At 58.4% G+C, this 55,360-nt stretch carries 61 protein-coding genes, 2 tRNA genes and 2 pseudogenes (2 of these 65 cut by a window edge); 30 read left to right on the forward strand and 35 right to left on the reverse strand.

Annotated features, from left to right (window positions below; genetic code table 11):
* The 9 genes from BMY38_RS11660 to BMY38_RS11700 all read left to right on the forward strand — a co-directional run.
* A protein-coding gene (locus BMY38_RS11660; protein WP_092762977.1) for an aminotransferase-like domain-containing protein crosses the window boundary here: on the forward strand, positions 1 to 274 show its 3' portion. 1,172 nt of this gene lie to the left of the window's left edge; the window shows 274 of its 1,446 coding nt (coding positions 1,173-1,446); the start codon falls outside the window, past its left edge; its stop codon occupies positions 272 to 274.
* A 151-nt stretch (positions 275 to 425) separates the two neighbouring features.
* Positions 426 to 887, forward strand: a complete 462-nt coding sequence (rplM, locus tag BMY38_RS11665; RefSeq protein WP_092762978.1) for a 50S ribosomal protein L13 — start codon at positions 426 to 428, stop codon at positions 885 to 887.
* A gap of 2 nt (positions 888 to 889) precedes the next feature.
* Positions 890 to 1,408 carry a 30S ribosomal protein S9 gene (gene rpsI / locus BMY38_RS11670; RefSeq protein ID WP_092762979.1) on the forward strand — a complete coding sequence of 173 codons (519 nt, stop codon included), beginning with the start codon at positions 890 to 892 and terminating at the stop codon, positions 1,406 to 1,408.
* Between the two features lie 169 nt (positions 1,409 to 1,577).
* A complete protein-coding gene (locus BMY38_RS11675) occupies positions 1,578 to 1,898 on the forward strand; it encodes a hypothetical protein (protein ID WP_092762980.1) in 321 nt (106 codons plus the stop codon).
* A gap of 42 nt (positions 1,899 to 1,940) precedes the next feature.
* Positions 1,941 to 2,861: an ABC transporter permease gene (locus tag BMY38_RS11680; protein ID WP_092762981.1), complete on the forward strand. Its 921-nt coding sequence runs from the start codon at positions 1,941 to 1,943 to the stop codon at positions 2,859 to 2,861.
* Positions 2,861 to 3,658, forward strand: coding sequence for an ABC transporter permease (locus BMY38_RS11685; protein ID WP_092762982.1), 798 nt, complete (start codon positions 2,861 to 2,863; stop codon positions 3,656 to 3,658). Before BMY38_RS11680 ends, BMY38_RS11685 begins: the two co-directional genes overlap by 1 nt.
* Positions 3,655 to 4,752, forward strand: a complete 1,098-nt coding sequence (locus BMY38_RS11690) for an ABC transporter ATP-binding protein (protein ID WP_245737584.1) — start codon at positions 3,655 to 3,657, stop codon at positions 4,750 to 4,752. Before BMY38_RS11685 ends, BMY38_RS11690 begins: the two co-directional genes overlap by 4 nt.
* Positions 4,753 to 4,773: 21 nt before the next feature.
* Complete coding sequence (locus BMY38_RS11695) at positions 4,774 to 5,622, forward strand: DMT family transporter (RefSeq protein WP_092762984.1); 849 nt, start codon at positions 4,774 to 4,776, stop codon at positions 5,620 to 5,622.
* Between the two features lie 98 nt (positions 5,623 to 5,720).
* Positions 5,721 to 6,182, forward strand: a complete 462-nt coding sequence (locus BMY38_RS11700) for an SH3 domain-containing protein (RefSeq protein ID WP_092762985.1) — start codon at positions 5,721 to 5,723, stop codon at positions 6,180 to 6,182.
* On the opposite strand, the gene rnd is transcribed toward BMY38_RS11700, so the two are convergent.
* From rnd to purM, 3 genes are read right to left on the reverse strand one after another with little or no spacing between them, the layout of a single operon-like run.
* Entirely contained in the window at positions 6,179 to 7,336 is a 1,158-nt protein-coding gene (gene rnd / locus BMY38_RS11705) for a ribonuclease D (RefSeq protein ID WP_092762986.1), read from the reverse strand. The genes BMY38_RS11700 and rnd overlap by 4 nt on opposite strands.
* 51 nt (positions 7,337 to 7,387) lie before the next feature.
* Positions 7,388 to 8,005, reverse strand: a complete 618-nt coding sequence (gene purN, locus BMY38_RS11710) for a phosphoribosylglycinamide formyltransferase (RefSeq protein ID WP_092762987.1) — start codon at positions 8,003 to 8,005, stop codon at positions 7,388 to 7,390.
* On the reverse strand, positions 8,002 to 9,051 hold the full coding sequence (gene purM / locus BMY38_RS11715) for a phosphoribosylformylglycinamidine cyclo-ligase (protein WP_092762988.1): 1,050 nt from the start codon (positions 9,049 to 9,051) through the stop codon (positions 8,002 to 8,004). Before purM ends, purN begins: the two co-directional genes overlap by 4 nt.
* A 189-nt stretch (positions 9,052 to 9,240) precedes the next feature.
* Between purM and BMY38_RS18420 the strand changes: the two are divergent.
* Positions 9,241 to 10,050: pseudogene (locus BMY38_RS18420) on the forward strand (sterol desaturase family protein).
* Between the two features lie 2 nt (positions 10,051 to 10,052).
* Here BMY38_RS18420 and BMY38_RS11730 read toward each other — a convergent pair.
* Entirely contained in the window at positions 10,053 to 10,265 is a 213-nt protein-coding gene (locus tag BMY38_RS11730; RefSeq protein WP_092762993.1) for a hypothetical protein, read from the reverse strand.
* A 132-nt stretch (positions 10,266 to 10,397) separates the two neighbouring features.
* Positions 10,398 to 10,820, reverse strand: a complete 423-nt coding sequence (locus tag BMY38_RS11735) for an ABZJ_00895 family protein (RefSeq protein WP_092762995.1) — start codon at positions 10,818 to 10,820, stop codon at positions 10,398 to 10,400.
* 54 nt (positions 10,821 to 10,874) lie between these two features.
* On the opposite strand from BMY38_RS11735, the gene BMY38_RS11740 reads away from it, so the two are divergent.
* Positions 10,875 to 10,951: transfer RNA gene (locus BMY38_RS11740), tRNA-Ile, on the forward strand.
* Positions 10,952 to 10,979: 28 nt separating this feature from the next.
* On the opposite strand, the gene BMY38_RS11745 is transcribed toward BMY38_RS11740, so the two are convergent.
* Positions 10,980 to 12,287 (reverse strand): ATP-binding protein, encoded by a 1,308-nt coding sequence (locus BMY38_RS11745; protein WP_092762997.1) that lies wholly within the window; start codon positions 12,285 to 12,287, stop codon positions 10,980 to 10,982.
* On the opposite strand from BMY38_RS11745, the gene BMY38_RS11750 reads away from it, so the two are divergent.
* Both BMY38_RS11750 and BMY38_RS11755 read left to right on the forward strand, forming a co-directional pair.
* Entirely contained in the window at positions 12,286 to 13,170 is an 885-nt protein-coding gene (locus tag BMY38_RS11750) for an MBL fold metallo-hydrolase (RefSeq protein WP_092762999.1), read from the forward strand. The two genes, BMY38_RS11745 and BMY38_RS11750, sit on opposite strands and share 2 nt — an antisense overlap.
* 71 nt (positions 13,171 to 13,241) lie before the next feature.
* Positions 13,242 to 13,316 (forward strand) — tRNA-Asn (locus BMY38_RS11755).
* A gap of 91 nt (positions 13,317 to 13,407) precedes the next feature.
* Here the strand turns inward: BMY38_RS11755 and BMY38_RS11760 are convergent.
* Entirely contained in the window at positions 13,408 to 13,974 is a 567-nt protein-coding gene (locus tag BMY38_RS11760) for a T4SS efffector SepA family protein (RefSeq protein ID WP_092763001.1), read from the reverse strand.
* A 79-nt stretch (positions 13,975 to 14,053) separates the two neighbouring features.
* Here BMY38_RS11760 and BMY38_RS18620 point away from each other — a divergent pair, with 79 nt between their 5' ends.
* Positions 14,054 to 15,334 carry a phospholipase D family protein gene (locus BMY38_RS18620; protein ID WP_342707768.1) on the forward strand — a complete coding sequence of 427 codons (1,281 nt, stop codon included), beginning with the start codon at positions 14,054 to 14,056 and terminating at the stop codon, positions 15,332 to 15,334.
* Between the two features lie 2 nt (positions 15,335 to 15,336).
* Here the strand turns inward: BMY38_RS18620 and BMY38_RS11770 are convergent, their stop codons facing one another.
* A complete protein-coding gene (locus tag BMY38_RS11770) occupies positions 15,337 to 16,719 on the reverse strand; it encodes a DNA adenine methylase (protein WP_092763004.1) in 1,383 nt (460 codons plus the stop codon).
* 94 nt (positions 16,720 to 16,813) lie between these two features.
* Between BMY38_RS11770 and BMY38_RS11775 the strand changes: the two genes are divergently transcribed.
* Complete coding sequence (locus BMY38_RS11775; RefSeq protein ID WP_092763006.1) at positions 16,814 to 17,950, forward strand: site-specific DNA-methyltransferase; 1,137 nt, start codon at positions 16,814 to 16,816, stop codon at positions 17,948 to 17,950.
* Between the two features lie 548 nt (positions 17,951 to 18,498).
* On the opposite strand, the gene BMY38_RS11785 is transcribed toward BMY38_RS11775, so the two are convergent.
* The 7 genes from BMY38_RS11785 to BMY38_RS11810 all read right to left on the reverse strand — a co-directional run bounded on the left by BMY38_RS11785 (position 18,499) and on the right by BMY38_RS11810 (position 22,285).
* Positions 18,499 to 19,215 (reverse strand): hypothetical protein, encoded by a 717-nt coding sequence (locus tag BMY38_RS11785; protein WP_092763010.1) that lies wholly within the window; start codon positions 19,213 to 19,215, stop codon positions 18,499 to 18,501.
* The gene (locus BMY38_RS11790) at positions 19,200 to 19,985 is read right to left on the reverse strand and encodes a terminase large subunit domain-containing protein (RefSeq protein WP_092763012.1); all 786 of its coding nucleotides are present in this window, start codon (positions 19,983 to 19,985) and stop codon (positions 19,200 to 19,202) included. Before BMY38_RS11790 ends, BMY38_RS11785 begins: the two co-directional genes overlap by 16 nt.
* Complete coding sequence (locus BMY38_RS17940) at positions 19,975 to 20,217, reverse strand: hypothetical protein (RefSeq protein WP_139204706.1); 243 nt, start codon at positions 20,215 to 20,217, stop codon at positions 19,975 to 19,977. Before BMY38_RS17940 ends, BMY38_RS11790 begins: the two co-directional genes overlap by 11 nt.
* A complete protein-coding gene (locus BMY38_RS11795) occupies positions 20,214 to 20,789 on the reverse strand; it encodes a hypothetical protein (RefSeq protein ID WP_092763014.1) in 576 nt (191 codons plus the stop codon). The genes BMY38_RS17940 and BMY38_RS11795 overlap by 4 nt, the downstream gene beginning before the upstream one ends.
* Before the next feature lie 2 nt (positions 20,790 to 20,791).
* A complete protein-coding gene (locus BMY38_RS11800; protein ID WP_092763016.1) occupies positions 20,792 to 21,448 on the reverse strand; it encodes a hypothetical protein in 657 nt (218 codons plus the stop codon).
* 185 nt (positions 21,449 to 21,633) lie between these two features.
* Positions 21,634 to 21,975, reverse strand: coding sequence for a hypothetical protein (locus tag BMY38_RS11805; RefSeq protein WP_139204707.1), 342 nt, complete (start codon positions 21,973 to 21,975; stop codon positions 21,634 to 21,636).
* A gap of 40 nt (positions 21,976 to 22,015) precedes the next feature.
* Entirely contained in the window at positions 22,016 to 22,285 is a 270-nt protein-coding gene (locus BMY38_RS11810; RefSeq protein WP_092763020.1) for a hypothetical protein, read from the reverse strand.
* Positions 22,286 to 23,075: 790 nt separating this feature from the next.
* Here BMY38_RS11810 and BMY38_RS11815 point away from each other — a divergent pair.
* Together BMY38_RS11815 and BMY38_RS18130 are read left to right on the forward strand one after the other, a co-directional pair.
* A complete protein-coding gene (locus BMY38_RS11815; RefSeq protein ID WP_092763022.1) occupies positions 23,076 to 23,261 on the forward strand; it encodes a hypothetical protein in 186 nt (61 codons plus the stop codon).
* Positions 23,254 to 23,397 carry a hypothetical protein gene (locus tag BMY38_RS18130; protein WP_175495854.1) on the forward strand — a complete coding sequence of 48 codons (144 nt, stop codon included), beginning with the start codon at positions 23,254 to 23,256 and terminating at the stop codon, positions 23,395 to 23,397. Before BMY38_RS11815 ends, BMY38_RS18130 begins: the two co-directional genes overlap by 8 nt.
* A 163-nt stretch (positions 23,398 to 23,560) precedes the next feature.
* On the opposite strand, the gene BMY38_RS11820 is transcribed toward BMY38_RS18130, so the two are convergent.
* From BMY38_RS11820 to BMY38_RS11870, 11 genes are all read right to left on the reverse strand, one after another.
* Positions 23,561 to 24,769, reverse strand: a complete 1,209-nt coding sequence (locus BMY38_RS11820) for a hypothetical protein (protein ID WP_092763024.1) — start codon at positions 24,767 to 24,769, stop codon at positions 23,561 to 23,563.
* A gap of 158 nt (positions 24,770 to 24,927) precedes the next feature.
* On the reverse strand, positions 24,928 to 25,170 hold the full coding sequence (locus BMY38_RS11825; protein ID WP_092763026.1) for a helix-turn-helix transcriptional regulator: 243 nt from the start codon (positions 25,168 to 25,170) through the stop codon (positions 24,928 to 24,930).
* Between the two features lie 170 nt (positions 25,171 to 25,340).
* Entirely contained in the window at positions 25,341 to 26,489 is a 1,149-nt protein-coding gene (locus BMY38_RS11830; RefSeq protein WP_175495855.1) for a tyrosine-type recombinase/integrase, read from the reverse strand.
* Positions 26,490 to 26,825: 336 nt separating this feature from the next.
* Positions 26,826 to 27,443, reverse strand: a complete 618-nt coding sequence (locus tag BMY38_RS11835) for a hypothetical protein (protein WP_139204709.1) — start codon at positions 27,441 to 27,443, stop codon at positions 26,826 to 26,828.
* A 221-nt stretch (positions 27,444 to 27,664) separates the two neighbouring features.
* The gene (locus BMY38_RS11840) at positions 27,665 to 28,195 is read right to left on the reverse strand and encodes a hypothetical protein (protein ID WP_092763032.1); all 531 of its coding nucleotides are present in this window, start codon (positions 28,193 to 28,195) and stop codon (positions 27,665 to 27,667) included.
* A gap of 143 nt (positions 28,196 to 28,338) precedes the next feature.
* Positions 28,339 to 28,887, reverse strand: coding sequence for a hypothetical protein (locus tag BMY38_RS17945; protein WP_139204710.1), 549 nt, complete (start codon positions 28,885 to 28,887; stop codon positions 28,339 to 28,341).
* Between the two features lie 102 nt (positions 28,888 to 28,989).
* Entirely contained in the window at positions 28,990 to 29,220 is a 231-nt protein-coding gene (locus BMY38_RS11850; protein WP_092763036.1) for a helix-turn-helix domain-containing protein, read from the reverse strand.
* A gap of 291 nt (positions 29,221 to 29,511) precedes the next feature.
* Positions 29,512 to 29,751, reverse strand: coding sequence for a helix-turn-helix transcriptional regulator (locus BMY38_RS11855; RefSeq protein ID WP_092763038.1), 240 nt, complete (start codon positions 29,749 to 29,751; stop codon positions 29,512 to 29,514).
* A 182-nt stretch (positions 29,752 to 29,933) separates the two neighbouring features.
* Positions 29,934 to 30,275: a hypothetical protein gene (locus tag BMY38_RS11860; RefSeq protein ID WP_092763040.1), complete on the reverse strand. Its 342-nt coding sequence runs from the start codon at positions 30,273 to 30,275 to the stop codon at positions 29,934 to 29,936.
* A gap of 71 nt (positions 30,276 to 30,346) precedes the next feature.
* The gene (locus tag BMY38_RS18705; RefSeq protein ID WP_217638804.1) at positions 30,347 to 30,535 is read right to left on the reverse strand and encodes a helix-turn-helix domain-containing protein; all 189 of its coding nucleotides are present in this window, start codon (positions 30,533 to 30,535) and stop codon (positions 30,347 to 30,349) included.
* 106 nt (positions 30,536 to 30,641) lie between these two features.
* Positions 30,642 to 31,766, reverse strand: a complete 1,125-nt coding sequence (locus BMY38_RS11870) for a site-specific integrase (RefSeq protein ID WP_092763044.1) — start codon at positions 31,764 to 31,766, stop codon at positions 30,642 to 30,644.
* Between the two features lie 357 nt (positions 31,767 to 32,123).
* Between BMY38_RS11870 and BMY38_RS11875 the strand changes: the two genes are divergently transcribed.
* Positions 32,124 to 33,407 carry a hypothetical protein gene (locus BMY38_RS11875; protein ID WP_217638805.1) on the forward strand — a complete coding sequence of 428 codons (1,284 nt, stop codon included), beginning with the start codon at positions 32,124 to 32,126 and terminating at the stop codon, positions 33,405 to 33,407.
* A gap of 459 nt (positions 33,408 to 33,866) precedes the next feature.
* A pseudogene (locus tag BMY38_RS11885) lies at positions 33,867 to 34,131 on the forward strand (transposase); the annotation flags it as partial.
* A 78-nt stretch (positions 34,132 to 34,209) separates the two neighbouring features.
* Here the strand turns inward: BMY38_RS11885 and BMY38_RS11890 are convergent.
* Complete coding sequence (locus BMY38_RS11890; protein WP_092763048.1) at positions 34,210 to 35,571, reverse strand: sensor histidine kinase; 1,362 nt, start codon at positions 35,569 to 35,571, stop codon at positions 34,210 to 34,212.
* On the reverse strand, positions 35,564 to 36,235 hold the full coding sequence (locus tag BMY38_RS11895) for a response regulator transcription factor (protein WP_092763050.1): 672 nt from the start codon (positions 36,233 to 36,235) through the stop codon (positions 35,564 to 35,566). Before BMY38_RS11895 ends, BMY38_RS11890 begins: the two co-directional genes overlap by 8 nt.
* Before the next feature lie 146 nt (positions 36,236 to 36,381).
* On the opposite strand from BMY38_RS11895, the gene BMY38_RS11900 reads away from it, so the two are divergent.
* Genes BMY38_RS11900 through BMY38_RS11910 form a run of 3 tightly spaced genes read left to right on the forward strand, consistent with a single transcriptional unit; the run spans position 36,382 to position 39,310 of the window.
* Positions 36,382 to 37,908 (forward strand): ArnT family glycosyltransferase, encoded by a 1,527-nt coding sequence (locus BMY38_RS11900; protein ID WP_092763052.1) that lies wholly within the window; start codon positions 36,382 to 36,384, stop codon positions 37,906 to 37,908.
* Positions 37,905 to 38,900, forward strand: a complete 996-nt coding sequence (locus BMY38_RS11905) for a glycosyltransferase family 2 protein (protein ID WP_217638806.1) — start codon at positions 37,905 to 37,907, stop codon at positions 38,898 to 38,900. Before BMY38_RS11900 ends, BMY38_RS11905 begins: the two co-directional genes overlap by 4 nt.
* Entirely contained in the window at positions 38,900 to 39,310 is a 411-nt protein-coding gene (locus tag BMY38_RS11910) for a GtrA family protein (protein WP_217638807.1), read from the forward strand. Before BMY38_RS11905 ends, BMY38_RS11910 begins: the two co-directional genes overlap by 1 nt.
* A gap of 215 nt (positions 39,311 to 39,525) precedes the next feature.
* On the opposite strand, the gene BMY38_RS11915 is transcribed toward BMY38_RS11910, so the two are convergent.
* The 5 genes from BMY38_RS11915 to BMY38_RS11935 all read right to left on the reverse strand — a co-directional run bounded on the left by BMY38_RS11915 (position 39,526) and on the right by BMY38_RS11935 (position 43,781).
* On the reverse strand, positions 39,526 to 40,905 hold the full coding sequence (locus tag BMY38_RS11915; RefSeq protein WP_092763056.1) for a HAMP domain-containing sensor histidine kinase: 1,380 nt from the start codon (positions 40,903 to 40,905) through the stop codon (positions 39,526 to 39,528).
* Positions 40,902 to 41,573, reverse strand: a complete 672-nt coding sequence (locus BMY38_RS11920; protein WP_092763058.1) for a winged helix-turn-helix domain-containing protein — start codon at positions 41,571 to 41,573, stop codon at positions 40,902 to 40,904. Before BMY38_RS11920 ends, BMY38_RS11915 begins: the two co-directional genes overlap by 4 nt.
* 77 nt (positions 41,574 to 41,650) lie before the next feature.
* Positions 41,651 to 42,082, reverse strand: coding sequence for a hypothetical protein (locus BMY38_RS11925; protein ID WP_245737585.1), 432 nt, complete (start codon positions 42,080 to 42,082; stop codon positions 41,651 to 41,653).
* Between the two features lie 482 nt (positions 42,083 to 42,564).
* Complete coding sequence (locus BMY38_RS11930; protein ID WP_092763062.1) at positions 42,565 to 42,783, reverse strand: hypothetical protein; 219 nt, start codon at positions 42,781 to 42,783, stop codon at positions 42,565 to 42,567.
* A 140-nt stretch (positions 42,784 to 42,923) separates the two neighbouring features.
* Positions 42,924 to 43,781, reverse strand: coding sequence for a DUF502 domain-containing protein (locus BMY38_RS11935; RefSeq protein ID WP_092763065.1), 858 nt, complete (start codon positions 43,779 to 43,781; stop codon positions 42,924 to 42,926).
* Here BMY38_RS11935 and BMY38_RS11940 point away from each other — a divergent pair.
* Positions 43,758 to 44,087, forward strand: a complete 330-nt coding sequence (locus tag BMY38_RS11940; protein WP_092763067.1) for a YidH family protein — start codon at positions 43,758 to 43,760, stop codon at positions 44,085 to 44,087. The two genes, BMY38_RS11935 and BMY38_RS11940, sit on opposite strands and share 24 nt — an antisense overlap.
* Here the strand turns inward: BMY38_RS11940 and BMY38_RS18625 are convergent.
* Positions 44,040 to 44,297 (reverse strand): hypothetical protein, encoded by a 258-nt coding sequence (locus BMY38_RS18625; RefSeq protein ID WP_092763069.1) that lies wholly within the window; start codon positions 44,295 to 44,297, stop codon positions 44,040 to 44,042. The two genes, BMY38_RS11940 and BMY38_RS18625, sit on opposite strands and share 48 nt — an antisense overlap.
* Positions 44,298 to 44,612: 315 nt before the next feature.
* Here BMY38_RS18625 and BMY38_RS11950 point away from each other — a divergent pair, with 315 nt between their 5' ends.
* From BMY38_RS11950 to mprF, 3 genes are all read left to right on the forward strand, one after another.
* Entirely contained in the window at positions 44,613 to 45,230 is a 618-nt protein-coding gene (locus BMY38_RS11950) for a DedA family protein (protein WP_092763070.1), read from the forward strand.
* A gap of 124 nt (positions 45,231 to 45,354) precedes the next feature.
* On the forward strand, positions 45,355 to 46,479 hold the full coding sequence (locus BMY38_RS11955; protein ID WP_092763072.1) for a S1C family serine protease: 1,125 nt from the start codon (positions 45,355 to 45,357) through the stop codon (positions 46,477 to 46,479).
* Between the two features lie 131 nt (positions 46,480 to 46,610).
* Positions 46,611 to 49,211 carry a bifunctional lysylphosphatidylglycerol flippase/synthetase MprF gene (gene mprF, locus BMY38_RS11960; RefSeq protein WP_092763074.1) on the forward strand — a complete coding sequence of 867 codons (2,601 nt, stop codon included), beginning with the start codon at positions 46,611 to 46,613 and terminating at the stop codon, positions 49,209 to 49,211.
* Positions 49,212 to 49,347: 136 nt separating this feature from the next.
* On the opposite strand, the gene nirK is transcribed toward mprF, so the two are convergent.
* Complete coding sequence (gene nirK / locus BMY38_RS11965) at positions 49,348 to 50,514, reverse strand: copper-containing nitrite reductase (RefSeq protein WP_092763076.1); 1,167 nt, start codon at positions 50,512 to 50,514, stop codon at positions 49,348 to 49,350.
* Between the two features lie 530 nt (positions 50,515 to 51,044).
* On the opposite strand from nirK, the gene BMY38_RS11970 reads away from it, so the two are divergent.
* The 4 genes in view from BMY38_RS11970 to ccoO are tightly spaced (at most 4 nt apart) and all read left to right on the forward strand, a layout consistent with a single transcriptional unit that may run on beyond the window.
* Positions 51,045 to 53,183, forward strand: coding sequence for a heavy metal translocating P-type ATPase (locus BMY38_RS11970; RefSeq protein ID WP_175495856.1), 2,139 nt, complete (start codon positions 51,045 to 51,047; stop codon positions 53,181 to 53,183).
* Positions 53,180 to 53,356, forward strand: a complete 177-nt coding sequence (gene ccoS, locus BMY38_RS11975; protein ID WP_092763080.1) for a cbb3-type cytochrome oxidase assembly protein CcoS — start codon at positions 53,180 to 53,182, stop codon at positions 53,354 to 53,356. The genes BMY38_RS11970 and ccoS overlap by 4 nt, the downstream gene beginning before the upstream one ends.
* Positions 53,353 to 55,005, forward strand: a complete 1,653-nt coding sequence (gene ccoN / locus BMY38_RS11980) for a cytochrome-c oxidase, cbb3-type subunit I (protein ID WP_092763082.1) — start codon at positions 53,353 to 53,355, stop codon at positions 55,003 to 55,005. Before ccoS ends, ccoN begins: the two co-directional genes overlap by 4 nt.
* A 4-nt stretch (positions 55,006 to 55,009) precedes the next feature.
* Positions 55,010 to 55,360, forward strand: the 5' portion of a protein-coding gene (ccoO, locus tag BMY38_RS11985) for a cytochrome-c oxidase, cbb3-type subunit II (protein ID WP_092763084.1). 429 nt of this gene lie beyond the right edge of the window; the window shows 351 of its 780 coding nt (coding positions 1-351); the start codon lies at positions 55,010 to 55,012; the stop codon falls past the right edge of the window.

The raw sequence follows: 55,360 nt of genomic DNA on the forward strand, positions 1-55,360 counted from the left end.
CCATCTTGGCGGCTATGACCTGAACTGGCGTATGGATGTGCCGTTCCTCTGGCTGACCCTGCCCGGAGGGTGGCGCGCCGGCGCCTTCTGCCAGGCCGCAGCCGGCCGTGGCGTCCGCATCCGCGCCGCCGAGGAGTTTGCGGCCCGCGACGACCATACGCCCCATGCCGTGCGGCTGGCGATCAATGCGGGCGTCAGCCTGACCAGCTTCGAAGCGGCGATCCGGCGTCTGCGCGACCTGCTGGACAACCCATCGGAGCGGATTGGGGTCTGAACGGATGGGGTAAAATAAAACCCCATTCGTAAACAACTGATTATACTGTTTTATTACAATATTTTGCGCGTTGACGCCGTCAATGCCGCCTCTATAAGGCCTCCATGCGGGGCTTGGCCCCATCGTCATTCACCCAGAGAAGGGCAAGGCCATGAAGACCTTTACCATGACCCCCGACCTGATCGACAAGAAATGGATCCTGATCGACGCCGAAGGCGTGGTTCTGGGGCGTCTTGCGTCAGTCATCGCCACGCGCCTGCGCGGCAAGCACAAGGCGACATTCACGCCGTCCATGGACATGGGCGACAATGTGATCGTGATCAACGCCGACAAGGTGCAGATCACCGGCAACAAGCGTGAAAAGCCGCATTACCGGCACACAGGATACCCCGGTGGTATCAAGTCGCGCACGACGCAGGAAATTCTGGATGGCAAGTTCCCCGAGCGGGTCGTCATGCAGGCGGTCAAGCGGATGCTGCCCGGCAACAAGCTGTCGCGTCACATCATGACGAACTTGCGCGTCTATGCCTCCGCCGACCACCCGCACGAGGCGCAGTCGCCCGAAGTGCTGGACGTCAAATCGATGAACCCCAAGAACCACAGGAGCGCTTGAGCATGGCCGAGCAACTGAACTCCCTCGAAGACCTCAAGGGCGCCGTCGACACTTCCGGTTCGACCGCCTCCACTGACGGTGGCGAGACTGTCCTGCTGGACACCTCCGCCCCGCGCGAGCCTGTCCGCGACGAGCTGGGCCGCAGCTATGCCACCGGCAAGCGCAAGGATGCCGTCGCCCGCGTCTGGATCAAGCCCGGTTCCGGCAAGGTTGTCGTCAACGGCAAGGACGTGAACACGTATTTCGCGCGTCCCGTGCTCCAGATGATCCTGAAGCAGCCGTTCGAGATCACCGACCGCGAAGGTCAGTTCGATGTCATGGCGACCGTCAAGGGCGGTGGTCTGACCGGACAGGCCGGTGCCGTGAAGCACGGTGTCTCCAAGGCCCTGCAACTGTATGAACCCGGTCTGCGCGGCGCGTTGAAAGCGGCAGGTTTCCTGACCCGCGACAGCCGTGTCGTCGAGCGGAAGAAATACGGTAAGGCCAAGGCCCGCAAGAGCTTCCAGTTCTCCAAGCGCTAAGTCTCGGCCTCGCATTGCGATTGTCGAAGGGTCCGCCATGTGCGGGCCCTTTTCGCATACCCCTGGGCCGTTGGCTGCCATCGTTTAGCCTGCGCCGAACCCCGCGCAGACGACATGGATTTGCGCTGAGCATTGCAGGACGACCGTTCATGCGGCTCTATCGCTGCAAATGGCCCGTTTCATCTTCACCCGTATCCTTCTGTTCATCATCGCCGTCTGCGGCTGGGCGCTGGTCGGGTTCGGAACCATGATCGCCGGACGCGGCGTGTTCCTTTATGCGATGGACCCGGTGCTGATGGGCACCGGCGGCGGACTGGCAATCGGCGGCTTGCTGGTGGTGGCTCAGACACTGGCGGCGCGGGTTCAGGTCGTCACGGCGGAAACCACGGCGGCGATCCTTGCGCGACTGGACGCGCAGGCCAAGGCGACGGTACCGGCCCTGCACCGCAATACGGGTCTACGGGCCACGCCCCGTCAAACCGGCGACTGATACGGGTGACCACTTGCGAAGGCGACAAACGTCGCGCATGACATGCGTTATCGCTTGGGGGTGCCGTTGGATCAGGACAGCAAACGCGGATTGACGCTGATCGCGCCGCCGTTCCTTTATGCGGTCGCGTTGATGGCGGGTCCGATGCTGGCCATCGTGCTGTTCAGCTTCTGGACGCAGGATTACCTGACCATCGACCGCACCCTGACCCTGGCCAATTACCGCGAGGCGCTGACCGACCCGATCTATCGCGCCATCATGGGACGCAGCCTTTGGATTTCGGGGCTGGTGACGCTGATCACCGTTCTGCTGGCCTTTCCGGTCGCCTATTACGTCAGCTTTCGCGTGCGTCCTGACCGAAAAAGCCTGTGGCTGTTCCTGATCACCATTCCGTTCTGGACAAGTTACCTGCTGCGGATATTCCTGTGGAAGGTGATCCTGGGCTACAATGGCGTGTTGAATTCGATTCTGGATTACATCAACGTCCCGCTGGAAGCCTTTGGAAATGCAACTGGAATCCTCTGGATGCAGGAGGGGCTCAGCGCGCCGCTCTATTCGGCCAGCGCCGTCGTCCTGACCCTGTCCCACGCCTTTGCGCCCTTCGCCATCCTGCCGATTTTCGTAGCCCTGGAGAAGATCGACCGCAGCCTGCTGGAGGCGGCACGCGACCTGGGCGAAACCGCGCTTACCGCATTCTTTCGTGTGACCCTGCCACTGGCCGCGCCGGGCATCGTGGCCGCGCTGCTGATCGTGTTCATCCCGACAGTCGGGGATTATGTCACCCCGGCGCAGGTCGGCGGGCCCGGCGGGCTGATGATCGCCAACATGATCCAGACGCAGTTTCTGGGTCTCAACAACGCGCCGATGGGCGCAACACTGGCGGTAATCGCCATGATACTGGTCACGATCATCGCGCTCGCCACGGTCTGGCTGGCGCGCAGACTGGCCGGGGGACCGCGCTGATGCTGCGTTTCTATGTATTCGCCTTCCTTCTGTTCCTCTATGCGCCGATCCTGCTGTTGCCGGTGTTCGCCTTCAATTCGGGCACGGTGATTGCTTTCCCGCTGGATGGATTCACGCTGGACTGGTTCGCCGAGCTCTGGACCAATGCGGAGCTGCATCGCGCGCTGGGCAATTCACTGATGGTCGCGGGCGCCTCGTCGGTGCTGTCGGTATTGCTGGGATTGGCGGCGGCGCGGGCCAACGTGCGCTATCGTTTTCCGGGCAAGGCGGCGGCGCTTGGTCTGGTGATGCTGCCACTCGTGCTGCCCGAGATCATCGTTGCGACGTCGCTTCTGGTGGTGGTTGTCCGGTTCTTCGGCTGGTCGCTGTCGCTCTGGACCGTCGTCGCGGCGCATGTCCTGATCAGCACGCCCTTTGCGATTGCCATCCTGAACGCCAGCTTTCAGGCCCTCGATCCGGCGCTCGAAGAAGCGGCCATCGATCTGGGCGAGACCCGTGCCTCGACCTTCCGGCTGATTACCCTGCCTCTGATCATGCCGGGCATCGTGGCCGCGCTGCTGATCTGTTTCACGATCTCGCTCGACGAATTCATCATCGCGTTCTTCCTGACCGGCAGCGACACCACCCTGCCCGTCTATATCTGGTCGCTGCTGCGGTTTCCGAAACTGCTGCCCGTCATCATGGCGCTGGGCACGATCCTCGTGCTTGTGTCGGTGCTGATCCTGACGCTGGCCGAATGGAACCGCCGCCGTGGCATCGCGCGCATGGGTGGCAAAGATACCGGAGGGTTTCTGTGACCGAATTACATGCGCGCGCATCCGGAGATGTGCTGATTCATCTGACAGGCATCCAGAAATACTATGGCGATTATCATGCCCTGCGCGGCATCGACCTGGACATCCGCGCGGGCGAGTTCTTCTCCCTGCTGGGGCCGTCGGGGTGCGGCAAGACGACGTTGCTGCGCGTGATCGCGGGGTTCGAGGATGTATCCGGGGGCACTGTCGTCATCTCGGATCGGGATATGACCAAGCTGTCGCCCAACAAGCGGCCCACCAATATGGTGTTCCAGTCCTATGCCATTTTCCCTCATCTGAGCGTTACGCAGAACGTCGGATTCGGCTTGCGCAAACGGTCGGACCTGAATGCCGAAGCCAAGGCCCGGCTGGTCGCGGAGGCACTCGACATGGTCGGGCTTGGCGGCTTTGGCGGGCGGGCGGCCAACGCACTGTCCGGGGGGCAGCGGCAACGGGTCGCGCTGGCCCGTGCGCTGGTGCTGCGGCCCAAGGTTCTGCTGCTGGACGAGCCGCTGAGCGCGCTGGACAAGAAGATGCGCGAACAGATGCAGGTGGAATTGATCCGCCTGCAACGGCAGGTCGGCATCACCTTCATTCTTGTCACCCACGACCAGGAGGAGGCGCTGGTCATGTCCGACCGCATTGCCGTCATGTTCGAGGGCGAGATCGCGCAACTGGCCGAGGCCGAGGATCTGTATCGCAGGCCCGTCAGCCGCCGCGTGGCCGAATTCATCGGCACGATGAACTTCCTGCCCGCGACGGTCGACGACGACGTGGTAGAAGTCGCGGGGCTGGGCAAGATCGTGGTGGACGACCTGCAGTCGATCGCGACGACCGACGGGGAGCCGGTAGTCGGGTTCCGGCCCGAAACCGCCACTCTCCTGTTTCCGGGGCAGACGTCGGAGGGCCGGGTGGCGGACGGCAGCGTCACCGAAGTGGTCTATTACGGAGATATGACCTATTACGATGTCCGGCTGGACGGGTGCGATGCCCCGGTGCGGATCTCCATGCGCAACGTGTTCGGGCGGCCCGTGCTGGATATCGGCACACAGGCGCGGCTGGCCTGGTCGCCGGGCGCTCTGACACTGTTTCGCTGATTTGTCCGGGAAAGATGACGTATGACACTGACTGTCTTCCTTGCGGTACTCGGTGCGGCGGCCCTGCATGCAGTCTGGAATGCGATGGTCAAGGGCGGCAGCGACAAGCTGTTGGGCATGGCCGGTATCATGCTGGGTCACGTTCCCTTCGCGCTGGCCAGCCTGCTTTTCGTCCCCTTGCCCGCCGCCGGGGCCCTGCCATGGATGGTTGGCGGAATGGCGCTGCATTTCGGGTATCAGATGTTCCTGATCAACTCCTACCGGATCGGCGATCTGACGCAGGTCTATCCTATCGCCCGCGGGTCCGCGCCCCTGATCGTGGCCGCCGTTTCAGTCGTGCTGTTGGGCGTCGACCTTGCGCCGACGGAGCTTCTCGCTGTCCTGATCATCGGGCTTGGGATCGTCAGTTTGGGACTGGCCCGGCATGCGGACGGGCTTCGCAACGGACGCGCCGCGTTTCTGGCGCTTGTCACGGGTGGGTTCATCGCGGGGTATTCGCTGGTCGACGGCACCGGCGCGCGGGCCGCGGGCACCGCCGTGGGCTATTACGCATGGCTTTCCATAGGGAACGCGGCGATGATGGCGCTCTATCTCGCACTGCGGTCACCTGGCACGTTCCGGCAACTCGCCGGACCGGGGCAAAGGACCTTCTGGATCGGTGGCGGCGCATCTTTTGTGGCCTACGCCATTGTCACATGGGCCTTCACGCAGGCCCCGATCGCCCTTGTCACCGCCCTGCGCGAGACGTCGATCATCTTCGCGCTGTTCATCGGTGTCATGATCCTGCGAGAGCCTCTGAACCTGATGAAGGTCTTTTCGACCATGACGACCCTGCTGGGTGCGGCCCTGCTGCGTTGGGCGCGGACCTGACGGCGCGGCAGCGGGCGAGACTGCGTCGCGCCAACGCTTGATCCTGTCGCTGCGGCGGGCCACGATGCACCAGACAGCAAGGCAACCCGGAGATCCCCATGCGACACGTGCTATTTATGGCGTTCCTGCTGCTCGTCCCGCTCGGTGCAATGGCGCAGACGCTTTACGTGGCGCGGACCGACGACGGGTATCTGAATATGCGAGCCGGTCCCGGCACGCGATTCGACGTCATCCGCCGCCTGTCCCCCGGCGACCGCGTGGACGTAGAGGAGACGCTGGGCAAATGGTACAATATCCGCCTGTCGTCCGGCGAACGTGGCTGGGTGTCGGGCAATTATCTGGAACGCGGGGAAAAGCGGGCGGGCAATGTGCTGTTCGTCAAGCAGACCTCCGACGGATATCTGAACTTCCGCGCCGGTCCCGGCACCAGCCACCGCATCCTGCGCCGCGTCTATCCGGGCGACCGGCTGGTTCCGTTGCGGACCCAGGGCGACTGGATCGCCGTGCGCCACGCCACCGGGGCCGAAGGATGGGTGCATGGCGCCTACGTGTCGCGCTAAAGCGACACGATCCGAACTTCGTTACCCTTGCAGGCCAGCGCGATCTGGCCTTCGCACAGGCGCAGGGCATCGGCCCCGAAGACCTCGCCCCGCCATCCCCTGGCCCAATCGCCAGCCCGCTCACCCGCCGCGATGTCGTCCAGATCGGATGCCGTGGCAATCAGCTTGGACGCGACGCCCGCCTGTTCCGCCTTGGCCTTGAGCAGCACGCGCAGCAGGTCGGCCAAAGCGGCATTGATCTGGTCGCGGCTTTTCTGGTCGGGCAGTTTGGGCATGTCTTCACGCGGGATCGTCTGCCCCGTGGCCACGGCGGCAAGGATGCCGTCGGCGATCGGACCTTTCCGGGCCTCGCGCAGCAAAAGACGGGCCTTGGACAAATCGCCCGCGTCCCTGGGCTTCATCGAGACCAGTTCCAGCAGGGCATCGTCCTTGTAGACGCGTGTGCGCGGCACGTTGTTCGACTGGGCATAGGTCTCGCGGAAGGCGGCCAGTTCGCGCGCGATGGCGACGTAGCGCGGCGACGGGTTCCGCATCTTGAGACGCTTCCACGCGCTGCGCGGCTCCACCCGATACGTGGCGGGGTCGCGCAGGATATCCAGTTCCTCCTCGACCCAGGCCTGGCGGCCGGATTTTTCCAGCTCCGCGGCCAGATATTCATAGATCACCCGCAGATGCGTCACGTCGGCCAGCGCATAGATCTTCTGCGCGTCCGACAACGGACGGCGCGACCAGTCGGTGAAACGCGAGGATTTGTCGATCTGCGCCTTGGCGACCTTGCGGGCCAGCGTCTCGTATCCGACCTGTTCGCCGAAGCCGCAGACCATCGCCGCGACCTGCGTGTCGAACAGCGGCGCGGGGATGGTGTCGCCTTCGATGGCGAAGATTTCAAGATCCTGACGGGCAGCATGGAATACCTTCACGACGGAGGTATCGCGGAACAAGTCATACAACGGCGCAAGGTCGATGCCGTCGGCCAGCGGATCGACCAGAACGGCATCGGTCTCGCCATCGCCGGGATAGGCCAGCTGCACGAGGCAGAGTTTCGAATAATACGTCCGCTCGCGCAGGAATTCCGTGTCGACGGTGACGTAGGGGGCTTTCGCGGCCTCGGCGCAGAAGGCGGCAAGCGCCTCGGTCGTGGTCAGCGTTGTAATCTGCGAGGCGGAAATGGCGGCGACCTTTCGGAACGGATGTGTCGGGCCGGTCTAGTTGATATTCACAACAGGGGGAAGGTCCAGCCGGGTGCGGTCGCCACCCGCGAAACGGCGCAGGACGGCGGGGTAAAGCCGATGCTCCTGAATCAAGACGCGGGCCGCCAGCGTATCGGGCGTATCGTCCGGCAGGACGGGCACGCGGGCCTGCCCCAGAATGGGGCCGTCGTCCAATTCGGCAGTGACTTCGTGAACCGAACATCCCGCCTGCGCATCGCCTGCGTCTATGGCGCGGGCATGGGTGTGAAGGCCCTTGTAGAGCGGCAGGAGAGAGGGGTGAATGTTCAGCATCCGGCCCTGCCAGGCGCGGGTGAAACCGGGGGTCAGAATGCGCATGAACCCGGCCAGCGCGATAATATCGGGGGCGTCTTCGGCCAGACGGGTCAGCAAGGCGGACTCGAACGCGGCACGGTCCGGAAAGGTGCGGTGGTCGATGGCGGCGGTCGGGATACCCAGGGCGGCGGCGCGTGCCAGCCCGCCCGCGTCGGGGTCGTTCGACAGCACCAGACAGGGCCGCGCCGGGTGGTCACCCGTCATATCGCGGGCCAGAACCTCCATGTTGGAGCCGCCACCGGAAATCAGGATCGCGACTTTTTTCGCACTGCCGCTCACCAGCGCGGATCGCCGGTATAGCGGATGCCTGCGCCGTCGGTGACCGTGCCCAGACAAGCGACGGTTTCGCCCTGACCCGTCAGCACTTCGGCCAGCGCGTCCGCGCGGTCGGCGGACACGACCACAACCATGCCGATACCGCAGTTGAAGGTCTTGAGCATCTCGTACCGCGCGATGCCCCCGGCCTGTGCAAGCCAGCCGAAGACGCCGGGTGCCTCCCAGGAGGACAGATCGATATCGGCACCCAGGCCATCGGGCAGGATGCGGGGCAGGTTTTCGGTCAACCCGCCGCCGGTGATATGGGCCAGCGCGTGGACCCCGCCCGCACGGATCGCGGCAAGCGCGGGTAACACGTAAAGTCGCGTCGGCGTCAGCAGGGCCGCGCCCAGCGTGGCATCGGCGAAGGGTGCGGGATCGTTCCACGTCAGCCCCGCGTGCTCCGCCACCCGGCGCACCAGACTGAACCCGTTGGAATGCACCCCGTCCGAGCGCAGGCCCAGTAACACGTCGCCCGCAGCGACCCCTGCGGGCAAGTCGCTGCCCCGCTCCATCGCGCCGACCGCGAACCCGGCAAGGTCGAAATCGCCCGCGTGATACATGCCGGGCATCTCGGCCGTCTCACCTCCGATCAGGGCGCAGCGGCTGGCCACGCAACCCGCCGCGATGCCTTCGACGATCTGCGCCGCGTCTTCGGTGACCAGCTTGCCTGTGGCGAAGTAGTCGAGGAAGAACAACGGCTCCGCCCCCTGGCACACCAGATCGTTGACGCACATCGCCACGAGGTCGATGCCGACCGTGTCCATCCGTCCCGTATCGATCGCCAGCCGCAGTTTGGTGCCGACACCGTCAGTCGCCGCGACAAGGATAGGATCGGAATAACCCGCGCCCTTCAGGTCGAACAGCGCGCCGAACCCACCCAGACCGGCCATCGTTCCGGGCCGCTCGGTGGCTTTCGCAGCGGGCTTGATACGATCGACAAGGGCGTTGCCCGCGTCGATATCCACGCCTGCATCGGCATAGGTGAGGCCATTATTCGTCATCGTCATCCCGACCTATCTGTTTGTCGGCTGCGGCGTATCAGCCGGGGCAGTTCGCATCAATGGTGCAAGCTTGACGGCGGGTGAGGGTTTGCCTGAAATGCGCCCGATATGAGGTTCGATATGGAATTGATGGACATCTACGGTGCCTTCTTCGGGATGCAATCGCTGCTGGCACCGGAATATATCGTGCCCGCCATGATCTTTGCTTTCGGCCTGTGGCTGTGGCGGCGACCGGGAATCGGGTTCTGGGCCTGGCTGACGCCCCGGTCGATCTGGGGTCACAGGTCGAACCGGCTGGACCTGATCCTGTTCGGGATCGGGCGTCTGCTGGTGCTGTCGGGTCTGCTGACGCGACTGACGGTGACGCCGTTCATCGCCACCTGGGTCGCCGACGCGATCGGCAGCGGAGCGGTCGAGATGTCTCCCTGGACGCTGGCCGCACTGATGTTCGTGGTGGGCGACCTGACGCTTTACTGGATGCACCGCGTGCTGCATGGCTGGTCCGCGATCTGGCCCCTGCATGCGCTGCATCACAGCGCCGAAGTGATGACCCCTTTGACCGCCTATCGCCATCACCCCCTGATGCAGCTGATCGTTCCGCTGGGTTATTCCGCGGTGATCGGCATCGTGTCCGGTCTGGCGATCGGCGTGCTGGATGCGGGACCCACGGTGGCGGAAATCGCCGGGGTGAATGCCTTTCTGGTAATCAGTCACGCGGCTTTGGCCAACTTCCGGCACAGTCATGTCTGAATCGGCTATGGTCCGGTGCTGGAGCGGTTGTTCATCTCGCCGGCGCAACATCAGATCCACCATTCCACCCTGCCCCGACATCACGGGCGCAACTTTGGCGAGGTCCTGTCGGTTTGGGACTGGATGTTCGGCACGCTCTATCTGACGCAGGGCATCGAAGTTGTGCAGTTCGGGTTGGAGGATGAGCCGAAGCTCACCACTCATACCCTGCGCGCGGCCCTGTGGGAGCCGCTGCGGCGTCTTGGGCGTGGCTGAAGCTATTCGTCCGTTGTCGTCGCGCTCGTGTCCGTCGCAGCCCGGCTGCCAGCGAAGATTGCCGCGCCGATGACGATGATGGCGGCGATCAGGAAGCCGCCGTTGCTGTCGGACCCGCCGCTGGACGGCGCGGGCTGAAGCACGCCTGCGTTGCCGGAGCCGAGGGACAGACTGCCGATCAGAACGGCGGCAGCAAGGGTTTTCGTCAACTTCATGAAAATACTCCGGTTGTGCGCGTGGACCTTAGGAACGACATGACGCTGCGGCAAGCGTAAACGCCTCATGAAATTCTCTCGGTGATTGATATTCTGCTTGATGGGACAGGCGGTTTCGCAGGTCAGAAACCTTCAGCCGCGCAGCACAGCCTTTGCCCCCATCGTCACGAAGAACCTGTTCACCAGCACCGACATGACGAAAACCACAGCCATGATCGCCATCAGCGTCAACATGGCCCCGGTGTCCAGTTGGAAACCCGGCAGCGCGACCAGTGCGAATATGGCGATCGCCAGTTGCAGGGCCAGCGCGATAAGCCCGCCGAATACCGCGAATCGCCAGGCCGCAGCACTGTCGGGCACCGCGCCGATGGCCCGGCCCCAGCCTTGACCGGCGGCGAGTGCGGCGATCATAGGGGGAATGATCGCTATGGCACCGGAGGGAATCGCCACTGCGAAAACCTGCACGACGATCATGCCGAGTGCGGTCAGCGCAATATGCGTCCCGACAAGAACCAGGGTATATCGGACCAGAAATGGTGTTCGCGCGTCGGTCATCCTGTGTCTCCTGTCTTGACCCCTCCGGGCCATCTGGTATCGCATCGACCCAGGGGGCCTGTAGCTCAATTGGTTAGAGCAGGGCGCTCATAACGCCTTGGTTGCGGGTTCAAGTCCTGCCGGGCCTACCATATTCCCCCTGCCCCGCGCGCCGTCCGATCAGCGCGGCACGACGATCTCGGCTTTCAGGCCGCCCAGGTCGGAGACCCCGAGCCGCAAGGCTCCGCCATGCGCGCGGGCCACATCGCGTACGATGCTCAGACCCAGACCTACGTTACCGGATGTATTGGAGCGCGCTGCATCCAGCCGAGCAAAGGGGCGCATCGCCTCCATATGGTCCTTGCGTGCGATACCCGGCCCGTCATCCTCGACCACGATCACGATGGACGAGGTGGCAAGCTGCATCGATACCCGCACCTCAACTCCGTATCTCAGCGCATTCTTGACAAGGTTCGCAACCGCGCGGCGCATCCCGTCGGGAAAGATATCCGCTTCAACCGGGATGCCCGTGACCCGCAGGTCGCGCCCGGGCGCAGCCATCGCAACGGCTTCGCGGACCAGTGAAAGAACCTCGGTGCGGGTCCGTTCGTCCGTTGCGCTTTCGCGCGCGAAGTCGAGGAAGGTGTCGATGATCCGCTCCATTGCATCGACGTCGTCGGCCAGCGCCTGTGCCTCGGCCGAGTCCATCATCGACAGCTCCAGTTTCATCCTGGTCAGCGGCGTCCTGAGATCGTGGCTGACACCCGAGAGCAGGAGCGTGCGTTGTTCGATATGGCGATCTATCCGGGCGCGCATGTCCAGAAACGCCATGCCCGCCGCCCGCACCTCGGTCGCACCGGAAGGACGGTAGTCCGTCATCTGGCCGCGCCCGAAGGCCTGGGCCGCGCGGGCCAGACGGCGAATCGGGCGGATCTGGCCGCGCATGAACAGAAAGGACACCGCCGTCATCAGGATCGCGGTTCCGAACATCAGCACCAAAAGCTGATGCGGATTTGCCGTCGAGACTTCGTTGCGGGAAAACATCAGGCCGGTCCCGTCCGCGAACCCCAGGCGCACCTTCTTGCGATCGGTGCGCGTGTCGATGGTCACCAGATCGGGAAAGCGGCTCATCAGCGTGTCGCGCATTGCACGGCCTGACAGATCCCAGAACCGCGTCATCATGGCATCGGGCGGGTCGACAAACGCGATCTCCAGCGGTTCTCCCAGTTCCGGTCGCGACCGGACGAGGGTGATTTCGCGCGCCATGTTGGATGTCATCTGAACCGTGGCATCCTCGTAATGGCGTTGCAGGAACATCACCGCCACGGCAAGCTGGATCGCGACGACCGGAACGATCAGGATCAGCGCGGCGCGGGCATAAAAGCTGCGTGGCAACCAGCGGCGCAGCAAGCTGCTGCGATACGTGTCCGAACGGACGGGGTCGTGTCCGGGACGATCGAGACCGGAAGGATCCAGAGGAGTGTACATGACCGAAAGCTACCCCTCCGACGGCCGGGTTGGAAGCGATCTGATCCGGGTATTGGCTCCGAACCCCTCGCCCATGACCGCCGAGGGGACGAACACCTTCGTCCTGGGCCGGTCCGATGTCGCCATCATTGATCCGGGTCCAGCCCTGGACGCGCATCTGGATGCAGTGGAACGGGCGGTGGCGGGCCGCCGGGTTATCGCGATCCTGATTACACATTCGCATCTGGACCATTCTCCCGCCGCAAAACCGCTGTCGCGCCGGCTGCAAGCGCCGGTGCTGGGGTTCGGCCCGTCGACGGCAGGCCGCACACCTGAGATGGAGGCTCTAACGGGTCTGGGTGGCGGAGAAGGCGTGGACCACGATTTCATGCCGGATCGGCTGTTGTCGTCGGGCGATCTCGTTTCAGGGGACGGTTGGTCGCTGCGCGCACACTGGACGCCCGGACATATGGCCAACCACCTGTCCTTTGAATGGGCAGAAGCGGCGACCGTATTCACCGGTGATACCGTTATGGGTTGGGCCAGCACGATGATTTCCCCGCCCGATGGCGATCTGGGGCAGTTCATGGACGCGCTGGACAGTCTGGAGCGGCTGGAAGCGAAGGTGTTTCATCCCGGCCACGGCGGACCGGTTCATGCCCCCGCCGCCCGCTGCCGCGCCTTGCGAGACCACCGGCAGGCCCGCACTGCGGCGATTCTGATGGCGCTGGACCAGACCCACACGATCCCGGGCATCGTGGCACAGATCTATGCCGACACCCCTCCCGCCCTTCTGGGGGCAGCGGGCCGCAATGTGCTGGCCCATCTTCTTCACCTGATTCAGCAGGGCCTGGTCACAGCCACCCCGGTAGCGGGCCCCGACGCATGCTACAGTCGCGCATGACACCCTGCACAAAAATACCACGCGCCCCCCTTGCGCCACGCGCCGCGCTTGGCTAATCCCGCCCTCGGTATTCCGGCGTAGCTCAGCGGTAGAGCAGTTGACTGTTAATCAATTGGTCGTAGGTTCGATCCCTACCGCCGGAGCCAATTAACTACTTGATAGTTAAGCAAAATGAGCGAACCTTCGGGTTCGCCTTTTTTCGATTTTGCAACGATTTTGCAACGGATACGCTCTGCCTTAAGAGCCAGCGCGGATAATTCCAACACGCCCGGGATGCTGAGCTTTCTCGTTTTCACGCCACTGAAACTCAACCTCGACAGGGATCCGATGCTTATCGGCCAAGCGGCTGACCTCTTTCCAAGCGTCTGGCGCAGACTGCCCTTGGATTGAGATTCCGACCTCGGGATAGTATCGGTAACCTTCTTCTTCGTATGGTTCGGTTTTAGCAGGGACTTGGACCTCATTGGCAAGACGATCTGATGCTATGCCTTTCGACTTCACGCGCTTTACTATCTCTAGCAGAAGTCCAGCCCAGTTCAGCTTTTCGAGAGTTTTGCCGTCCATCCTCGCCGAGAGAATACGCGTAAAGAACAAGCCGGGCGCAGGTTCAAAAAACGTCGCATGGTTTCCGCTCTCGGCCTCCTCGGTCTGCTCTTCGCCTATGTCACGCTCTAGATCGAGCGAATCCATCTTTTCTCGAACCAATTTTTCAATCGTCTTCGATGGCGTTTCCGCGCCTAGCCAAGTCGCGATGGATTTAAGGTCTACGAACGTGGCGTCGCTGATTCTGATTACGGGCATCATATTGATCTCCTTCTAGCCAATATAGGATTTATGTAACATATTCCGCCCTTCAGTCAAGGCAATATGTTACATATTCTGGATGCAGCAAATCGCACCGATATTCGCGTTGCCAGAACTGACTAGGACGCAGTACAACCGAAAGAAATTACACAGCTTTTGGAGCGCGGTCTTGAGATACTTGGACAGTTCGACTCGAAATGTAGATCAGGCACTCGGGCACTGGATCGAAAATGAGCCCACGACGTCAGTATCTCACCTTAGGCTTCAAACAGGCTATTTCTCGATCAATGGGCTAAGTGCTTTCGGAGGCATAATAGCGGAGCTAGTTGGCGCGGACCTTCCGGTTTCAGCAGTCGTTGGCTCCAATGATAGGGACACCACAAAAAGTGACGTTGAGAACCTTATTAGCTTAGTTGGATGCCCGCGACCAAACGCTCGAGTCTGCATTGTAAGCTACTCGGGAGGATTATTTCACCCAAAGGTTGTTCATCTTACTAGAGCTGATGGCAGTCAGTTAGCCTACGTCGGTTCCGCAAATTTGACCCCTGCCGGTGTGGGTGCTGGCAACATAGAAGCAGGTGTTTTGCTTGATACTAACGATGGTGACCCTGTTGCCGTTTTGGATGACATTGCGAGCAGGATAGATGGGTGGTTCGCCCCCTCCCTGCCTGCGGCATCCATCATAAAGACCCGCGCTGATGTCCAAAAATGCTTAGATGATGGGATTCTGGGACTGATCAAGCCACCAAGAAAATCGATTGCAGGCGTTGGAGGTACTTCCTCAGGCCCGTCAAAACCGACGTTGTCACCGCTGAAGACTTTTGCGCCAATAGCTTCCAGCAGCCCCAGTTCCGCTGCTGCTACTAGTCCTTCATCTGCACCGACTGTATCGGCACCCTCCGCGCCAACGTACTCGCTTGGTGGACAGGATGTGCTAGTCGCCGAAATCGGAGGCGGTGCGCGATGGAAGCAAGCTAATTTTCCTATCGCTATCATGCAGAATTATTTTGGCGTGAATCCGGTCGCCAACGATCAGATAAGATTGCACGAAGTGGCGGCCAGCGGTGCTGTTACCAATGCAGTCGATACTCAAGTGGTCAACGTCAAAAGCCAAAACTACAGAATGGAACTCTTAGCCGTTGCAGGTATCTCATATCCTGCATCGGGCCGACCGATTGGCATTTTCAAGAAAATCGCATCAAAAGAGTTTCGCTACAGAGTATTCATGCCGGGCGATCCCGCCCACGCAACTCTTGCAGGTTACCTCAGCGCAAAATACGCCGGGCCGTCGCATCATTTAAAGCGTGTAATTATCGACAATAGTGAACTTCAAAACCTGTGGTCGGCGTGTCCTGTCTAGATTTAGCGACACACGAAGAGATACTCAGCGTCAAAGGACACTTCTTTATTTAGGTCTGTACGGTTTAGTCGGCTGTGGGAAAACTCACCAACCGACTCCACATCAACACTCGCAAAAAAGGACGTCGCAATCGAACGGATTTGGTCAATCGTCATGACTCGAGGATGTGCGTTCTTTTCAGAAGCGTAGGGTGAATACGAAAGAACCAATGGAACTCTCCGTTCGGCAACCTTAGAAAATAGTTTCTCGAAAGCCAGAGGTGCTTGGGATCGAATGCAGAATGGGGATTGATGGCGATCCATACGATATACTCCACGACTTGGACCTGTTTTCCCATGAGCAGTATTCGTTGAAATCTTAGGGTCGTCACGAAGAGCAAGTGTTTCCAACACATGATAGAACCGGCTGTAGTGATCTCGCGTATAGGGCGGATCAGCGTACACCACCGACTCGTGAAACTCAGGCGAAGAGAGGAAGTCAGAATAATCCGACCTGATTGCCCTATTATCAAATTTAGACGCCTTGAGATTCAAGAACTTTTCCAAGTTCAAAAGATATATCTCAAATGTGCTCTTGTAACGATCTCTTGCCGATTGACTATAAAGTGACTTCTTGACTTGGCCGTGTTTGTCTCGCGGCCTTAATGGCTGCGCGAATTGCTTCCCAACCGTGTTTACAATCTCACTTGCGGTGGCGAGAGCGGCAGCAACCAAGACTACCCTCTGCTCCAGTGGTGCGTGATTTGCAGCATCAAGAATCGCGTCCAGCTCAGCGGCCTGCCGATACGAAAAATAGACCCCTCCAAAGTGCCTCAACGCCATTGTGGAACGTGGATCTTTGTTTATCGGCTCGTCCAATCGCCTTCGACATTCTAAAAGAGCACGCCCAATTTCTGATCCAGAGCGATCTGCGCAAGAAGTAAGGATTGGCCCAGCTTCTATAAGGGAAGCAAGCCCCTCTGGGTCCCCGTCCGCAGCCCTACGCAGCAGTTTCTCCTCCAACTCAATCATGGGCATTGCCGACCGCAGGCCGCCAGATGCTTTTGAGATATCAAGGGCTTTGGAGAGGTTCTCACGAACCATTGGGATGGGAAGTTCGACCGGATTCAGCAGAGCGCCACAAATTACCCTTGAGTACTCTTGTATGTCTACTGACGTTACTGGGCGCGACTGCGCCAGCCAAGCCGAGACTGTACCAGAGCCCGCGAACAGGTCACAGGCGGCGCTGCCGCTGGATGACACGCTATCAATTGCTTCCTGCACGGTGCGCAAAACACGCAACTTGCTACCAAGGTAGTGGATGGGGCGCCAACCGGAACTTGCCAAGCCATCATCTTTCTTCTCAGGGCCGTGGTCCGGCAGGGCTTTGGATGGCGACATTTCCATGTTGTTCGATTCTCATACTTTGTTTAAGGTGCTACTGTATGTGGTAGTTCAGTAGAACCCAAGCGCGATATCAGGAAAACAGGGGAGCAGTAGAGTGTTAGATCAGACGGATTCCGCCATCCACAGAGACTTGATTAAGGGCGGTTGTCTGTCTGAACGCAAGAAGCTGACGTTAGGGACGGCTGGTCCAAGGTCTGTTCTAGTACAGGGACACAATGACCAAGTGTTGGATGCGATTGGTAGCGATCTCGAAGAAAAAATTCGCTGCATTTACATTGACCCCCCTTACAACAACATGGAAAATTACGAACACTACGATGATCGGGACACGCATGAAGTATGGCTTGAGAAGCTCTCTAACCACGTTAGAAAGCTTAGCCGTCTACTCACGCGAGACGGTAGTTTATGGATTTCAATCGATGACCGTCAAGTTCATTATCTCAAAGTTGAACTAGACCGAATATTCGGGCGAGCAAATTTCGTCTCAACCATTATTTGGGAGCATCGAAAAACGCGAGAAAATCGAAAAGTATTTTCGAACAACCATGAATATATTCTAGTTTATGCTAGGAATGCTGCTGCTTTTAAGAAGCGGCGCAATCCACTTCCTTATAATGAAGAGGCGAAGAGTAGATTTAAAAACCCGGACGGTGACCATCGCGGACCTTGGCAATCGATCTCTCTAAATGTTCAAGCTGGTCACGCGACTAAAAGCCAATTCCATGAGATCGTTGCACCCAACGGTCGAAAGCACAATCCTCCCTCTGGCAGGTGTTGGGTGTATACTTCAGAGCGAGTTCAGCAATTGACAGCGGATAATCGGATTTGGTTTGGCAAAGATGGCACCGGTGTCCCTAGACTAAAGCGTTTCTTGAGCGAAATGAATACTGGCCTTACGCCTCACACGCTTTGGAGTGCTGACGAAGTTGGCACGACAGATTCTGCTAAAAAAGAAATCAAAAGGCTCTTTCCTGATGAAGCGGTCTTCGATACGCCAAAGCCAGTCGAATTGATATCAAGGATTATCAACATCGCGGCAGACCCCGGTGACATTATACTTGATAGCTTCTTGGGATCAGGAACAACAGCAGCGGCAGCCTTGCAAAATGGTATGCGCTTTGTCGGCATCGAAAGAGGCGATCACGTCGTCTCGCTTTGCCATCGTCGCCTTATGCCACTTGTTGCGAAACACAAAGCAAAGGTGAAGTTCTTTGAGCTTCCGGCAAAGTAACGGTAGTAGAGTTTCCATCAGCGCCATAATAGAAGCTACAACCGCCTAGCAGCGCGCGTCTAAGGCGCGTTGCAGGCTGGCAGGCGAACGATGCCCAGAACATCGAGACGCGCATCAGCGCGCGATTTTTCAGGGGTGTTTGCCCGCGTCTCGTGCGCTTCGTCGGGCGACGGCGGGTGCAATAGGCACGAGCACGACGACAGCGACGGTTAGAACGGGTCCTGTCCTTCATCCTCGTCGGGCACCTTGGGGTTCTCGTCTGGCGGCCTGTTCACTTGGTCGCGCATAATCTGTGGCACCCACAGGTTATACTTTATCGCGTCTACGATCAATTTCTCGCGCCTAAGATTGCGCCTCGCGAGCTCCTTTTCGGACGCTCCTGCAAGATAATTCGACCCGGGCGGAAACAACGTGCCGTGTCCTTCGGCACTGAGTAGCGCCTTGAACTCCTTCTCGACCTTCTTGCGACGCCGGTACTCTGGGTTGTTGCTGGGTATGTTTTTATTCGCCATACGGGAATAATTACGGCGACCAGTGAGAATGGCAACCTAAAACATCCCAACCAGCCTGCCGACCTGAATGTTCTGCGGCGTCAGGTATTGCGACGCGAAGGCCGCAACGATCAAGGCAATGCCCGTGTCGCCGTGGCCAGAGGCGTTTCGCGCCTGCGTGATGATCTGGTTGCCTGCCGCAGTGGTCTGCGTCGTGAACGAGGCCAGGTCCTCCTCGATCTCTTTCCGCATCGCAAGGTCGTGGGCAAACTTGAGGTCGCCCGATGCGAACAGGACGGCAAGGTTCTCGATCATCAGCGTCTTGGCCGCGTTGACGTATCGCCCGGAGCGTCGCCACTCTTGGCCCCCGGTCATTTGGACAGCGGTGTGATCGACCGACTGCTCGTGCAGCATGTCTGACACCACGCGCCCGATGCTCGTGCCGTCGATGATCAATTCCGACTTGCCCCCGAATGGCGGCGCATTCCGAAGGCGGATCAGGTAATCCACGACACTGACATACGACACGCCCTTGAACTTGTCCGCGAAGACCACTGTCCGCTCGCGCGGGCCGAGTTTGACCCGGCTCCCATCAGCAATTGGCAACTGCTGATCCTTGACGACCACGGCAGACGAGAAGTCGTTCGCTTGCCCAAGGTCCGCGCCGACGAAGTATCTGACAAAACCTGTCACTCTCTCGATAGCTGGGTCCATGTTGGTTTCGTTGATCACGCGCCCGTCTGGCATGTGGACTAGGTTCAGAATCTCGGACATATCGCGGCCTCCTGTGAAGTGGCATTCTCGATGGTAGAAAGGTCGAAGTAGGACAGGCCATCCGACAGAAACTCGCACATGACCTCCTGACGGAAGCGGGTTGCCGAAAGTTGCGACCGCAGTCGTTCGATGCGGGATGCAAGGCGCGGTATGGACGTGCCGGGAACCTTGATCCTGTGAACGTTGTCCTTGGGTTCGAGGAACAGCGATGCGAATAGGTTGTTCTTTCCGGCGGGCGTGCTGGCGTAGAAGGTCTGCCCGTTGTCGCGCAGCATCGGCAGGATCGACACGACGACATCCTCGCCGCCGTTCGCGCCGGGGAGATATGCCATCTCGTCAACCAGCAGCAGGTCAGCCGTGTAGCCCCGGATCGTCGCACCGGATGCAGGCACAGCGATGAACCGCCCGCCGTTGCTACATTCGATTTCCGTCTGCGTCGCGCGTTCGACCACGAGGTCCGTCGCGCGCAGATATGCCTGAACCTTGCGGGTGATCTCGCGCGTTTGACGTTCCGCAGGAGCAACGCAGATGATCGTGCCGCCGCGCTTCAACTCGCGGACCCCGCGTGTCGCAAGAACGCATGACTTGCCCGCCTGACGGCACACGAGCAGCGCGACTGTCTGCGCGTTCGACGTGATCGCCTCGACCTGCCAAGGATCGACATGGGTGGCGGACGGCACCTCCTGACGCAGGAAGTGCAGCATTTCCGCGCCCGGATCGAGGTCACGTTCGATCAGGCTGCAAAAGTCGTGGAGACCATCAAAAGGCATCGCGACGCTCCGCGAGGCGCATCAGGTGGCATTGAGTGCAGTCGCCATGCTCATTCCGTGGCGAGACATGTCCGCGTTTACACGCCTTGCCCGTGAAGAACAGTTTACCACCTTCGGCCAGCATCACGCTCCGACAATGCGGCAGACGCGCCCAATCGGCATTGCTCACTTTCGTCGCGACGGCGACCCGGCGACCATGTGAGTGCCAACCTTCAAAAATGCGATGAGTCATAGCACGGTGTCCTCTTTAGTGACGGACAGGACGTGGTGACGCATCCGACGCAGCAGCGGTTCGCGCGCGGCTGGTACTTCGGCACATACTTCTTGAAGTATGGTTCGCAGTACGACCCATTCCTTGCTTTCGGCCAGCGACACGTTGACCGTCAGATTGGTGGCCAGCTTGCCCTGCATGGTTGCAATGTCGCGCAGCACCTTCCGCAGCCCCTCCATCGCGGCCAGCGCGAAGGAGTCATCCTCGCTCTGTTCCGCTTTGGTGATCAGGCGTTCGACCCGCATCGCCAAGGACTCGTAGGTCATGGCAATGTCCATGCGGTCCTGATTGATCACCTCCGTGTTTGTTTCGATGGTTGCAACGCGGGATTCTGCGAGGATCGAACGGCGCATTTCTTCGGTGATCTTGTCGTCGCGGTAGCGGGCGACTGTGGTGTAATCGACGCCTAGCCGCCGTGCGATCTCGGCAAGGGTGCGCCGATTGAGGACAATATCCTTGATGATCTCGTTCTTGTCCGCGCGCATGTCGATCACGGCACGCCGCCCGCTATTTTTGTTTCCGCCCTGTGCCACGATCAGGACTCCGCGTTCGCCGCGCGCTCCATGAGGTCGAACTTGGTGCGGGCGTGCGGGGGCAATTCGTCGGGCGAGCGGAAGGTCTTAATAGTGTAACCGTCTTGCTCGGCACGCATACGGCGACCGATGATGCCCTTGCCCGTCTCCATGTCGGCGCGCAGGTAGCGGACCCGCTCATGCGTGTCGTCGAAGGTGAACGTCTTCGACTGAACCACGTCGCCTTTGCCCGTATTGCGGATGGTGGGATCGTCACTGCCGTCGATCACGGTGAGGGTCGCGCCTGCCTTATGCGCTGCTTCTTTCGCCGCTCGATACTTGGCCGGGTCGCGGGCATCCTCGCGGGTCAGGCTGTGCTTGGGTTTCACGCCTTGCGGATACCAGTTGCCATCGGCATCCTTTTCGAGATTGGCCGCGCGCATTTTGCGCTCGTGGATTTCTTCGTCCGCGATGTCCACGATGGTTTTCTTGGGCGGCTTCGCGTCAAGCTGGCGCTGCGCATCCTTCTTTTCGTCCAGAACACGCGAGTTGAACGCGCGCAGGCCGTCGTTTTGCTTCGCCAGATCATCGAGGCGCTTCGACTGATCGGTCACAGTGTTGGTGAGGGTTTGAAACTGCTGCAAGAGGGCTTGCAGGGCGGCGGTCGTGTCGTCGGACATTTGATACTCCTTCATGCCTGAACCAAAATGAGCGCGACGTTATCGGGACGCCGCGCTCAATCTGTTCTGGACAAGAAGGAGAGCTGCGCACCGCTGCGCTCATGAGATGAATTTACGCGCCAGCGTCTGGATTGCCGACCGCCAGAAAAAGGTGCTGACGCTGTATTTAAGGTCTTGCTAGGTCGTCAGGCGGCGCGGCGCTGGTGCGGTGTTTGCAGGTGCCGCCATCGTTCCCGCAGGCGCACGACGGCTGCCGCGTGCCGTTCGAGGGTCGCGGGGGTCGCGTCAGGCGTGGGAGGGGCAAAGTCGTCGCCCTCCATCATCGCCCGGACGCGCGCGGCCAACACGTCGCCGTCCCAGCCGATCAGGGCGCACAGGGCGTTTCGGTGCCTTGCGTTGCCCCCGGATAGGTCAGTCAGAAACTCAATCGCCCGATCTTGCTCCGTCTGCGTCGTGAAGGACGCGTTGCTTTCGTCTCGGACGGACACGAACAGGTCACGGTAGGCCTGCATCAGGATCGCCGTCACCAAGGACGCCTCCGGGGTTCGTGGCTGGTCGGGCAGCACGTCAGGCGTTCAACTGGCTCGCGATGGGCATGACCCAGCGCCATGGAATGTCGATCTGACCCGGCCCGGACGTGACGCGCACGCCGCCGTCCGTGGGATAGACCATGTAGTCGGGCGTCTGATCGACAGGGGCCGTGCTCGGGTTCGTTGCAAGGGCCGTCAGTTGGTCGCCCAAGGTGGCCGCGTTCGGCACGCGCAGGGTCGTGGAGTTGGCCGTCGTAGTGACGGTGATCGTCGCCGTCGATCCGCTGATGGCTGCATTGAATGTCACGGGGATTGTCCTTTCGTGCGATAGTGCGCCCCAAGGCGAGCAGGAACGTCGGGCCACCTTGGGGCGCGGATTCATCACAAGGCCCGACAGGCGATGCGTATCAACTTCCGAGCGCTGGATGTTCCGGGGAATGAGGTGGAGTCAGGGGAATGTTAGATGTTAACGGGATGCGCGCCGATCACACCGCAGCAGCGCGTCAGCGACGGGCGTTTGCTATCGTCGGGCATACTGCGTCGGATTTGACCAAGACGACCGCGTGCGCCGCAGCAGATCGCGTCTCTAGCGCGGTGTCGGGCAAAGGCGTCGGTAGCATGTGCAATGTCGCGCCTGATATGCCTGTATTCCAGTGACCTTTTCGGTCGGTTATTCGCCTGCGTTGCAAAGCGCGTTGCAAAATTCGCAGCGAAGCAGATCAACCACTTGGTTTAAAAGCGGCAATCGCCCGCTGACACTTGATTAAAGATCAATCGGTCTGGTTTGGCCGATGTTTTTGCGACTCGTTCGCAACAAGAAGGTGGAGATTTCGAGGGGAGATCGGCAGCACCAAGAATGAGCACCCTGCGCCCTTCATAACGCACGCGCATGTGCGTGCATGAAAAAATGATGATGATATTATCAGGGTTCATTCCATAAATCTCATCATCATTTTTTTATGCACACATACACGCGCACGATAACCGCAGGCCTTCCTGACCCAAGACCTACAACTGAGTTATCGTCACCTTGATCCACGGTCGCACGACCGTCGCCTTGGGCGATACAATCCCGTATAAAGTAACGGAGACCGCTAATGCCGAAACCCGAAGTGACCCACGCGCAGCGCGTCGTCGATATGCTTCAGGAAACGGATGGCGCACTGACCCACCTCGGCGTGGCCGACAATGTGCTTCGCTGCACCTCGTTCGCCGCCCGTGAAGTCGTCAAAGAATTGATCCGCCGCGGCCTCATCAACCCAAAGGACCCGACCCATGGCTAAAGACCACGCCCACCGCCTCTACGCCGAAGGCATCGACCTCGACAGCATACGCCGCTGGTTGATGCCCCTGACAACGCGCAAAGAGTGCGACGAAATTCTCTCCGCACTCCCGCATCGTGTCGCCTGCGCTGCGTAACCAATGTGAACATTTGACACCTTGCCCAACATTCCGTTGCGCCTTCTGAACCGCCTCGCGCGGGCGAACGCCCTATGATCCCGCAACCTGTTCACTATGGCTGCGGGACCGCGTTGACGACGCCACGCGTCGCCAACTCTTGGACGAACTATTTCCTTCCTGATTAGCGCCGCAACTCGCCCAAACGTTTCTCAGCTTCGGTCAACTGCGCCTGCGCCAAGACACGCTCCTCGGGCTTGAACGCACTCTGGCTCGTGTGCCGCAGCCGCTTGATTTTGCCGCGTAGATCATCGACTTCACGCTCATGCTGACTGCGACCGTCGCCATTCTCGTGCAGGCCTCGGAAGAACAGCTCTGTTCCAGGGTCCCAGCCGCGCACTTCACGTTCGTTCGCTGCCCGCCATTCCTCGCCGTCATCTGACACCTCTACGATCTCGTGGGTCTGATCGACCATTCGCATCTCGGCGTTCCAGAATCTCTGGTACTTGACGCGATACCACATGCCGTAAAGCACCTCGTTCAGGTCCTTGGGACATTCCTCGTTCTTCGCACCGCCCCAGCGTTTGACTTCGAACCACGGCTTTGCATCGAAGTCAGGCGGGATGCTTGGCAATGCGTTCGGATAGCCTGCCTCGTGCATCTGGTCGAACCACTTCTCAAAGTGCCGCTGATAAAAACCTGCGTCCGTCGTATCCATCGGTATCAACGGGTCTTGGGGATCGGCCAGATCAATCGGTCTGGCGTGATACCGATGTGACTTCTCGTGCATGTCCACGAACAGTTTACGCGCATCTGTGACTGCCATGTCTTCTTCGACGACCTTGGTATAGAAGTAGGAGTCAATACTGCGCGCCGATCTCCCGGAACCCTTCGACCAAGCCATGTCGCGCGCGAGTGACGCATACTCGGCCCTCTCGACCGCCGCCATCAGCCGCGCCCACCAGTCATCGACGGCGGCCTTGACCTCGGCCACCTTCGCCTTGCCCATCGGCCTGCCCGAGAACCACGCGTTGAACGCGCTCTGCGAGGCCGACACCTGCAACACGTCGCGCCACCAAGGTGCTGTCGCGATCTGCTTCATCCAGTCGTGCAATCCATCGTCTGGCGGGCCGTCGTGGGGCAAGTATTTCCTCGGATGGGAGACTTGATTGCCCCAAAGGTTGTGCAAGGCATCGACAATACCCTCCCAAACCTCCTTGCCCGCAAGTGCGCGATGCCAAGAACTGTAATCCTTGGCCTCGTCGAATAGGTCCTCGTCAAACTCGACATTGCAAAGATCGACGATGCGCTGCTTCTGAATGTTGAACGCCATCAATTGAGCTGCATAGCCTTTGCCGAACTTGGCCGTTACTCGATCTTTATTCTTTGCCATCACCGATGCTCCTTCGCGCCATTGAATAGCGCCTTTCGTAATTGATCCATACCATTCTCAGGCTGGACCCACATCACTGGTTCGGCGTCGTCACGATCTCGTCTATTAACGAGTCATTCCATTGCAGTCGTGACGACACCAATTCAGTGGGGCGGGCCTTAAACCTGCCCCACTTCTTTTTGTTTCGCCCACGCCATGACCTCGTGCAGATCATATCGAACCGTCCGCTGACTGAAATACATCGCGGGCGGCGCGTCGCCGCGTTCTTTCATATCGTAGAGCGACCGTTCCGAGATTTGCAGGAAGTCGCAAACTTGGAGCGGCGTCATGATGCGGGGGTTATTCAATCGGGTTTCGAGTTCTTCAATGCGCGACTCGAGTACGCCTAAAGCGGTAGTCATCAACAGATTCCTTCTGTCCTTTACGAACAAACAGGGCCCTCTGTTGATACTCGCTGGTTCGGGCTGTCACTCAGGTCCGCTTCCAGCGCGGCGCTCCCTAAGCTAGTTTCGCACCCACCGTCATGGTGGAGTGCACCATCACCTTAGTGCAACGATGGTTAACAAACAATTTAGAAAGCAGGATCCACCTTTATCCGTTCGAAGTACACTTTCTCAATGTCTTCGACCGCGCGACGATTGCCCATGCGCTTGAGGTATTTCATTAGCATGTCACTGCCCTCGCCTGCCTTCTTGTCACCGCGCAGGAAGTGGGCGACGTAGTCAGGCAAGAACGCCTCGGCTGACGCCTGCATGAAGTGACGCCGCCCGTCATGGGGCAGGAACACCCGGACGCTCTCATCGCCCACGGTCGCGAACGTGCCCTTGGGGTCAGTGATGTATCCGGTGGCCGACGACGCCGGGAACACCCATTCGCTGCCTGACCCCCGGATTGTCTTGAGCATGTCGATCACGGTGTCCATGACGGGCAGCGTGCGGGCCAGCTTGTTCTTCATCTTAGTCAGGTGGATTGTCTTGTTCTGCAAGTCCACCTGATCCCACGACAGCGAGCAAACGTTCTCGGAGCGGATGCCCGTCAGGAACATGACGGCGACCGCTGTCCCGACAATGACGTTCTTCTCCCGCCGCGTCATGATCGCCTCCCAGATCGTCGTCCAGTCGTCGGCGTCGAGGTCGTGCGCGCGTGACGCCACCGCCCACTGCGCCTCTGTCTCGTCGCTCTTGGCCACCCGTGTCTTCTTTTGGGCAACCGGGTTCACGACGGGGGCGAAGTTGAATGCGTTGCCGATGCCGATGCGCACCGCGCGCGCCGTCGCCTTCTTTCCTTCGGCCATCAGGCGGTTGAGGACAGCCTGCACATTGGCCGAGGTCACGTCGGCCACGTTGCTGTCCATGATCTCGCGCGCGTGCATCTCAAGCTGGCGCGTCATGCGCACGCGGTGGGCATCGGACATCCCCCCTTGCGCCTGTGACGTGTCGCACCAGAACCGCCACCCATCGCGCACCGTCTGAATGTCGCTCTTGGCAACCCCGGTCTTGGTGTCACCTTGCTTGAACGCCGTGAGGGCGTCCATCGCCGGGAACGCGCCGATCTTGATCGACTTCGTTTTCCCATCGACCTTGCGCTTGATGTACCAAGTGCTCTTGGTCTTGCCGACGTTCAGATAGAGGCCGGGAAAGCGGTCGCCGTCGTGTCGATACATGCCCGGAGACGTTTTCAGCAGGCGTGCAGGTTTGGTGAAGTCAATTGCGGTGGTCATCTGTCGTGCTCCAATTTTGCAACGTTTTGCAACGCACCACGTCACTAAGGCGCATTCTGGCGCACTGTCAACCGATTGATTATCGTTGCAAAGTAGGAGTAAACCACTGTTTTTACTGACGAACCGCGTCAACATGCACCAACCGAATAAATACCGTCGCTTGACTGTTAATCAATTGGTCGTAGGTTCGATCCCTACCGCCGGAGCCAAAGATTTCAAGGACTTAGCGCTCATCCGCTAAGTCCTTTTTCTTTTCGAGTACAGAATAAGTACAGCAAACACTGCCCGGATCGGTGTTTGTGGATTTCGACCAGGTCAGCTGCGTAATCCTACACCTCAGTTCGGGAAGCATGAGCCTAGGAGCCTGACCCTTTCTGTTGCTCGAAAGCGTAAGGCAGGAGGAATAGCAACCGGACGGATAAGTTGAGATTTCTTTGCTTCTTCAACTTGTTGTCGGAAGTTCGGCGTTCCCACGGTTCGACCGACAAGCCACCAGAATGCGTGCTCAATCAAACTGAACACGCGAAGGGAAACCTGCGCAGTAAGTGCCTTTATCACTTCGATAGCCTTGTCCTGGCGCGGAGCACAGAATGCCTCCAAGACCATACTTGCGTAGCGGTCTCGCAGATGCTCCTGCTTGGTCTCGTGGAACACAAGGTCAAGGAACGTTGCAGCGACGCCTAGGTTGGTTTCCAAATCAGCGTTCTTCCCGCCAACCACCTCCAGCATCCGCTTGACCGTACCACGCCCGTTAAACCCTTCGGCTTTTGCCTGTGTTAGCAAGGTTTGCGAGTCCATCGATACGTAGGTGAAATCGCGGTTCAGGCAATCAGCGATAAACTTGGTGTAGTCCTCAATCGAGATCAGGCCTCTGTCCTTGGCCCTGCCTTCCATTCTTCTCTGTTGCCGGGTCGTTAAGCTCAGACTTGAAAAGCAGCCAAGCGTGGTGCTCAAATTCTTGCCACGTCTCCGGCTTCGGCAGTGAACGATTGGACAGGGTCATGCGTGAACTCAATTCCTATGCACTGCGGCGCAGACTATGCAGAACCTGGGGTGAGACCACAATATATGGTGGGCGAAGCTAATAAGCAACGCCACAACCAAAGGATATATGGCTTTGACTTGGCCCTTTCGGCACCAGCAGAGGGCAGCCGCGTTTCAGGCGAGGTTCGTCCCTAGTGAGCTTTTGCCGTGCGCCGCATGGGGACGTTCACGCCCTTCCTGCGCAGCCCCGCGGCGACCGATGCAACTGAGCGGACGGAGGTCTTGGCGTCGGGGAACTCGGCCATGACCCGATCGACGATCGCAAGATAGCCGAGGTCGGGGTCCATCAGCAGCTCCTGCACCAGCGATCCGACGGTCCGCTTCGGCGCAGGGTCGTGGACCGTGGCCGCTGCAATCTTCTCGTCGACTGTCTGCTCGCGCTCAGGCTTGTCGTTTGCTTCCGGTGCGGTCGGTTCAGCGTTCTCGGTGACATCTGCCTCGAGCATGTCAGCCGCGCGGTCACCGAGAACGCCGCACTCGACCATGATCGATCCGGGGTGCTCTCTGCGCTTCTTCTCGGCTAGGTCGGGACGGCCACAGAAGCCGACCGCGCCCCATCCTTCCTCGCCTTCGAGCAAGACAGCGTGGGTGTAGGTCCGGTCGGTCTTGCGGGTGTGCTCCGATCCATCAGGTGCAATTGCAACATAGGTACTCTTGGTCATGGCTGGTCTCCGTTTCAGCGTTGATGACCATACGGTGTCGGGAAACAGGGAACCCGCGAGCCCCGAAATTAGAACTGTTGCATATTGTGATGGTCGCTGGCGATCACAGACGGAATTTGGAACACATTATTCGCTAAGAAATATCAGATTGCGAGTATATCTTTCAGCTCTTCCAACAGTGCTTTGCAACGCTCTCTTTCGTCGTCCGTTAGGTTGTCTCGAATATCACCCGAACGGTCAGCCTCCCGTTCAACTTGAAACTTACGCGCCTCAGAGTCGCTAAGGACTTTCTTGCCAGGCCAATGGACCAGAATATGACGCAAGTCGGACACTTCACGTTCTCTGATACCAGATTCTGGGAAAGCCTCGGCAGCTTCTCGAAAGGCTTGCTCATTTGTGCCATTTTCTACAATTATCCTGCAGGCCAATCCTCTTGCCTTTTGACGAGTTGCGGAATCTGCAGCCGTTGTGGGTTTGGGGGCCGAATAACCTCTATCAATACCGGGCGCATCCCGAGCTGATGGGATTTGAGCCCCAGCACTTTTCAACCGGGTTCGATACCATGAAACGGTTCTATCGTTTGATTTGGCACCGGGATGGACCTTTTTCACCGCGTCGACCGCTTCTTGGTTGGTGGCACCACGAATTATGGAATCAATCGTGATTTCCCCGATTGACCTGTTGTCTTCCATCCTAATTAGACCTCTTGCTAGCGGGCTCTGTGTTATGTGGTGCCAGCTTAGTTCTTTGACGGAACACACGCAAGAATAGCAAATCAGAGCTTGGTAGCCCCTCTAGGTTTCCAGTCGCAATATTGCAGAAGCATCGGTTTCCAGAGCTCGGCACCAGTGTACGAACTCGATGACGTCCAACCGTCGTTCATAGCCTTCGACTTTGGCGACGAATGATTGAGGCTTGGCCAGCTTGTCAGCCAAGGCCTGTTGAGTCAGGCCCGCTGCCTTCCGCTCAGAACGCAAATCGTCGATGAGCTTCCTGTATTCTTCATCGTAGATGCTCTTTGACAACCGCACGTTCCATTTGACTGCTCGTGCTGATCGCGATAATCCCGAAATAGAATTATCCCAAAATAGGATAAAACAATGGGATTGCGCCAAAATCTGACTTCGACGCAAAGAGGCAAGATTTCTGAGTTGCATGTGGCAACAGCGCTCATGTCACAGTCAGGAGGAAGGTTACCCCGTTTGCGTTTCTTGCCTTTGACCTCATCTTCGGCCGAGAACTTATGCAAAGGGAGAAGCTGGTATCCGCTGGCCAGCAAGGGCGTCAGTTGTGACGCATCGGTATGAAAACTCATTTCAAGCCCCCAGACGTTTGGCGTTGTAGGCCTCAATCACAGAGCGCTCGTAGAAAACGGCTGTCCCAATCTTCACGTAATTAGGACCTGCATTCTTGTATTTGGTGTTGTTGCGGCGATTGCGAAAGGCCATCAGCGTGGTTGCGGGATGCCCGGTCAAGGCCGCTGCTTCTTTCGTCGTCAGAAGGTCTTTCAATGGTGTGCCAGAAGGCTTGGGGGCGTTATCTTCGTTCTTAGGCATGGCAGGCCTCCTATGTGCTAAAGTATCGACCGGATTGCCTCAGCCGCTCAGCACGGCAATCCGGTCTATCGATCAGAACAATACCGTGCCCAAATCCCCCCGCATACCAACACTTGACCAGCACGCAACGAACGCTGGCGTAAGAAAATCTTTAGCCTGACCTGCGAAGCTGACAGTTGGTCTTAGCTCAAATGCTGGTTGAATTGTCTTGCCATTTCCGCCTCATGGATACGCCAACGTTTCGGTTCCAGTCTTGCAGCTTCGTCCCGCAAATATCCGTTTTCCCAGAAATTCACATTGTCCGCATTCGAGTTGATCGCATCCAAAGCGGTGCCGAATTGAATAGTAATTTTTCCCTGCTTGTCTTCCCCCCAATCAATCGGAAAAAGGCCCAGGAATTCGGCAAGCAATCGAAGGCAAACATCGTCAAAGCCGTTGAAGCCCGCAGCCCAACTCGCTTCGATCACCTGTTCGACCGGGTCGGTGGTATCCAATTCAGCCTCTTGCAGGAGCATCTTGGCCATCTCGTACCGGTCTTCTTCGTTGGAATAGTCCGGTATCGGGTCTCGGTGCTGTGTGACTGTAATCGTTCGCATCACGCCGCCCCCGACATCATGAAAGCGTCCAAATCGTCACGGTGATAACGGACGATCCGGCCAACGGTTCGGTAAGACGGACCAGTGCCTTTGCTACGCCAATTGTGCATGGTGCCAGTCGAGACCGAAAGGTATTTCGCAGCGGCCTCGGTTGTCATCCAAGGGGTGTCATTTTGTAGGTTGCTCATGCTGATAACTCCAAAATCCAAATGCGTCCAAATGGACAGCGATGAAATCAGGTTATCAGCTTGCAAATCCTTGATATGCCAACGTGTTAAGGCGTCGTACCATCATTCACGCAACGCCTGCCTTGACCATGACCAAATCCTCTAAAGCTTGAGAATGCGGACGAAGCGCCTCGACCAAATGCGTCTGATGCACATACCCACCAGAAGCACCAGGAAGCCGTTGCCCCAACAGAAGCGCCCCTTCAGCATAGGGCACACCAGCAGCAATCATCATCGTTCTGGCGTGGTGACGAAGGGCGTGGGGAGACGGAACACCAGCCCGTTTTGGCTCTGCAACGTGACCGGTGGCTGACCCAGGTGAAGGCCAAAGCCAGGGCGAGTTAAGAGGCTCGTCCTCCTTCATTCTGGCCCTCAAGGTTTCGGTCAACCAGCGGCCGGTCGGGAAGGACCAAGCTCCACCTGTTTTCATATGGGTGAAGGTCAAAACGCCTGCCTCGGCGTCGAAGTCGGCACATTTTACACCCAGCAGAGATGTTCTCCTTGCCCCCGTCAAAAGGAACGTTCGTTGCAGGTCACGCATCAAGGGAGACATGGCTTCGGTCGTGGACCAGAAGTTGGCCAAGTCCAATTCCCCTACCTCCCGTTTCGGGGTTGCAGGGACACGAAGGGCATCAACCGGGTTTGCCCCTATGGTTTCGTCGTGACGGCGGGCCGTATTCACAAGAGCTCGGACGGTGCGCATGACCGAACCACCCGTGGTCTTACCGTGACGCTTTGTGAGTTGGTCCATAAGCTCTCGGCAGTCCTGACGCGTAATGTCAGCCACGGCACGACGCCGAAGACGCCCAAGGTAGTTGTCCATGTGGTACTGGTAGTTTCTGACCGTTGCGTCGGAAAGCTCCCGTTCTTTCAGGTGCTCTTTCAAAGCTTGTTCCAATGTGATGCCAGTGGACTCCGGGCCAGCCGTGGGATCGATACCAGACTGGATCGTGGCCATGAGTTTTCGGGCCTCATTTCTGGCCTCGTTTAGACGGATATGGTCAGCCCGCCCGATCTTGACCCTTACGGTTCGAACGTGGCGCTTTTCCCGTCGGACGTCGCTTTGCACGGCAAAGGTCCGACAGGTCTTATGGCAAATGCACATCAGGCCTTTCACATCGGTGTCCCGATGGATGCCCGAGCCGAGTGGGAGGTCCCTGATACGGGCCTCGGTGAATTTGAATATGGTCATGGAAAGTACAGTCCCGAGTACAGTGTTTGCGATTAATCCAGGTGGGCCTGGATGGTGCTACCGGGATGATATTGCTATGTTTTCAAGGGTTCGTACGCCCTGAGTGAGGCCAAATGGCCCATGATTTACTCGCAATCTCAGACTGTTAATCAATTGGTCGTAGGTTCGATCCCTACCGCCGGAGCCAATCTTCCTTGATTTCATTGAGGAAATTGGCAGACCATAAAATCTACTAACAACCTACATACAAACTTCGAGCGGTCAAATAGGCCGATGTGTTGTTGTTCGGTGCGTTGGCATTTTGCGCATATCAACATATAGTGTGCGATGAAAGTTCACACACAATGCGAGTTTGATATGCGAGGCTACAATTCTGCACCCAACGACCTTCTGTTCAATAAGGGCGACTGGCACACCATGCAGGACGGCTGGAAGAAACAACTAGTAGCCGCAATCGAAGGAATGGACGGCGACGAACTGCTGAACACTTCCACAACAGATTTGGCGCGCTACTATGTCGACAAATACGTTTTCGACGCCCCAACTATCTACCCCGACGAATTGGTTGTGGATCAACGCGAGACGCAGATTGACGTCAGCCAAGATCGAAACCGTATGATACATGACCGGTCGCGCCCATATCACATGGCGGGAACATCGTTGGACGTTGAAATACCTTACAGTGGTAACAAAGTTGGGTTTGACATCCAGCCGACAACATGGAGTACGGGAAAGCCCCGCGCTAATGTTGCGGGTAACGTGCTGAAATTTTCGATAGTTGGAACTGATCTTACCGAAGATAGCGTGCGTCGCGAAATCGAGCGTAGAATCTCCGCTCTAACTGAGCACATCGGCTGGCTAGAAAATGATGCCAAAGGCTACAATGCAAGCCTAGATGCGCTTGCAACTCAAACCATCGAACGACGCAAAGAGAAGCTTCTAAAAGACAAATCAATGGTAGCAGGGCTTGGCTTCAAGATGAAGGCTCGACCCGGACAAAGCGAAACATTCGCAGCACCCAATGTGCGTCGGAAAATTCGCCCTGCAACGCCAAAGCCAACCGCTTCGAGGCAGGCGTTCAAACCTGAACCCACACTTACTGACCAAGACTACGAACATATCTTAACCGTGTTGGAAAACATGGTTGGAGTGATGGAGCAAAGCCCCGGAGCGTTCCGAGAGATAGATGAAGAAAGTCTGCGAACGCATTTTCTAGTGCAGTTGAACGGCCACTTTTCCGGCGACGCAACCGGCGAAACCTTCAATTACGAAGGCAAAACGGATATTCTAATCAAGGTAGATGGGAAAAACATCTTCATTGGCGAGTGCAAGTTTTGGACGGGTGAAAAGGGATATTTGGAAACACTAGATCAAGTTCTATCTTACCTCAGTTGGCGGGACACGAAGGCCGCAGTTTTGGTTTTCAGCCGAAACAAGGATTTTACCGGCGTCCTATCCAAGATAGAGGAATCCACTGCGAAGCATCCCAGCTTTAAGAAGCAAGTTAGCAAACGTTCCGAAAGTAGCTGGACATATTTGTTCGGGCATAAGGACGACGCAAACCGCGAAATCTCTATCACTGTGCAAGCATACAACGTTCCTGAACGAATCGAGCCACGTATAAGGCCGCTTGGGCGTTAAAAAAGCCGCCCCCTAAGGGACAGCAGTTGGGCACTCTTGCGGAGTTCGTTATGGGTGTTCGCAAAGACTTGCGACGGTCGCCCGTTGGTCGGCGGGAATTGCCCACAGAGGCAAAGCCAAGACGGCCACGGCGGCAAGGTCAATGTCGCCTAGACCTTCCCCGGTTAAAACGTCCATGACGCTTTGCGCAGGCGACGACAGGGCCACAGTCAGCACGTCGGGCAGGTCTACCCCTAGCCGGTGCCCGAACAAGTGCGCCACGCGGTCAGCGGGCGACGGTAGGCCGTCAATGGGCCGTTCAATGCGGTCGGCGGCGAAGGGGGCGGCAAGCTGGCCTGTGGGCACCAAGGGCTTGGTCAAGGAACGCCACCCAGCTGGGGCAATTCCGCTCAGGATCGAAGGTGTCGAACGGAACGGGTGTGATCGTCCTTGCTTTCGACACGTAGTCTTCAGGCAAGGTATGATGCGGATTTATTCCGTGAGGCCCTGTTTGAAAGGGGGGGGCAAGCCCTGCATCCCCGGGCGGAAGTCGCGCGACAAACCTGTCAAATACGACAAGCGGCGATACAAGCGAAGCAGTCGGATCGAGATCATGTTCGGACGCCTGAAAGACTGGCGTCGGGTTGCCACCCGCTACGACAGATCCCCGACGGTATTCCCTTCATCAATCGCGCTCGCAGCAACCGTCTTGTTCTGGGTGTACATCAATGAGGCTGGGGCCTAATTCCGCATGTTATGGGGTAACAGGATCCAGATCAGTCACCTTTCCGTTGCGGCCGCATTATCGTCATACAGCAGCAATTCATTTGGCTGGAGGTGGAAATCGAGCTTCGATCCGAAGACCCGGTTGATTGTCTGAAACCTCAAGGTTCGCATGATGAAGTTCCGCGATCGCTTTGCACAGGCTCAACCCCAAACCGTTGCCCCCTGTCGTCCGGCTTTTCTCGCCGCGATAAAAGCGTCTGAACACCTTTTCACGATCTTGGGGCGCGATTCCGGTACCAGTGTCAGAAACACTGAGAACGGGACATTCATCCATGTATGAGGTCGCCAGTGTTATCGTTGTGCCTTTGGGGGTATGCCGCAACGCGTTTTCAGCAAGATTGGAAATCAGCTGCATCAAAAGGTCGGGGTCGCCCAAAACGACGACAGGTTGATCCGACACCTTAAGATCAAGTTTTTGTCCGCCGTCCTCTGCCGAAGGTTCGAACGCTTCGTAAACGTTTGTGAGGAGGCTTCGCAGGTCGGTGCGCTGAAAACGCTCGCGCCGATCCCCCGCTTCTATCTGAGCAATCCGTAAAAGCGCATTGAAGGTGCTGATGATATCCTCGGTCTGTTCCAGCGCGATAACGGCGTCCTGGGGATTTATGACCTGCTGGCCGGACATCTTCTCAAGGCGCTGCCGCAAACGTTGTAAGGGTGTGCGAAGATCATGTGCGATGTCGCTGGAAATCTGGATCTGACTTTCCATCAGGTTTTCAAGCTGTTCCAAGGTGTCGTTGATGCTGATGGAGACGCGTGACAAATCATCGATCGATGTAGCATCGGTCGGGATACGCGCAGCAAGCTGGCCCGCCGCCACCTGTTCCATGGTACCTGAGATCGCTTCAATCCTGCGCTCCGTCAGGCGGCCGACCCAAACACCCGCAAACGTGCCGAATGCCATGATAAGAATGAAACCTGCGACCAGCGTGATGCCAAGTGCCTCCAGAACCTCGGCTATGACATGGTTTCCAGTTCCTTGTAGCAGCGTATACGGACCAATGTTGCTTTGCGCGATCCAGTAACCAGAGACTTCGTCTGAATGCTCGCCCTCAATATCAACTCTGTCGGCTGGGATGTATCCCTCGGACACCGCCCCTTCCATTGCGTAAACATTACCTGCCAGTATTGTTCCGTCCGGGCCAAGTAGCTGAAAAATGCGTGCATTCTCGAAATTGACATCGGCCATGACATCGACGCTCTTGACCAGCTCTTGAATGCCGTTTTTGTCATAGATTTCAGCAAGGATTATTATATCCGAGGACATCTGATCGTGCAGCCAGTCGCGGACCTCGTAGTTAGTGAACCAATAGGCACCAACGAAGATGACAGCCGACAAGACAGAATAAAGGAATGCGAACTGCAGCGACAGTCGCAGCGATGTCCGGCCAAGCCTAAGCATGCATGCTGTATCCGGACCCGCGCACGGTATGGATCAATTGCCGGTCAAAGGATTTGTCGACCTTGTTCCTGAGCCTTGAGATGTGGGTTTCCACGACATTCGTCTTCGGATCGAAGTGGAAATCCCACACGCCTTCAAGCAGCATCGTCCGTGTAACCACCCGTTCGGCATTGCGCATAAGATAGACCAGCAGCCGGAACTCACGTGGCTGAATCTGGATCGGAGCCCCTGCCCTGACAACTGTGTGCTTGATCAGATCGACTTCCAGATCGGCAAGCTGCAATCTTGTCTCTTCGGTTTGCATCGGGGGTCTGCGTGCCAACGCCGTAAGGCGGGCAGAGAGTTCCGAAAATGCGAAGGGCTTCACCAGGTAGTCGTCTGCACCGGCTTCCAGACCATCGACCCTGTCGTTTATGCCGCCCATGGCGCTCAAAATGATGATTGGCGTGGCGACATCCGCGCTGCGGATCGACTTGACCAACGACAATCCATCCAGTCCCGGCAACATCCGGTCGATGACCATGACGTCAAAATCGCTGTCGAGCGCGCTGAGAAATCCGGTCTTACCATCTGCTGCCCGTTCGAACATATGCCCAAGCTCCCGCAGGCTTGAGCAGATGTAGTCGGCAGTTTCTTGATCATCTTCCACGATCAGGACGCGCATAGAGCTCACTTTCGAATTGTGTTTCGAGATTACTTCCAAAATTCTCGATCCACCATGGTCGCCACATTACCAATCGGTATAGACACGACCACCAGCAGGCCAGATCGGCTGCCTTAATCGAGAGCTTGAAGCTCCAAGAGGCAGACATGGTCACGCTCGATACCAATATCCCAATCCAACCTCGCTCGATTGGGATTCCTCGCCCTTTCAGGCTTTCGATGTCAGATCGCAGATTTCTTCTCGCGGCGCTTTGTACGCTGCTGGCCATCCGCGTCCTGTTCATGTTGTGGCTGCCTTTCACGGACACGACAGAGGCGCGTTACGCCGAGATAGCACGAAAAATGATCGAGACGGGGGACTGGATCACGCCTCAATTTGATTACGGCATTCCCTTCTGGGGCAAACCGCCGCTGCACACATGGCTTTCCGCTCTTGGCATGCAGATATTCGGTATTGGAGGTTTTGGCGCACGTATCTTCATATTCCTGTCGGGGCTGACGGTTCTCGGCTTGACTGGCAGATTCATGAAACGGCAAACGGGCGCAGACCAAGCACTTGTCGTGATGGTCGTGCTGTTTTCGTCGATCCTGTTCTTCGGGGCCTCGGCATTTGTCATGACCGATATGGTCATGACACTTGGCACAACGCTGAGCATGGTCGCTTTCTACACTCTTGTGACCGATCGCCGCGGCGGCGGGATTGTCTGGGGACACCTGTTCTTTGTCGGGTTGGCTATCGGATTGCTGGCAAAAGGGCCCGTCGCGTCTGTTTTGACGCTGATGCCAATCGGGCTTTGGCTACTGATCGGACGCCGCTGGTCTCTGCTGGCGGCGCTTCCATGGCTGTCCGGGACAGTACTGCTTTTGGCGCTGACGCTGCCGTGGTATGCCGCCGCAGAGCTGAAAACACCGGGTTTTCTGCGCTATTTCATCATCGGCGAACACTTTGAGCGCTTCACCGTATCAAACTGGCAAGGTGACCTCTACGGCGCCGGGCACGCACGGGCGAAGGGCCTCATATGGTTCTACTGGCTTGGTGCATTCCTGCCGTGGACACTGTTTGCAGGCTGGCTGCTTTTGCGCGCGAAGAACGTGGTGGCGGTCATCAAGGCAGACAATCGCGGCTGGCACAGCTATCTTCTGCTCTGGGCGATCGCGCCAATGCTCCTCTTCACGCCTGCTGCCAACATTCTTGAAGCGTATGTCTTGCCGGGTATTCCGGCAACGATCCTATTGCTGGTGTCCCTTTGGTCCTCGGTTCAAGGATCACCTGGAAATGGTACCAAAGCGATATTCGGCCTTTGTGTAGGCGCCGCCACGGCATTGTTTCTTGCTCTCACGATTCTTGCTCATTTCGCTCCGGACACACTGAACTTGAAGTCGCAAGAGGCGCTGGTCGAGCAGGCTGCACAGATCGATCCGGATATGCGTCTGACCTATTGGGGCAAGCGCAGCTACTCCGCTGAATTCTACACAAGCGGCCAAGCGCAGGTGGCCACAGACCCGCAAAGCCTAAAGGCGCTTGCCTTCAATAATGTCAGGGATGCCGTCGCGGTGCGGCGCGATGCACTCGACGAAGTCTCGGCAATTCTGGGCGAAAGTTTCGTAAATCTTGGACAGTTTGGGCGCGACTTCCTTCTTGTTGAAGCGGATGCCTCAGGAGCAAAGCCATGAAACTGGCCACAATGCCGATACACGACATTCAGGCAGTCCCGGCGCCTGTAAATGTGCCAGAGCTTTCCTTTGTAATCCCAGCCTTCAACGAGGAAGAAAACATCGCGGAGACGATCCGACGCGTCAATGATGAGGCCCGGACATTGGTACGGTCCCACGAAATTATCGTGGTGGACGATGGAAGCTCGGACAGCACATTCGAGAGAGCGAAGAAGGCCACGGGCCACATTCCTCTGCGTATCCTGCGACTGTCGCGCAACTTCGGAAAGGAACAGGCGATCATGGCCGGGCTTGTGGCTTCGACGGGTTCCGGGGTGGTGATCCTTGACGCCGACCTGCAGGAGCCGCTGTGCCATCTTGCTACCATGCTGCAGCACCGGGCCGAAGGGTTCGAGGTTGTCTATGCAGTGCGCGCACACCGGGACGATGAGCCCTGTCTGAAGCGTTTCTTCAGCGGCGTTTTCTACAAATTGCTAAACTTGGGAACCGAAGCCGATATTCCGGCGGACGCGCGCGATTTCAGATTGATGGATCGCCGCGTAGTGGATGCGCTGTGTGCCCTGCCCGAACGAAACCGCTTCATGAAAGGTCTGTACGGCTGGGTCGGCTTTCGCTCCAAAGCCATACCGATCGAGTTGGAGCAGCGCACAGGCGGAACGTCCAAGTTCGGCTTTCGAAACCTTTTGACGCTAGGTCTAACCGGTTTGACGTCCTTCACCAGTTGGCCTTTGCGGGTCTGGACCTTGATCGGCATGAGCGTCGCCGCGCTTTCTATTCTGTACGGGTTCTGGATCGCTGCGAAGACGATGATCTTCGGAGTCGATGTGCCCGGCTGGTCAACGCTCGCGGTTGCGGTGTTCCTGTTGGGGGGCGTGCAGCTTATTTCGATCGGGGTGCTTGGTGAATATCTGGCCCGCGTCTTTACCGAGGTCAAAGGACGCCCGGGGTTTATAATCGCGGAAACGCACAGTCTGATTAAGGATCAAAGATGATGCTGAATCAGTTCCTGAGGTTTGGATTTGTCGGGGTGCTTGCAACAGCTGTCCATATGCTCATCGGCGCGACGCTTATCCATTCTGGTTGGTCCGCACTGTCTGCCAACCCGGTTTCGTTTCTGATCGCGTTTGGAGTCAGTTTCATGGGTCACTACGGTTTTTCCTTTTCCGATCAGGAAAAGGAGATAACGACCTCCCTGAAACGTTTCGCATTGGTAGCATTTGGCGGGTTCATCGTGAACGAAGCGCTCCTCGCCGTGCTGGTATGGACTAGCCTCCTGCCCCAGATATCATCACTGATCCTTTCCACCGGCATTGCCGCCATAGTGACCTTCTTCGCCAGCCGGAATTGGGCGTTTCGGCGATTGTCGAAAGATCCCGCCCCGCGAATGCACCTCGGGCGATGAAAGGTTCAACCCAAGGGTCGCGAGTGGTCACCGAAAGACGCTTTTCAAACGCAAACCCGGCGACGTCCACAGGGTACAGGTCTTTGACATGACCGACGAAACTATCGGACGCATACGGCGCTTGTCAGCGAATGTGATCGCGTTCAATCCGGCCTCTCGCATATCTGCTCTGCTTTCAACTTCGCCGCGAACCGGCAGTGACGGTCTGTGCATTTTCAGCCGGGCGCATTTGATGCCTTAGGAAAAGTGAGCTTGATAAGCAAACCGGGGTTGTTTGAGCCAAGTTCGAGCTTTGCATCATGCAAATCGGCGATCACGGAAACCAGGCTAAGGCCCAGACCATTTCCTGATGTGGTCCGACTCCGCTCCAGCCGGTAGAGCCTTCGCAACACGTTCTCGCGTTCTTCGACTGGGATACCGGGGCCATTATCGGCAACAGTAAGTTCTATGCGTGAGTGGCTCGCCTGAACAGCAACCCTGATGGCTGATCCTGTCGGCGTATGGCGCAGAGCGTTTTCAATCAGATTTGCAAGAACCTGACCAAGCAAACCTTTTTCACCTGAAACGATTGCGGTTCCCTGCCCCGGCAGATCGGACTCGATCCGATGATTGGATTCATCAGCTGAAGGTTCGTAGACCTCGACGAAGGTCGCAGCCAGTGCTCCCAGATCGACCGGTTGGAACCTGTTCTTCGGACTACCGCCTTCGATCTGTGCGATTTGCAACAAGGACTGAAAGGTCGCGACGATGCCGGTTGTCTCCTGACCCGCTTCATCCAGGATGGTTTCAAGCTTGTCAGGCAGGTTCGGCAGTTCTCTGGCCCGGTTCAGAAGGACAGCAACCCTTTGGATCGGAGTCTTGAGATCATGCGCGATATCAGCAGAGACCTGCCGTAGCGCATTGACGGACGATTGCTGTGCGGCAGCCATTCGATCCACCTGCTCGGCAATGGAAGACAGATCATCTTCGCGCCCGGCCGTGTTCTTGACCCGCGCAGACAGGTCCCCGTGGGTGAGTTGCTTCAAGGTTTGGCCGACGGCTTCGATGCGTCGACCGCTGCGGCGGGAAATTATCAACCCGGCCGCAAGTGCGATGGCGGTTGTGGGCAGGACACTGAGAAGAAGAATATAGAGGAAAAGTTCCTCCAAATCCTCGATCTGCGAGCGACTGTTGGCAACCGTCAACTGGCCACCATAGAGGTTGGCGGTCAAAGCAAGATACGGACCTTCAGGAAGGTTTTCTCCATCGGGAAAGGAAAGCACGCCGAAGCCCTCGCTGGAGCGTGCGATCATCGCGTTACCATAGTATTTTCCGTCAGCAGTCAGGTAGCTGAGAATTCGTCGTTCCGGATCCGTTACCGCGGCTTCGGCTGCTATCAACTGGGCGACCGCCCCGGCCGAAGGGGCTGCCTGAAATCCGGCCAGGTCCTGACGCAGATCAGTTTCCATTGTTTTGCTGAATGAATCCCGGATGACCAAGTATGATGCACCGAGACTGAGAAGACTTACAAACGCGAACAGCAGAACAAGAGCAAGGGCGAGGCGCAACGGTGTAGACCGTAGCAAGGCCTGCGTTCTCTCTTTGAAAGTTGTCATTCTTCGATCCGGTAGCCGGACCCTCTGACCGTCTTGATCAGCTCTGTTTCAAATGGTCTGTCGACCTTTGCGCGCAACCGGCTGATGTGTGTTTCCACCACGTTCGTTTGCGGGTCAAAGCTGATATCCCAGACCGCTTCCAGCAGCATGGTCCGGGTCTGCACCCTTCCCTTGCGGCGAAGAAGATGTTCGAGAAGCGCGAATTCCCTTGGCAAGAGATCAATATGCTGTCCCCCGCGCGTCACCTTGCGTCGCATAAGATCCATTTCCAGATCACCGGCGCGCAAGACTATTTCATCCTGTGTCGCACGCGGGCGACGGGCCAGTGCCGCGACACGAGCCGACAGCTCGCCGAACGCAAAAGGTTTCACGAGATAATCGTCGCCGCCTGCATTCAGGCCCTCGATCCGGTCATCGACGCCTCCCAAAGAGGTCAGGAACAGAACAGGTGTCTGATTTTTGGCGCCGCGCATGGTTTTCACAACCGACACGCCGTCTAGCCCAGGCAGCATCCGATCAACGATCAGTATGTCATAGTCGGTCGTGCTGGCCTGTAAAAGCGCATCCTTGCCGTCAGTCATCAAATCGACCGTATGGCCTTCTTCCCGAAGACCTTCGGCAACGTAGTTGCCTGTCGTTCTGTCGTCTTCGATGACAAGAATTTTCATAATGCACTTCCATGATCTTCTGGTGGCCCCGAAACGAGGCCACCAGCATTCTTACATCTTTATCAGATGTCTGCGACTTACTTGTCGTCGTCGGCTTCGTTGTCGCCGTCATCGTCAGATTCGTTGTCGCCGTCATCGTCGGCTTCGTTGTCGCCATCATCGCCGTCATCGCCATCATCGTCATTATCGTGGACATCGACGGCCATCGACCCGTCGGCGAGAGTGTATTGTACCTCTTGCTTCGAGCTGTCGGGCATCACGACTTCGAACTCCACAACACCGTTGCCCTTGGTTTCGTCATCGAACTCGGCTTCCATGACCTTGCCGCCGGTCTTGGTTTCGACATCCGCCACGACAGCTGCGACTTCAGGGTTGGCTGTCAGAAACTGCTGAAGTTCCTCAGCCGATTTTGCGTCGGAGTTTTCGGCGGCATATGCCATCGATCCTGCAAAGACCGAGAGGCCGACAAGACCGGAGGTGGCAGCGAGTGCGAGTTTGTTGCGTTTCATGTTCGTCTCCTTGGTGCTGGGCGGGACCATCCCGTCCGATGAGACAGATCTATGGAGCGACATTCTCGTTCGACTGACCGTTGCATTACATCTTTGTTAGGTTCGATCGGACTGCCAGACGTCCATTCGTCATGCACGGGGACTGGGGTGAACTGATCGAATGCTGGCTCTGGCGGGCTTGACGGATAAATCCGGCATGACTTGCTGACACACTCATGAGGTCATCGGTCGGCATTTCCGGGCGGTCGAGCGACGATCCGCATTCTGCCCGAGATGAAAATAGGGGCAATGTGATGCTGATGTGAGGGGCAGGCAGCGAAGTCGGAAAATGCCGGGCCATCAAGATATTGAGCAACTATCGGCTCTGTACAACTCAGGAACATCAAAGTCCGGTGGCTGATCGAGTTTGCTGCCTTGGGTTTATAATAAAAAATGGCAACGGCTGGTAACCCCATGCCGTTGCCTTGTCGTCAGACTGGTTCTCAGGCGGATGCAGGCTGACCCTCGAAAGTTTCGTCCTGTACTGTTTCAGCGCGTTTTTCAGCCTCCGCTATGATCCGTGGTCCCGCCAATCGCAGCGCCAGCGCAAAGGCGCCACCCAGGACGATCGCAAAGCCTACAGCAATGATACCGAAGCCGAATCCGGCGAATAAGATCACGGCCACGAGCGCGCTTGCCAGCAATGATTTGATGCGTTCCATGTGTCAGGTCTCCTTGTTCCTTGTGAAAGGAATATGGGTCGCATCACGGACCGCGTCCTGTCGGTGGCATTACAACGATGTAATGCTTCGACGCTTCCAACTTCGAAACGCCCACACGCTGTCTCAGGCGAACGAAAATCTCATGAGGGCGCCTGTTCCGGTACCACACGCGGTGCCTTGGGCAGGCCACCCTTGTCCGGTTCCGGCATCAACGCCCCAAGCGAGAAATAGATCTTCATAAGATCGTCGACATTCATGCCCGGTACGGCGCTGACGGCGGCTTCGGCCACAAAAACAAGTCCACCGGACATCGGGATCGGCGATGTTGGTAAATAGACAAGCTTCCGTCTTTTGCCACTGACCTCATAGGTCTGCGGCGACGTCAGCAGCGCGAGCACCTCTGCGCCTTCCTCATTGCCAAAACGGCACATGACAACTGACATCCCCTGAAATTCATCTTGATTGTCAGTGTTCATCAATCGCACGACCTGGCTCACCGGCTTGTAGATGGTGCGCACCAGCGGAACGCGCGAAAACAAGGTATCGATCCAGGTCGCCAACTGCCGTTTCGCTTGAGACTTCACCAAGACACCAAGTGCCCAGACACCGATCAGCGCGCTGGCCAGGCCAAGCCAGAAAGCGACTGTTTCATGACCAGGGCCGATCACCGTTGACCCGCCAGAGGTCAGCAGATCGCCCAAGAGGGTACCGGGACCCAAAGCACCGCGGAGTTTCCCGACAAGCCATTCTATGATCAGAAGCGTCAGGATGATCGGCAACAGCACAAACAACCCGGTCAGGAACGCACTCGCTATACCCTTTTCCCAGAAGTACCGCAAAGGATTCACTGTCTCGTCCTTCTCGTTGTACAGCCATCCTACATAAGTTGGCAGGACTTCGGCTGGTGATTTGCGGCCGATGAATTCATAATTGGCTGTGGTGCGCAAAACAGCCCGAACTTTCAAGGAGATCGGATGATCGACAAGTTTCAGGACCATGCGTCAAATGAGCGGACCTATCTATCATGGATACGGACTGCGATCGCGATTGCCGGTTTCGGAATAGTCATTGAGCGCCTGCCCGGTACGCCCAACGGTACATGGACCGGCTTGGCATTGGTTATTTCGAGCGCAGCGCTTGTCGCGCTCGCCTCTTTACGGTTTATCTTCATTCGCAGGCAAATCGAGCGGTCGGACCCGGGGCGATCCATGTTTGGCGCGATCGAAATTCTCTTTGCCTCTATGTTGGCCATGCTTCTACTCACGGTTTTCGTCTTTCTTATCGGGCTTGCCCGCGGCGGCTGACTCCGGCCAAGATTTCACGATGACGTTCTGATAGGCGAAGGGGATCTCGATCCCTTCGGCGTCGAAGCGCTTCTTGATGGCCTCGGTGATGTCATATTTCACCTCAAAAGCAACCGCAGGATCTGCACACCAGACCCGCAAGATCAGATCATTCGGGGGGCCGAGGACCGACCCGAAATCTGCTCGATCAGACGGCGACGGGCCGCGCAACTAGCACCAGGTCAGTCCCGGAAACCAGATGATCAGCATACCGAAGATGGCAAAGATGGCGGATCATCTGGCGATATTGAGCGAGATAGGAGGCAGGATCGTACGCTAAGATGTGCCATTTGCCTCAGCATACCCCCTTTTAGAGTTTCTCAAACAAATCAAGGCTTTAATCCGTGTCTAGAACATCGGGTTCATATCCTTACCAATCCGTAATCCAGCCGTAAGGTTCACGTTGAGGTCCCTTCTCTATCTATTCGGCACATAAAAGGATTTCGCAGGATATGCGGCTTCCCGGAGAGCTCTGGAGGTCCGAGCATGTTTGAAATGATCACGACGTGGATGAGTGGTCTTGGCCACGTGGGCGTTGCTGCTCTGATGCTCGCTGAAAATGTTTTTCCACCGATCCCGTCCGAACTTGTGATGCCCCTTGCGGGATATTTGTCAGCGGAAGGCCAGCTTTGGCTGCCAGCAACGATCTTCGCCGGAACCATCGGCTCCGTTCTTGGCGCATTGTTCTGGTATTACATCGGCGTCTGGATCGGTGAAGAACGGTTGCAGCGGTTTGCTGCACGACATGGTGCCTGGCTCACTATCTCTCCGAAAGACGTCGACAGTGCCGCGGCATGGTTCAGAAACTATGGCTGGCGCGCAGTTTTCTTCGGACGCATGATCCCCGGTGTGCGCACGCTCATTTCGGTGCCTGCAGGTATGGCAGGAATGCCGCTCAAGCCTTTCCTCATATTCACGACTCTTGGCAGCTTCGCCTGGACCGGGCTGCTTGCGGGTGCGGGATACCTGCTGCAATCGCAATATGAGGCCGTCGCGGTCTGGATCGACCCGGTTTCGACAGTCGTGGTTTTCGGGCTGATTGGGGCTTACATCTATCGTCTTGTCCGGCAGTTTCTCAGGCGACGCGAAGCAAAGGTCGGCTGACGTGCCCCGAACGGACCACTGCAAAAATCCGCCGAAGATTACAAATCTGTATAGCCGCCGCGAAGACAGCTTAATCTGCCGAGCCGACATGTGTTTCACAACGCATGAATACGGAGTTTCTCTCATGACACATCTACACTCTCCCAAACGGCGTACGAAGCTGACGGGAGCACTCCTTGCGGCGACCGTTGCATCTACCGGTCTCGTCTCGCTGGCGCCTTCCGCCGCACTTGCGGTTCCTGCAGGCGGCTATGCCGATCTGATCGAACAATTCAGCCCGGCCGTTGTTCTGGTCGAGGTCACCCAGAAGGCTACTCCTGTCGGCGCTGACGGCGGGATGCCCAGCGATGAGTTCTTAAGGGAATTCCAGCGGCGGTTCGGTAACAACATGCCGCAAATGCCGAACGTGCCTGACCGACAAGGTCTTGGGTCCGGCTTCATCATCTCGTCCGATGGACTGATCGTCACCAACAACCATGTGATCGCCGGGGCAACGACCGTCACGGTCAAGTTCGCCGACGGATCAGAATACGAAGCCACAGTGGTCGGCACCGACCCGCTGACCGATATCGCATTGCTGGATATCGAAGGGTCGGACCTGCCGACCGTTACCTTTGGCTCATCCGATACGATGCGCGTGGGCGACGAGGTCATCGCGATGGGTAATCCCTTTGGTCTCGGAGGCACAGTCACGACAGGTATCGTTTCGGCCAAAGACCGTAACATCAACGCGGGACCGTTCGACGAATTCATCCAGACCGACGCGGCCATCAACAAAGGCAACTCCGGCGGGCCACTCTTCAATGACAAGGGCGAAGTGATCGGCGTCAACACCGCGATCTTCTCGCCGGATGGTGCAAGCGCCGGTATCGGCTTTGCCGTACCGTCTGACCTTGTCGCAAAGGTGGTTGCAGATCTTCAGGACGATGGTCAGATCGATCGGGGTTGGCTGGGCGTCCAGATCAAGCCGGTGAGCGATGAAGTCGCATCCATCCTCGGCCTTCAGGAGGGCCAGGGCACGCAGATCGAGAAAGTCGTGGACGGTGCACCGGCGCAAAAGGCCGGCCTGCAAACCGGCGACATCATTCTCAACTTTGATGGCACACAGATCGACGAAGCCCGCGACCTGACCCGCGCCGTTGCCGGCACTGCCCCCGATACCGTCTCTAAGGTCCAGGTTCTGCGGAAAGGAGAACGCATGACGCTGGATGTCACTCTGGCAAATCGCGCGACAGCGCAGGACGCCTGATAAAGCTTCGCTGCGGCTCGAACCCTTCGGGACGCAGCGGAGGTCGTCACTCACGGCCGACGACCCGCCCTGGTGCCATTTGCGCCGGGGCGGGTTACATATTTATAAAAGACGCCAAATGAGGGGCCAACGTGACGATTTCCGATACTTCGCCATCTTCCGGCATTTGGACACGGGTCAAGCCGGTCGCCCCCTATCTCCTGACCGCCGGATTGTTCGCACTCGGCGCATACGCGCTCTACCAGTTGCTGAAACCGGTGAATTTCAGGGACGTCATGGATCAGGTCCGCAGCACGCCATGGCATGTCATCGCCTTGTCTCTGCTGGCAATGTTCGCGGGTTACGCCGCCCTGATTGGATATGACTGGTCCGCCCTGCGGTATCTCGGCAAGAAGCTTCCGTTTCCTGTGATCATGACGGGCGGATTTCTGGGCTATGCCCTCGGCAATACCGTCGGGGCAGGTCCGGTCACCGGCGGCGCGGTGCGCTATCGCATCTATTCATCCCTGGGACTAACCGCTTACGACATCGCGGCGATTGCGGTTTTCGGGTCACTGGCGTTTGGGCTTGGGGCTACAATTGTCGGGTTCGGCGCACTCGCCTATCACCCATATGCCTTGCAATCGCTGACTTCTATTAGCCCGGCCATCCTTCGATGGACCGGGATCGTGGCACTGGTTGCATCTCTGGGGATCCCGGCCATCATGGCGCTGCGGAAATCCGAAATCACCCTGCGCGGCCGTAGATTCCGTATGCCATCTCTGGGTTTGCTTAGTGGTCAGTTGCTGTTTACCGCCATCGACATCCTCATGGCGGCGACTGTTCTCTATATCCTGCTGCCGCCCAACGACATGGGGTTTGCCACGTTTCTGGCGGTCTTCGCCGCTGCGATTTTCGCAGGCGTCGCCAGCCATGTGCCCGGCGGGGTCGGTGTTTTCGAGACCATCATACTCACGGCCCTGCCCGCTTCGGTCCCTGTCGATCAGGCCGCTGCGGGTTTGTTGCTCTACCGTCTGATCTATTATCTTGTGCCTTTCGCGATGGCCCTTGCTCTTTTGGCCCTCAGCGAGTTGCGCATGGCCAGCACCAAGGTCCAGTCACCCCGAATGCAGGCTCTAGCGCCGATCTTTGGTGCCGTCAGCTCCATCGTCCCGCTGGCCATGTCGGCGATGATATTCGCGTCCGGCGTCTTCATGCTTCTTTCGGCTGTTATTCCGGCGTCCAGCGACGTCGCCGAAGAAATGGAACTGCTCCTACCCCTGGGCCTGGTGGAAGGCGGCGCCCTGTTATCCAGCGCCATCGGGGCAGCGCTGTTGGTTATTGCGCATGGCCTGATGCGACGTGTGGAGGGCGCGTGGTGGGTTGCAGTGGGCGCGTTGGCGGCCGGGATCGTGGCATCGCTGGCGCATGGGCTCGATTATGAGCGGGCGAGCATCCTTTTGCTGATGATCCTCATTCTGCTGCCCTGCAAGCGCGAGTTTTACCGAAGCGCGCGATTGACGCGTAACCCGCTGTCACTGCGCTGGGTCCTGCTGTTGGTATCGATCATCATCGCTGGTACCAGCGTCTATTTCTTTGCATACAAGGCCACTCCATACAGCAATGAATTGTGGTGGCAGTTCGCGGCGGATCAATCCGCGCCGCGTGCAACCCGCGCCGGCCTGGTCGGGGCGCTTCTGATCGGATTGTTCGCACTCGTGACCGCCCTGCGCCCGCCAAGGGTCATAGCCGAACTCGCCAGTCCAGAAGAAATCGAACAGGCTCGTTCAGTCATTGCGACACAGGCCAATCCGGATGCGAATTTCGCTCTGACCGGAGACAAGTCGCTGCTGTTTTCCGACAGCGGGCGGTCATTTCTGATGTATCGCGTTCAAGCACGTTCATGGATCGCGCTTGGCGATCCTGTCGGTGATCCGGACGAAGCTGCCCAACTGGCGTGGGAATTTTTCGATGCGGCCAATGCGGCCAATGCGCGGCCCGTATTCTACGAGGTCGCGACGGACAATCTGGCCCTCTGGGCCGAGATGGGTCTTGCCATGCACAAGATGGGCGAAGAGGCCGTGGTGCCATTGGCCGACTTCTCGCTCGAAGGCAGTCACCGCAAGAAACTGCGCACGGCCTACAATCGCGCGGGCCGGGATGGGCTTAGCTTCGAAATGCTGAGCGCACCGGTCGATGACACGACAATCGATGTGCTGCGCAACATCTCGGATCAATGGCTAGCGGACAAGCGCACCTCGGAAAAGCAGTTCTCCGTCGGCCGGTTCGATCCTGACTATCTGCGTCGGTTTCCCATTGCCATCGTGCGGCACGATACGCGCATCGTCGCCTTTGCCAATGTCCTGACGACCGAAGGGAAAGACACCGCAACGATAGATCTCATGCGACACGTCGACGATGCACCGTCCGGATTGATGGATTATCTGTTTACCGAGTTGATGCTGCACCTGAAAGCCGAAGGGTTCCGTGCATTCAGCCTTGGCATGGCACCGCTCGCCGGACTTGAAACCCGGCGCGGCAGTCGGTGGACGATGAAACTTGGCGCACTTGTCTATCGCCACGGCGGGCATTTCTACAATTTCGATGGTTTGCGGAACTTCAAGGAGAAGTTTGATCCCGAGTGGAAACCCCGCTTTCTGGTTGCTCCGCCCCGCGCGAACATCCTGCTAATCGCGACGGACGCGGCGTCTCTGATTGCCGGCGGCATGCGCAAAGTCGTCGCGCCGGGGTGATGTGTTACGTCAACGCCCGAAAACCGGACGGGTTCATCCGGGAAATCGCGCGACGCGCTTCAGAGCTCTGCAGCGAGGGTGCCGGAGCCGCACGGCCTCGGCACCCGCTTCGTGTTCTTGACCCAAAGCGGATCTATTATGTGTCCAGCGACGTGAACAGATCCGGGTTTTCGTCTCCTTCGACAATCAGATAGCCAGCGAGGCCCTTTTCCGCCCGCGACAGCGCATGATCGACCAGCACGAAACGTCCGGGAACATCGCATTTGAATTCCGCCACGGCGGAGCCGCCGGCCGGAACCGTGACGGTCTGGATATCCCTCAGCGGCGACGTCTCCAGCGATCCATGCACATAGACCCGGTCGAAGATTTCGCCGATGACGTGGAACGACGACGTGAAATTGGGTCCTCCGACACCGAAGAAGATGCGCACGGTCTCGCCGACCTTGGCCTTGAGCGGATAGTGATCGGTCAACGCGCCGGTATGGCCGTTGAAGATGAAAAATTCGGGACGCTCGTCGACCAGCTTGTCGTAGCTTTCGGTCAGCAGACCCGGGGTTCCGATGCGTTCCTCGGTGTAAAGCTCGCCTTGCATGACATAGTATTCCCGATCGACCGGGGGCAGCCCGCCTTCCGGCTCGACCAGGATCAGGCCGTACATGCCGTTCGAGATGTGCTGCGCCACCGGCGATACCGCGCAGTGATAAACATAAAGCCCGGCATTGAGTGCCTTGAACTTGAAACTGTAGCTCTCCCCCGGCCCCGGCGAGCCGAGCGCCGCGCCGCCGCCGGGTCCGGTCACGGCGTGCAGGTCGATGTTATGGGCAAACCAGCTGTCCTCGTTGTTCTTGAGATAGACCTCCACGGTATCGCCGACCCGGACGCGCGCAAACGGACCGGGAACCTTGCCGTTGAAGGTCCAGAACCGATAGCTGGTATCGCCGTCAAGATGCGCCTCAAGCTCGATTGTCTCGTATTCCAGCCGGACGGTCGCAGGTTCGGTGCGCGTGATCGGCGGCGGCACGTTGGCCGGGTTCTCGCTGATGTCCGCCATGGTTGGGTGGGTGGGGTTGGAAGTATATAGCCGGTTGCCGACCATACCCGGGGTCAGCCCATGTCCGGCAGCTTGGGCCTGCCCGGCCTGGGCGGTCTGTGCGACGACAGGCGAATATGCCAGAATGCTCCCAGCGGCCAGACCGGCCGAGCCGACGAGAAGACTTCGGCGGTCGACGCGCAAAGCCCCGTCGGCCCCTGATGCGGTGTGGTCTTTCCGGCTGGCATTTGCCTTGTTGTTTGGCGTTGGCATTGCTGTTTCTCCTTAAAGATTGTCATCCGGTATCGAAAAGGTCCATGGCGGGACGTCTTCTTGAAAAAGCTACGGCGCTCGCGATTTAGTCTCACCCGTCGTAATGACGTTCTCGGTCGGCTTTCATTACGGTGAAGGCATGTGTCGCGGTGGTGCGGCCGGAGCTTATTCTCATCCTCTTGCAAATTTTCGAGAATTTCTGGACGCGCTGCGACTACATCATCATCGATGCGTTGCCCTGTCATGGCGGAACCGGGCGCGTGGATGATCGGGCAGCTGAGCGACCGCGATCCCAATGCAGAATAGGAACAGCAACAAGCGCGCGCCTTTACGGAAACATCTGAATGCAGCACCGCAATACGTTCCCATCACGACAGAATAATTCTTGTTACACCACCAAACCTCAACCGAATTGATCCAAGTCAAGAAGTGAAGAAGCGCGCGACATTAGGAGTTGATAAACAAAACCTTGGGTCTCTCCTGTGCCTGCCACCGCCGCCATCAGTTCGACACGTTCAGAAACAGTCACCTTGTCTGCACCGACCATCCGGTGCGGCGGCTGCGTTGCCACGATTGAGCGCGCCCTTGCGGCGCTTCCGGATGTGGAGAGCGTGCGCGCCAATCTGACACTGCGACGGATCGTTGTGACGCCTGTGCCGAACTCACCCGGTCTCATGGGGATTTTTGCCGAACTGGAAAGGATCGGCCATCCGGCGACACCGATCGACGCAGCCGATTTGTCCGTGGAAGCGGGTGATCGGACCGGCCAGGCGCTGCTGCGTGCCGTCGCCGTGGCGGGGTTCGGTGCGATGAACGTCATGCTGATGTCTGTGGCAGTCTGGTCCGGTGCGACAGGCACTACGCGGGAGACGTTCCATCTGATTTCCGCCCTGATCGCGGTTCCGATCGTGGCCTATGCGGGGCGCTTCTTCTTTGTCTCGGCCTGGGCCGCGCTGCGCCGCGGGGGCGTGAACATGGATGTTCCCATTGCACTGGCCATCGCGCTGGCAACGGGGCTGAGCCTTTACGAGACGGTCCGGGGTGGCGAACAGGTGTTCTTCGACGCCGCCGTGACGCTGACATTCTTCCTCCTGATCGGTCGTTGGCTGGACCACAGGATGCGGGACAGAGCGCGCAGCGCGATGACGGGGCTCGTACGCCTCGCGGTGCGCGAAGCGGTGGAGATCACCCCCTCGGGCGGGCAGCGCACGATTGCGGTCGATGCAGTCGTTCCGGGCATGGTCCTGAGGATCGCGGCAGGCGAGCGTATTCCAGTCGATGTCCGCATCGTCTCTGGTGCTACCGATCTCGACCGGGCCCTGGTGACTGGCGAGTCCAGTCCCGTATCCGTGCGCACCGGCTGCGAGATCGAGGCCGGGGCATTGAACCTGACCGGTCCGATCGATGCGGTGGTCCTGCGCCCTGTCAGCGAAAGCTTTCTTGCGCAGATGATGGGAATGCTGGCCACGGCGGAGGAAGGTCGCGGACGGTATGTCCGGATCGCCGACCGCGCGGCGCGGCTGTATGCGCCGTTGATTCACCTGTTGGCGCTGGCGACATTCATCGGCTGGATGGCCGTCACCGGCGATTGGCAGCAGGCCGCTTTCATCGCGATCAGCGTGCTTATCGTGACCTGTCCCTGCGCGCTGGCCCTTGCCGTGCCGGTCGCCCACGTGGTCGCCGCCGGACGATTGATGGCCGAGGGCATCCTGATGAAGGATGGCTCGGCGCTGGAGCGGCTGGCGAACATCGACCTCGTGGCGTGGGACAAGACTGGGACGCTAACGACCGGAGAACCGGCGATCAGGGTCCTGCCGAAGCTTGATGCCGCATCGCAAGTTGCAGTTGCGTCTTTGGCCGCGCGATCGGCGCATCCTGCGGCACGCGCGATCGCGTCGCGACTTGCCGTGCCCGGCACAGCGCCCGTGGATGTCGCGGAACGCCCCGGTTTCGGCGTCGAAGGTGTGATCGACGGGCGACGGGCGCGGCTGGGCCGGGAATCCTGGGTCGGCGAAATTGCGGCCGATGTGATGACAGGTGACGGGCCTGCCTTTGCCTTCGAAGGCGGCGAGATGCTGCGGTTTCCGCTGGATGAAAAACTGCGCGATGGTGCAGTGGATTCAGTGTCGGACCTTGCCCTGATGAACCTGCCGGGGGAAATCCTGTCCGGCGATGCGGCCCCGGCCGTGGCGCAGGTTCAGGGCCTTCTGGGTCTTCGCGGTGCACAGTCGGCAATGAGCCCCGCTGACAAGATTGCGTGGCTTGACGACCTGCGCGCGCAGGGCATCCGGGTGCTGATGGTGGGCGACGGTATGAACGATACGGCGGCGCTGGCCACCGCGCATGTGTCGATGTCACCGGCATCGGCATCCGAGGCGGGCCGCGCTGCCGCCGACCTGGTGTTCCTGCGCGATGATCTGCGCGCCGTACCGCAGGCCGTCGGCGTTGCCCGCCGCACGGGCCACATCGTGCGGCAGAATTTCGGCCTGGCGATCCTCTACAACTGCATCGCCGTACCGCTTGCGGTCGCGGGTCTCGTCACGCCGCTGATCGCGGCCATCGCCATGTCGGCGTCGTCCATTGCGGTGGTAGCGAATTCGCTGCGCCTGAACCCACGTGCGGTCGCAAACGCTGTGCCGGATGCAATGTTTCGCGAAGTTCCGGCATGACGATCCTCCACCTTCTGATCCCGATCACACTGCTGATGGGTGCCATCGGCCTCGGTGCCTTCTTCTGGAGCTTGCGTAGCAGTCAATACGACGATCTCGCAGGCGACGCCGAGCGCATCCTGCATGACGATGGCGACACCCCGCTTCCCCCGAAAAAGGAGACCGCAAGATGATGAACCGCTTGACCACGGGTGAGCGACAGGCTGCGATGGTCCTGTCGGGCATGGTCGCTCTGGCAGGTTTCGCCATGGCCATAGTCGGCCGGGGCGATCCGATGGGAGTGCATGGCTGGATCACGCTGATCTTTGCCGGGGTGCTGTTCTTCCTCGTGGGCAACGTACTCTATGGTCCCGAGCCGACTGAAGACCGCTCGGCAAGCTACTACGATGATCCCACCAAGGTCGGAATCCTTCTGTCTTTGTTCTGGGCGGTCGTGGGCATGGGCATGGGCGTCTGGGTCGCGGCGCAACTGGCCTGGCCAGAGCTGCGCTTCGATGCCGCCTGGTCGAGCTTCGGGCGCATCCGGCCCGTCCATACATCGGGCGTTATCTTCGGCTTCGGCGGCAACGCCCTTATCGCCACCTCGTTTCACATCATGCAGCGTACCAGTCGCGCGCGATTGGCTGGCCATATCTCGCCCTGGTTCGTGCTGCTGGGTTTCAACCTGTTCTGCATCATTGCGGCGTCGGGCTATCTGATGGGCGTCACACAGTCCAAGGAATACGCCGAACCGGAATGGTATGCCGACATCTGGCTGGTGATCGTCTGGGTCGTTTATTTCGTGCTATATATCCGCACGCTGGCGCGGCGGAACGAGCCGCATATCTATGTCGCCAACTGGTATTACCTGGCCTTCATCCTGGTTGTCGCGGTGCTGCACATCGTCAACAACCTTGCAGTTCCGGCGTCCTTCGGCGCGGCAAAGAGCTATTCCGCCTTCTCCGGTGTGCAGGATGCAATGACGCAATGGTGGTACGGCCATAACGCGGTGGCCTTTTTCCTGACCGCCGGTTTCCTCGGCATGCTCTACTACTTCCTGCCCAAGCGTGCCGAACGGCCAATCTATTCCTACCGCCTGTCGATCCTGTCTTTTTGGGGGATCGTGTTCTTCTATATCTGGGCGGGCTCGCACCATTTGCACTATACCGCGATTCCGCAATGGGTGCAGACGCTGGGAATGACCTTCTCGGTCATGCTGCTGGTGCCGTCCTGGGCCAGCGCTGGCAACGCGCTGATGACGCTGAACGGTGCATGGCACAAGGTGCGCGACGACGCCACGCTACGCTTCATGATGGTGGCGGCGGTGTTCTACGGCCTATCGACCTTCGAGGGATCGTTCATGGCGATCCGCCCGGTCAACTCGTTGTCGCATTATACCGACTGGACGGTGGGACACGTGCATGCGGGGGCAATGGGCTGGGTCGCGCTGATCACCTTCGGGTCGATCTATGCAGTCGTGCCGGTGCTCTGGCGCAAGGAGACGATGTACAGCTGGAAGCTGGTCGAATGGCACTTCTGGCTCGCCCTGGCCGGAACCGTCATCTACGTTTTCGCCATGTGGAACAGCGGCATCACCCAGGGGCTGATGTGGCGCACCTATACCGAGAGCGGCTCGCTCGCCTATTCCTTCACCGATACACTTGTGGCGATGCATCCCTACTACATCGCGCGCATGATCGGCGGAGCCCTGTTCTTCGCGGGTGCCGTGATCGGAGCGTTTAACGTCGTGATGACGATCCGGAGTGCCGGTCATCAGGCACCGCAACTCGATTATCCAACCGGATCGGAGGCAAACGAGCCTGCCGTCCCTGCGGCGGAGTAGAACCATGTTCAGGACACTTCTCAAACCCTTCACCCGCTTCTTCGAGTTTCACGCGAAGACCCATTACCGCGCCGAGCGGCATTCGATGGCCCTGAGCGTCGGGATCATCCTGGCTGCGGGCGTGGGCGGTTTCATTGAGATCGCGCCGCTCTTCACCATCGACGACACCGTGGAAGCCGACCCCGACATGCGGCTTTATACTCCGCTCGAACAGGCCGGGCGCGATATCTACATCCGCGAGGGCTGCTATGCCTGTCACAGCCAGATGATCCGCACGCTTCAGGACGATGTGGACCGCTACGGTCCCTACTCGCTTGCGGTCGAAAGCAAGTATGACCACCCGATGCTCTGGGGA

It is taken from the genome of Jannaschia helgolandensis, from assembly GCF_900109285.1.
Classification (GTDB): Bacteria; Pseudomonadota; Alphaproteobacteria; order Rhodobacterales; family Rhodobacteraceae; genus Jannaschia; species Jannaschia helgolandensis.

Bases quoted from the DNA above. Each gene is read 5' to 3' on its own strand.
- rplM (WP_092762978.1), top strand. From the start codon at position 426: ATGAAGACCTTTACCATGACCCCCGACCTGATCGACAAGAAATGGATC.
- rpsI (WP_092762979.1), top strand. From the start codon at position 890: ATGGCCGAGCAACTGAACTCCCTCGAAGACCTCAAGGGCGCCGTCGAC.
- BMY38_RS11675 (WP_092762980.1), top strand. From the start codon at position 1,578: ATGGCCCGTTTCATCTTCACCCGTATCCTTCTGTTCATCATCGCCGTC.
- BMY38_RS11680 (WP_092762981.1), top strand. From the start codon at position 1,941: ATGCGTTATCGCTTGGGGGTGCCGTTGGATCAGGACAGCAAACGCGGA.
- BMY38_RS11685 (WP_092762982.1), top strand. From the start codon at position 2,861: ATGCTGCGTTTCTATGTATTCGCCTTCCTTCTGTTCCTCTATGCGCCG.
- BMY38_RS11695 (WP_092762984.1), top strand. From the start codon at position 4,774: ATGACACTGACTGTCTTCCTTGCGGTACTCGGTGCGGCGGCCCTGCAT.
- BMY38_RS11700 (WP_092762985.1), top strand. From the start codon at position 5,721: ATGCGACACGTGCTATTTATGGCGTTCCTGCTGCTCGTCCCGCTCGGT.
- purM (WP_092762988.1), bottom strand. From the start codon at position 9,051: ATGACGATGACGAATAATGGCCTCACCTATGCCGATGCAGGCGTGGAT.
- BMY38_RS11730 (WP_092762993.1), bottom strand. From the start codon at position 10,265: ATGAAGTTGACGAAAACCCTTGCTGCCGCCGTTCTGATCGGCAGTCTG.
- BMY38_RS11735 (WP_092762995.1), bottom strand. From the start codon at position 10,820: ATGACCGACGCGCGAACACCATTTCTGGTCCGATATACCCTGGTTCTT.
- BMY38_RS11750 (WP_092762999.1), top strand. From the start codon at position 12,286: ATGACCGAAAGCTACCCCTCCGACGGCCGGGTTGGAAGCGATCTGATC.
- BMY38_RS11745 (WP_092762997.1), bottom strand. From the start codon at position 12,287: ATGTACACTCCTCTGGATCCTTCCGGTCTCGATCGTCCCGGACACGAC.
- BMY38_RS11760 (WP_092763001.1), bottom strand. From the start codon at position 13,974: ATGATGCCCGTAATCAGAATCAGCGACGCCACGTTCGTAGACCTTAAA.
- BMY38_RS18620 (WP_342707768.1), top strand. From the start codon at position 14,054: ATGCAGCAAATCGCACCGATATTCGCGTTGCCAGAACTGACTAGGACG.
- BMY38_RS11770 (WP_092763004.1), bottom strand. From the start codon at position 16,719: ATGGAAATGTCGCCATCCAAAGCCCTGCCGGACCACGGCCCTGAGAAG.
- BMY38_RS11785 (WP_092763010.1), bottom strand. From the start codon at position 19,215: ATGTCCGAGATTCTGAACCTAGTCCACATGCCAGACGGGCGCGTGATC.
- BMY38_RS11790 (WP_092763012.1), bottom strand. From the start codon at position 19,985: ATGCCTTTTGATGGTCTCCACGACTTTTGCAGCCTGATCGAACGTGAC.
- BMY38_RS17940 (WP_139204706.1), bottom strand. From the start codon at position 20,217: ATGACTCATCGCATTTTTGAAGGTTGGCACTCACATGGTCGCCGGGTC.
- BMY38_RS11800 (WP_092763016.1), bottom strand. From the start codon at position 21,448: ATGTCCGACGACACGACCGCCGCCCTGCAAGCCCTCTTGCAGCAGTTT.
- BMY38_RS11815 (WP_092763022.1), top strand. From the start codon at position 23,076: ATGCCGAAACCCGAAGTGACCCACGCGCAGCGCGTCGTCGATATGCTT.
- BMY38_RS18130 (WP_175495854.1), top strand. From the start codon at position 23,254: ATGGCTAAAGACCACGCCCACCGCCTCTACGCCGAAGGCATCGACCTC.
- BMY38_RS11820 (WP_092763024.1), bottom strand. From the start codon at position 24,769: ATGGCAAAGAATAAAGATCGAGTAACGGCCAAGTTCGGCAAAGGCTAT.
- BMY38_RS11825 (WP_092763026.1), bottom strand. From the start codon at position 25,170: ATGACTACCGCTTTAGGCGTACTCGAGTCGCGCATTGAAGAACTCGAA.
- BMY38_RS11830 (WP_175495855.1), bottom strand. From the start codon at position 26,489: ATGACCACCGCAATTGACTTCACCAAACCTGCACGCCTGCTGAAAACG.
- BMY38_RS11840 (WP_092763032.1), bottom strand. From the start codon at position 28,195: ATGACCAAGAGTACCTATGTTGCAATTGCACCTGATGGATCGGAGCAC.
- BMY38_RS17945 (WP_139204710.1), bottom strand. From the start codon at position 28,887: ATGGAAGACAACAGGTCAATCGGGGAAATCACGATTGATTCCATAATT.
- BMY38_RS11855 (WP_092763038.1), bottom strand. From the start codon at position 29,751: ATGCCTAAGAACGAAGATAACGCCCCCAAGCCTTCTGGCACACCATTG.
- BMY38_RS11860 (WP_092763040.1), bottom strand. From the start codon at position 30,275: ATGGCCAAGATGCTCCTGCAAGAGGCTGAATTGGATACCACCGACCCG.
- BMY38_RS18705 (WP_217638804.1), bottom strand. From the start codon at position 30,535: ATGAGCAACCTACAAAATGACACCCCTTGGATGACAACCGAGGCCGCT.
- BMY38_RS11870 (WP_092763044.1), bottom strand. From the start codon at position 31,766: ATGACCATATTCAAATTCACCGAGGCCCGTATCAGGGACCTCCCACTC.
- BMY38_RS11875 (WP_217638805.1), top strand. From the start codon at position 32,124: ATGCGAGGCTACAATTCTGCACCCAACGACCTTCTGTTCAATAAGGGC.
- BMY38_RS11890 (WP_092763048.1), bottom strand. From the start codon at position 35,571: ATGCTTAGGCTTGGCCGGACATCGCTGCGACTGTCGCTGCAGTTCGCA.
- BMY38_RS11895 (WP_092763050.1), bottom strand. From the start codon at position 36,235: ATGCGCGTCCTGATCGTGGAAGATGATCAAGAAACTGCCGACTACATC.
- BMY38_RS11900 (WP_092763052.1), top strand. From the start codon at position 36,382: ATGGTCACGCTCGATACCAATATCCCAATCCAACCTCGCTCGATTGGG.
- BMY38_RS11905 (WP_217638806.1), top strand. From the start codon at position 37,905: ATGAAACTGGCCACAATGCCGATACACGACATTCAGGCAGTCCCGGCG.
- BMY38_RS11910 (WP_217638807.1), top strand. From the start codon at position 38,900: ATGCTGAATCAGTTCCTGAGGTTTGGATTTGTCGGGGTGCTTGCAACA.
- BMY38_RS11915 (WP_092763056.1), bottom strand. From the start codon at position 40,905: ATGACAACTTTCAAAGAGAGAACGCAGGCCTTGCTACGGTCTACACCG.
- BMY38_RS11920 (WP_092763058.1), bottom strand. From the start codon at position 41,573: ATGAAAATTCTTGTCATCGAAGACGACAGAACGACAGGCAACTACGTT.
- BMY38_RS11925 (WP_245737585.1), bottom strand. From the start codon at position 42,082: ATGAAACGCAACAAACTCGCACTCGCTGCCACCTCCGGTCTTGTCGGC.
- BMY38_RS11930 (WP_092763062.1), bottom strand. From the start codon at position 42,783: ATGGAACGCATCAAATCATTGCTGGCAAGCGCGCTCGTGGCCGTGATC.
- BMY38_RS11940 (WP_092763067.1), top strand. From the start codon at position 43,758: ATGATCGACAAGTTTCAGGACCATGCGTCAAATGAGCGGACCTATCTA.
- BMY38_RS11935 (WP_092763065.1), bottom strand. From the start codon at position 43,781: ATGGTCCTGAAACTTGTCGATCATCCGATCTCCTTGAAAGTTCGGGCT.
- BMY38_RS11950 (WP_092763070.1), top strand. From the start codon at position 44,613: ATGTTTGAAATGATCACGACGTGGATGAGTGGTCTTGGCCACGTGGGC.
- BMY38_RS11955 (WP_092763072.1), top strand. From the start codon at position 45,355: ATGACACATCTACACTCTCCCAAACGGCGTACGAAGCTGACGGGAGCA.
- nirK (WP_092763076.1), bottom strand. From the start codon at position 50,514: ATGCCAACGCCAAACAACAAGGCAAATGCCAGCCGGAAAGACCACACC.
- ccoS (WP_092763080.1), top strand. From the start codon at position 53,180: ATGACGATCCTCCACCTTCTGATCCCGATCACACTGCTGATGGGTGCC.
- ccoN (WP_092763082.1), top strand. From the start codon at position 53,353: ATGATGAACCGCTTGACCACGGGTGAGCGACAGGCTGCGATGGTCCTG.